A 56079-nucleotide genomic window follows, 5' to 3' on the forward strand; every position below is an offset into this window, starting at 1 on the left:
GGCGGGTGGGGGGGGGGTAGATTTGCAGACTATATTTAACCTATTCTTACTAATTATTATATATTTTAATAATTTAGAGGAGTTCAGATAAAAAAATGCCGTCTGAAACCCGGAAATCAGGTTTCAGACGGCATTTTGTCCTGAAAGGCTGTTCAAATCAGCGGTGGTAATTCGGTGCTTCTTTGGTAATTTGAACGTCGTGAACGTGCGATTCGCTCATACCTGCGGAAGTGATTTCCACAAATTCTGCTTTCTCGTGCATTTCGGCAATATTGGCGCAACCCAAATAACCCATACTGGAACGCAAACCGCCGGTCAGTTGGTGGATGATGTTCACAATCGGACCTTTGTAGGGAACGCGGCCTTCGATGCCTTCGGGGACGTATTTGTCGGTGCTGTCGGTTTTGTCTTGGAAGTAGCGGTCGGCAGAACCTTGGCTCATCGCGCCCAATGAACCCATACCGCGATAGGATTTGTACGAGCGGCCTTGATAGAGTTCAATTTCGCCCGGTGCTTCTTCCGTACCGGCAAACATACCGCCGAGCATGACGCTGTACGCGCCTGCGGCGAGGGCTTTGGCGATGTCGCCGGAGAAGCGGATGCCGCCGTCGGCAATCAGGGGAACGCCCGTGCCTTTCAGGGCTTCGGCAACGTTGTGGATGGCGGTCAGTTGCGGCACGCCCACGCCTGCCACGATACGGGTGGTGCAAATCGAACCCGGGCCGATACCGACTTTAACGGCATCCGCGCCGGCGGCGACCAAATCCAAAGCGGCTTGGGCTGTAGCAATATTGCCGCCGATGACTTGGATGTGCGGATAGGTTTCTTTGACCCAGCGTACGCGGTCGATCACGCCTTGGCTGTGTCCGTGTGCGGTATCGACGACAATCACGTCAACGCCGGCTTCCACCAAGGCTTTGACGCGTTCTTCGGTATCGCCGCCGGTACCGACTGCCGCACCGACGCGCAGACGGCCTTCGGAGTCTTTGTTGGCGTTGGGAAACTCGGTGGTTTTTAAAATATCTTTGACGGTAATCAAGCCTTTAAGCTCGTCTTTTTCGTTCAGAACCAAAACGCGCTCGACTTTATGCGTGTGCATCAGTTCACGCGCTTCGTCTATGCTTGTGCCTTCGGGGACGGTAACCAGACGTTCGCGCGGGGTCATAATGGCAGATACGGGCAAATCGACGCGGTTTTCAAAACGCAGGTCGCGGTTGGTTACGATGCCGACGACTTTGCCGTTTTCAACGACGGGCAGGCCGGACATTTTGCGTTTGCGCTGCGCGCGCATTTCCAATACTTCGCGGATGAGCGTCGTCGGTGCAACGGTTACAGGGTCTTTGACCACGCCGCTTTCGTGGCGTTTTACTTTGGAAACGGCGCGCGCCTGCATTTCGGGCGTCATGTTTTTATGGATGATGCCGATGCCGCCTTCCTGTGCCATCGAAATGGCGAGGCGCACCTCGGTAACGGTATCCATCGCGGCGGAAAGCAGGGGGAGATTGAGTGTGATTTCGCGGGTGAGCTTGGTTTGAAGTTTAACGTCTCGCGGCAGCACGGTCGAATGTGCGGGAACCAACAAAACATCGTCGAAAGTATAGGCTTTTTCTACGATACGCATAATGCTCGGTCTTTCAGTTTGTGCAAGATGCACGGCATTATAGCACGTTGCCGGCAGCTTGGCAGCCTATATTGTTTACAATATTCCCTTCCCGGTTTTCAGACGGCATACGGCGCGGCGGCGGGATGCCGTCTGAAAACCGGCAGGGTGCTTATGCCAACTGTTCCAGCAATGCCTGTTTCAGGGTAGATTGGATTTTCGGATTTTTCAAATCGGGGCTGAAAACGGTAAAACTGTCTTCGACACGTTCGTCCAACGTGGAGATTTTGGCGTAGCGCAGGCTGACGTTGTGGGCGAAAAAGACTTCCGCCATATCGGCGAGTAGGAAGGGGCGGTTGACGGCGGTGATTTCGACGGAGTACCAGTCTGGATAGTCTTCTTCGGGGGTGATGGTGATGCTTGGCGCAATCGGCATGTAGCGGCTGCGGCGGCTGATACGGCGGCTGTGGTTTGAGGTTTCGGCAACGGTGTGTCCGTGGATAAAGCTGTTGAGTTCGGCTTCGAGCGCGCTTTGGATGTCGGGGTAGTCTTCGGGGGCGTGCTGCGAGGGAATTTGCACGATGAAGGTGTCGAGAATGTAGTCGTGTTCGGTGATGAAGGCACGGGCGGCGAGGATGTCGAACCCGTGGCGGCTGAAGATGCGGCAGAGGCGGGCGAACAGGCGCGGGCCGTTGGGCATGAAGACCATGACTTGAAAGCTGTCGCTTTTGGGCAGGATGCGGCTGCGGACGATGGGGGTTTCAAAGTCGTGTACGAGGTTGGCAGCGTGCCACAGGATTTCGCGGGACTGATGGCGGGCAAAGTAGGCAGAACCGAGCGCGTTCCATAGTTTTTTCTGCTGTTTTTCGGGGACGGCGGTGCGGGTGAGCAAGTCGGCGGCTTCTTGTTGGCGGCGGCCGAAGAGGGCGTGCGGATTGCCGCCGTTGCCTGTGAGGTAGCGTCCGGCGGCATGGAAGAGGCTTTCCAGCAGGCTGGCGCGCCATGCGTTCCACAATTTGGGATTGGTGCCGCGTATGTCGGAAATGGTCAGAAGGTAGAGCGCGCTGAGGCGTTCGTGGGTTTGCACGCGTTTGCAGAAGGCATCGAGTACGTCGGGGTCTTGGATGTCTTCTTTTTGGGCGACGGTGGACATAAGAAGATGGTTTTCGACCAGCCAGGCAAGCAGGTCGCTTTCTTCTTCGGTCAGGAAGTGGTCGGCAGCAAATTGGCGAGCGTCTGCGATGCCTTGTATGGCATGGTCACCGCCACGTCCTTTGGCGATGTCGTGGAAGAAGGCTGCAAGATAGAGGATGTCTTGTTTTTCAAAGGACTGCATCAGTGCGGAGGCGTAGGGCAACTCGTGGCTGTGCATATCTAGGGCAAGGCGGCGGACGTTGCGGACGACGGCGAGGATGTGGTCGTCCACGGGATAGATGTGGAACAGGTCATGCTGGAGCAGGCCGACGATTTTTTCCCACGCGGGCAGGTAGCGGCCCAATACACCGTAGAGGTTGAGAAAGCGCAGGGTTTGGGTCAGCCCGTTGCCGCGACGGAAAAAGCCGGCGAAGCGGCGGCGGTTTTCGGGATTTTGGTAGAAGCTGCGGTTGATTTTGCGCGTCGCGCCCCACCAGGAGCGCAGGGTTTGTGGTTCGAGCGCGGTAATGTCGTTGCGCTGCTGCATGATTTCGACGATTTTGAAAATGTGTTCGGGCCGTCTGAAAAAAATATCGGTGTGCCGCGCAGCGATTTGGTTGTTGACTTGGATATAGTCGTCGTCAATCCGCAGGGTAACGCGCATCGGCGCGGAGGAAACGCGGCTTTGCAGCATAGGCGTGAGGATGCCGCTCAGTTGTTTGACGGTTTTAATCGCGCGGTAAAACACGCGCATCAGTTCTTCGCTTTGACGGCGGAGGTTCAAGCCTTCATAACCCATGCTTTCGGCAACTTGCGGCTGCAAATCGAACAGCAGGCGGTCTTCGGCGCGTTTTGCGTTTAAATGCAGATGGATGCGGATGTGGGCGAGGCGGCGGTAGCCGTGCGAAAACATACCGGCTTCAGTGCGCGTCAGAATGCCTTGTTTGACCAGCGCAGGCAGGTTGGCCGCCAAGCTTTGCGCCTTCGCTATCCAAAGCAGGGTATGGATATCGCGCAGGCCGCCCGGGCAGCTTTTGATGTTTGGTTCCAATACCGCCCCTGAGCCTTGCGATTTGGCATGGCGGTGTTCCATCTCCACCAGTTTTGCTTCGATAAACGCCGCCACATTGCGCTGCGCGTTCATTTTTTCCGCCAACTCGTCTGCTGTCTGGCGGTTGCCGAACAAAAAACGAGCCTCTAAAAACGCTGTGTCGCCCGTAATATCGTCGCGCACGCTTTCGCACAGTTCGTCAATGCCGCCGCTTTTTACAGACGGCATCAGTTTGCAGTCCCACAGGGTTTGGACAAACCGGGCAATCTGTTCCTGAATGCCGTCTGAAAGCGGGACAGGGGAGACAACCGCCAAATCCACGTCCGAACAGGGATACAGTTCGCCACGCCCGAAGCCGCCCACCGCCATCAGACATAACGCACTGTTTTGAAAATGTTCTACCCACAATGCTGCCAGTAAGGTTTCGACTGCCGCCGTATATTCCCTGAAAAATACCGACACGCGGTTGGCTTTCAAATAATGCGCTTCGGCGGCATCGCGTTGCTGTTTGAAGGTTTCCAGTGCTGAAGACAGGTTTGCAGGCATTTTTATTCTTTCGATTGGCGGGAAAAAGGGAGGCGGATGGTTCGGCGGTCAAATACCGCTTTCAGACGGCATTTGTCGGGTATCGGCGGAATTGGTCATCAGGTTCAACCGTTCCTGCGGCGGCAGCAGCAACTGATACGCCGCCACGCCCAAAGCCGCCGCCATTTTTTCGATATTCGACAGGGCGATGTTCCAACGTTTGCGCTCGACTGCCGACACATAAGTCCTGTCCAAACCGCATTGCCGCGCCAATTCTTCTTGCGACCAACCCTTGTTCACGCGGAAAAGCCGCATATTGTATGCCAATACCGCCCGCAAATCCTGTTCGTCAGGCAGTTCGGCAGGCAGAGTCAATTTGTTGCCCATCATTTGTTTCCGAATAAATGGTTAAAAGTTAAGCATTTGCTGTTACGGATTTTACTTCACATACAAGCCAAAAAAAAGGGGTGGCGGCAGCCACACCCAAACACACACACATCAAGAGGAAAGAGGTAAAATCAAGACAGATTGGGAAACAGCAAACAAGCAATCTAGATTTCATATCAGTATTATCAAACAAAAACCGTTATCGAGTATTGATTCAAATCAATTTAGATTTGATTCGCAAACCGGCAAAGAAAAACGGCATACCCGTTTATACGGATATGCCGTCTGATGGTGCAGGGGACTGCTGTATTTGGCAGTGGTTTGTGTTTTAGTCCTCTTGCGCCGCTGTTTGCAGGTAGTTGGGCAAACCAATTTTGCCGATCAGTTCCTGCTGGGTTTCGAGCCAGTCGATGTGTTCTTCGTTGGTGTCTTTTTGTTTTTCCAACAAATCACGGCTGACGTAATCCTGTTGCGCTTCTGCTGTAGCGATGGCGGCAAGCAGGGCTTCGTGTTTTTCCTGTTCTTTGGTCAAATCGCAGGCAATGATTTCTTCGGTAGATTCACCAATCAACAGTTTGCCCAGTTCTTGCAGGTTCGGCAGGCCTTCGAGGAACAGAATGCGCTCGATCAAATCGTCGGCAGCTTTCATTTCAACGATGGACTGTTTGAAGAAATGTTCGCCCAGTTCTTCAAAGCCCCAGTTTTTCAAAATACGGGCGTGAAGGAAATATTGGTTGATGGTTACCAGTAGCAGGCCGAGATTTTTATTCAGCTCGCGGATAACCAAACGGTCGCCTTTCATACGGACTCCTTTTATTCCGAATACGGATTACAGTTGGCTTTGGTAGTAGTTGCCTTCGCCAATCAGCTCGATCAGGCGCAGCTGCTGTTCCAGCCAGTGTGCGTGGTCTTCTTCGGTGTCTTTCAGTTGGGCAACCATCAGGTCGCGCGTAACATAGTCTTGAGCCTCTTCGCACAGTTTGATGCCTTTTTTCAACGCATCACGTACTTCATATTCGGTTTGCAGGTCGGCTTTGAGGCAGGAAACTACGTCCGTGCCGATATTCAGTTCGGCGCGTGCCATTTTCGGCGTACCGCCCAGCATCAGGATGCGGCGGATAAAGTCTTCGGCGTGTGTGGTTTCTTCTTCCATCTCGTGATTGAGACGTTCAAAAAGTTTGGTGTAGCCCCATTCGGAGTAGAGGCGGGAGTGGATGAAGTATTGGTCGCGTGCTGCCAGCTCACCGGACAGCAATTCGTTCATGTAATCTAAAACTGCTTGATTGCCTTGCATAATATTTCTCTTTTCTTAATTTGGGTTTCGTGTGGTTAAACAGTGGATGTAGCACTGTTCGGGATGCGTGCATTGTATGCAAAAGTTTTTGATATGACAAATTTTCTATTTAAAATACAAACAATTATCAAAAGAGATAGGGTGAGTTTGCTGATGCTTTCCAAATCAATGCCCTGTTTCTTATCGGTTTTTTTTGCTTCTAAAACTAAGAATCCATCTCATCAATAAAGAACATTTACACTTGTTAACCATAGCGAAAAGCAAATACGGTACGGTTTTTTATCAAAATTTATAATGAATCGTTCTCATTAACTGACAGATTCTTTTGAGATTATCGGATTCGGAGAATAAATTATGCCGTCTGAAGGGATTTCAGACGGCATGGACAATTAAAGTTGATGTTGTTTACATCAAACAACGCGGCAGACAGAAGCGTAGGAGATTGTTTTTACTTCGGAACGGTGTTAGGGGTTTAATGATGCCCGCAACCGCCGTGGCTTTCGCGCAAGGCTTCAGCAGCCTGTTCGTCAGCATGGTAACTTGAACGTACCATCGCGCCGATGGCGGCATTGGTAAAGCCCAGTTCGTATGCTTCTTTTTCAAAGATTTTGAACTGCTCGGGCGTAACGTAGCGCAAGACAGGCAGGTGGCCGTCTGAAGGCTGGAGGTATTGCCCGATGGTAATCATTTCGATATTGTGCGCCCGCATATCGCGCATAATTTCGCGCACGTCTTCGTCTGTTTCGCCCAAGCCGACCATAATGCCGGATTTTGTGGGAATATGCGGCATCATTTCTTTATAACGTTTTAATAAGTCTAAAGAATGTTGATAATTAGCGCCGGGACGGGCTTTTTTATACAGGCTCGGATGGGTTTCCAAGTTGTGGTTCATCACGTCGGGCGGGGTTTCGGCAAGGATTTTGAGTGCGATGTCCAAGCGGCCGCGGAAATCGGGAACGAGGATTTCGATTTTGGTGTTCGGGCTGGTCTCGCGGATGGCTTTGATGCAGTCGGCGAAATGCTGTGCGCCGCCGTCGCGCAGGTCGTCGCGGTCGACGGAGGTAATGACGACGTAACGCAGGTTCATGGCTTTGACGGATTCGGCGAGGTTTTTCGGTTCGTCGGGGTCGAGCATACTGGGCCGGCCGTGTCCCACGTCGCAGAACGGGCAGCGGCGCGTGCAGATGTCGCCCATAATCATGAAGGTCGCCGTGCCTTTGCTGAAGCATTCGCCGATGTTGGGACAGGAGGCTTCCTCGCAAACGGTGTGCATTTTTTGTTCGCGCAAAATGTCTTTGATTTCAAAGAATTTGCGCGATGGGAGTTTGGCGCGTATCCATTCGGGCTTTTTCAGTTTTTCCTGAAGGGGGACGACTTTGATGGGGATGCGGGCGGTTTTGTCCGCGCCTTTGAGTTTGATGCCGCGTTTGGGGTCGTCGGTTTTGATTTCACTCATTGTTATCTGCTTTCGGTGTGAGTTGTGTTTTAAGATGTGTGGTCAGCTTGGCGGCGACTTCGTCCAGCGTGGGGCAGGGGTGGACGAGGTCGGCAATTTGCGTCATTTCCATACCGGCATAGCCGCAGGGGTTGATATGGGTAAACGGCGAGAGGTCCATATTGACGTTGAGCGCAAGGCCGTGATAGACGGAGCCGTTTTTGATACGCAGCCCCAGTGAGGCGATTTTGCGTTCTCCGACATAAACGCCGGGGCGTTTCGGATCTGCCGCCGCTTCAATGCTGTATTCCGCCAATGTGGTGATAATGCTGTTTTCAAGCGCGGAAACGATGTTTCTAACACTGGTTTTACGCCGTTTGAAATCAATCATCGTATAAACGACCAATTGCCCGGGTCCGTGATAGGTAATCTGTCCGCCCCGGTCGATTTGGACGACGGGGATGTCGTCCCTAATCAGCAGGTGCTCGGGTTTTCCCGCCAGCCCTTGTGTGAACACGGGGGGATGCTCGACAACCCAGAGTTCGTCTTCGGTGTCGGCATTCCGTCCGGCATTAAAGGTTTTCATTGCCTCAAAAGTCGGCAGATATTCAACCAAACCTTTATGTATGATTTTCATCTCAAAGTACCACTTTGACCAGTTCGTGCGAAGTCAGCGCGCGGTAGATATTGTCAAGTTGTTCTTGGTTTTCAACCTTTACTTGTACGGTGGCACCGGTATAGTTACCTTTGCTGCTCGGCCGCGTGGTGATGTGGTGAGCCTGCGTGTCAGGGGCGTGAAGGCGGACGGTTTCTAAAACCGCTTGCTCGAACTCGGGATGAACCGCCCCCATTACTTTTAATGGGAAGGTGCAGGGAAATTCGATGAGGGATGTTTTGTTTTCTTGTTCGGTCATGATGTGCTGCCTTATCGTGTACGGTATGCCGTCTGAAAGCGGGTTTGCCTTTCAGACGGCATCAGATATGCGGTATTTTAGCCCAAACCGCGATAACAGGCTATCGGAACGGCACGGGCTTTATCTGCGATATAACCCATTCTGCTATAATAATGATGAAAATGGTTTCCGGACGGGTCGTTATGTATCAGAAAAAAAAGCAGAGTATCAAACCCTGGGTTGGTGCGGGGGTGTTCCTTACGGTCTTGATATGGCTGGCTTTCGCACTTGGCGACACACTGGCTCCCTTTGCGGTTGCGGCAGTGTTGGCGTATGTGTTGGATCCTTTGGTTGAATGGTTGCAGAAAAAAGGTTTCAACCGTGCCGTTGCTTCAATGACTGTAATGATTTTTGCCTTGCTGCTGCTTGCCGCGCTGCTTTTGATTATTGTCCCTATGCTGGTCGGACAGTTCAACAGCATGGTATCCCGTTTGCCCCAACTTGCAGGTTTTATGCAAAATACGCTGTTGCCGCTGTTGAAAGAGACTGTGGGCAATTATGTGGAAATCGATCAGGCATCCGTTATCGCATGGCTTCAGGCGCATACGGGTGAGCTGAGCAACACGCTTAAGGCGTGGTTTCCCGTTTTGATGAGGCAGAGCAGCAATATCGTCAGCAGTATCGGCAATCTGATGCTGCTGCCGTTGCTGCTTTACTATTTTCTGCTGGATTGGCAGCGGTGGTCGTGCGGTATAGGCAAACTGGTTCCGAGGCGTTTTGCCGATACTTATACCCGTATTACAGGCAATTTGAACGAGGTATTGGGCGAATTCTTACGCGGTCAGCTTCTGGTGATGCTGATTATGGGCTTGGTTTACGGTTTGGGATTGATGCTGGTCGGGCTAGATTCGGGATTTGCCATCGGTATGGTTGCCGGTATTTTGGTATTTGTCCCTTATCTCGGTGCGTTTACGGGATTACTGCTTGCCACTGTTGCCGCCTTGCTCCAATTTGCTTCGTGGAACGGCATCTTGGCTGTCTGGGCGGTTTTTGCCGTCGGCCAGTTTCTCGAAAGTTTTTTCATTACGCCGAAAATCGTGGGAGACCGTATCGGCCTGTCGCCGTTTTGGGTTATTTTCTCCCTGATGGCATTCGGACAGCTGATGGGCTTTGTCGGAATGTTGGCCGGATTACCTTTGGCTGCCGTAACATTGGTATTGCTGCGTGAGGGTGTGCAGAAATATTTTGCCAGCAATTTTTATCTGAACAGGTAAGGCATTGACGAAGTATAAAGTTTCCGAAGGGGATATTTTGTTTTATCCGAAAATGCAGTATGGATACCTGCAGTCCGCGTCCGTTATCAAATAAGAGTATGTGGATAAACATATTTTTGAGATTTTGGATTTAGATAAAAATGCCGTCTGAACCTTACGGGAAAGGTTCAGACGGCATTTTTCATATCTACTGATTGGGGTATTTATTGGGAAGTTTTACCCTTATCGAGGATTTTCATCCCAGCCGAAATCAGACTACCAATGTCGGCAACATTGGCGGGCATAATCAGCGTATTGCTTTCTTTGGCAAGATTGTTGAACGCGGCGACGTATTGTTCCGCAATCTTCAGGTTGACCGCATCCGCGCCGCCTTGGGTTTGAAGGGCGGCGGCAATTTGACGGATGGCTTCGGCATTGGCTTCGGCAACAAGGCGCAAGGATTCCGCTTCGCCTTTGGCGCGGTTGATGCGGGCGATTTTCTCGGCATTTGACGCATTGACCGCAGCCTGAGCCTCGCCTTCGGATTGTTGGATTTCGGCTTCGCGCTGACCGCTGGCAAGGTTGATTTGTTCGATTTTACGGCCTTCGGATTCGGCGATACGGGCGCGTTTTTCACGTTCGGCGGTAATTTGCGCCTGCATTGAGCGAAGGATTTCTTGCGGCGGAACCAAATCCTTGATTTCGTAACGGAGAACTTTCACACCCCAAGCTCCGGCTGCCTCATCGAGGGCGGAGACGACGGTACTGTTGATTTCGTCGCGTTCTTCAAACGTTTTGTCCAACTCCATACGTCCGATAACGGAACGCAGCGTCGTTTGGGCAAGCTGGGTAATTGCCATGATGTAGTTGCTCGAACCGTATGAGGCGAGTTTGGGATCGGTTACTTGAAAATAGATGATACCGTCAACAGTCAGCTGCGTATTGTCGCGCGTGATGCAGACCTGGCTGGGTACATCCAAGGGGATTTCTTTCAGCGAATGACGGTAGGCGACGCGGTCGATAAAGGGAATGAGGATGTTGAGGCCGGCAGTCAAGGCGCGATGGAAACGTCCGAGCCTTTCGACAACGTGGACTTCCTGTTGGGGAATAACGACAAAGGATTTAAATCCGAAAACAACGACGGCTACCAGTAATATAATGAAAAATTCCATGATTTCTCCTGATGTTAAGGATGTGTGATAATAAGAAGGTTACCTTCCTTGCGAACGATTAGGGTGCGAGTTCCCGGTTCAAGCTCTTCTTGCCCCGTATTTTGAGCCTGCCAGTGCGTACCGCGATAAAAAACTTCGTAACGGTTGCCACCTGTGTGTCGGAGGATTTCGACATATTGTCCGGCATCCAAATCCTGATATGAATCCGTTTCAACTTTTCTAACGGCGGTTTTGGCGTGTACGAACCAAATACCCAGCGCGGAAAGCAAGGCGGCGGTCAAGACGGCGGCAGGCGTGCTGCCGGTCAGTCCGTAGATAATGCCCGAACCCGCCAAAGCTGCGCTGACAACCAGAAGATAAACCGTTCCCGTCAATAATTCGATGATTAAGACGGCAACAGCAGCAACAAACCATACAGTCATACATTTCCCCACAAAGCGCGTCGTTTGACAAAATCACGCGATATTAGCAGTATAGCCGAATTTGAAAGGATAGGGCAGATATGGACACTTGGCACGATGCACTGGGCAACGAAAAACGGCAACCGTATTTTCAGGAAATTTTAAATGCAGTCAGACAGGAACGTTTGTCGGGACAAATCATCTATCCGCCAGCGGCGGATGTGTTCAACGCATTCCGACTGACAGCGTTTGACCGGGTCAAAGTTGTTATTCTCGGACAAGACCCGTATCACGGGGCAGGGCAGGCGCACGGTTTGGCATTTTCCGTCCGGCAGGGTGTCCGCATACCACCGTCTTTGTTGAATATCTACAAAGAGTTGGAAACCGACATCGAAGGCTTTTCCATTCCCGCGCACGGCTGCCTGGCAGCGTGGGCGGAGCAGGGCGTATTGCTTCTGAACACGGTTTTGACGGTGCGTGCAGGACAGGCGCATTCGCACGCCCTTTTAGGCTGGGAACGCTTTACCGATACCGTCATCAAGCAGCTTGCGACACACCGCAAGCACCTTGTCTTTATGCTGTGGGGCGAGTATGCACAACAAAAAAGGAAACTGATAGACAGTCAAAATCATTTGATATTGACCGCACCGCATCCGTCTCCTCTGTCGGCATATCGCGGTTTTTTCGGCTGCCGACATTTTTCACAGGCAAACAGCTATTTGAGTCAACACGGTATCGAACCGATAGACTGGAAGCTGTGAATGCCGTCTGAATGCCAAGTTGCTTAAACCCCGCTTAAGGCTGCTTTTGAAACCGGAAACAAAGTAATTAAGGAAAACCGGCTCATAATGCAAAACCGTCTGAATCCCGGGGTTCAGACGGCATTCGAGCGTCAAAGTTTGCGTGTCGGGTTCATTTAGCGGAATTCAAACAGCTCTTGATGCAATGAGCGTGTCTTAAGGTTTCCTGCAATACCGCTTGTAAAGCTGCGACTGCCGCAAAGCCATAGGCTGCGGGCTTCACTATTCCGAACGCTTTGTGCAATATGATTGGCGGACAATCTTTGGGTTTCGGAAGGAATATAGTGGAACGCAACATTCGCTTGTTCAGCCAACGCTTTCCATTGACCGATTAGTTCCGCAGATAAATTTCTATCGGCATGAAACCAGTCAATCGGTTGATTGGAAGGTTGTTTGGCTAATTCTTTGAGTCTTGCAAGGAAAGGCGTAAAACCAATATCGTTGCTCACCCAAATCTGTGCATTTTTATCTGAAAAATTGAAGCGGCCGTATGCACCGTCAATTTGAACGGTATCACCGATGTTCAAGCGTTGGGGCAGGCGATGGGTGTAGTCTCCCAAGTCTTTGATGATAAGATTGATTTGTTGGTTTTCAGGATTCCAGTCAGAGGCGATGGTAAACGGATGGCTTTCTCCGTGTGCGCGCAAAAAGAGGAATTGGCCGGCTTGGTGTCCCTGCCATTTTGGCGCATTCAGGGTAAGCGAGAGCAGGGAAGCGTTTTGGTTTATGGCGGCTACTGTCGCGGTTTGCGGTTTACCAATGCGTTTAAAGAGGGCGAGGAGCAAACAAATACTGCCGAAGAATAGGGCGGCAGCCAGCAACCAGCCAAGTGGCTGAGCCAGTAGGCAAAGTTTGCCAATACGATGGTGTGCCATACGAGTGCAAGATAGACAGGGACAATTAAGATGTGAAGTTTGGCAAACCAACGGTAGGGAATAAGTTTGATCAGTGCGATAACCAATAAGACGACTGTAACGTAAAAAGCAATCTCACCCACTTCTTCAGCAAAATGGCGCTGGGTAACCAACCAATCTTTTAAAGTCAAGACTTCCTGCATCGGTGGACGCGGCGGGCGTTTTCCGTCAATCAGTCCAAGTTCGATGAGCCATTTGGGGAGTTGCTTGCTAGTCCAATGCAGGATACTGCCTGAAAGGGCAACGATGCTCAACCATTTATGCAGGCGGTACATTTTATCCAATCCGCCAAATAGTCCTTCCAACATTTTGGGACGTACTGCAAGAATCATACAAGCACTCATGGCCAGTATGCTGATGCTGCCGGTGAACTGTAATAATAGGTTGCGTATGGGAAATACGCCCCACTTGTCTGGAAACGGTGTGGCAAACAGCCATAGAGCGGATATGCCGGCGAAAAAGGCAAATAAGGTAAATTTAATGTTTTTCATGGTTGTGTTCTTTGTGCAATGAAAATATAAAACAGCCGTGGCTTGTTTTAACAGGATTGAGTATATCTTGGAAAAATTAGGCGAAAATTATCGATAAGGTGCTTCCCGTATTTGCCTGCCTATTCCATATATTTTCCGACGCGAGATAACCGTGTGGAGGTTATTGAAGAAACTGCATTCCGCCCTTATTCATCAAAAATTTCCCATCTAATACGCTGTTGATGTCTTGGCTAACCAACAACGGTTTTAATTCATTGCGATAGTTTTTATAGGCTTCGCTTTGATGATGTTGTTCATAGCTCTCAGGGTCGGCATAGATTTCTACAATACGCCATTGGTCATCTTGGTTTTCTACCGTACCGGCATAGACGGCTAAAAGTGATTCGTTGGCGGTGCGATATTTTGCCAACGCATAGTGAATCGCTTCTGTGTGGTTCGGTTTGGCGGTCAGGGCTTGAAAACGGACTAGATAGTTACCGCCCAGCTGTAAGGCGGTTTTATTTTCGCTGATAAATTGTGCTTTCAAGGGCGTAAGGCTTTTACTCGCAAAAGCCTGTTCGGTAGCTTGGGCAAAGCGTTTGAAATGCTCGCTTTGGTTGTGCGCCTGCTTGGCCTCCGCGTTTTGACACACCTCTAACACGTAAATCTTATGGGTATCGTCAGTCTGCGGCATGGCATACATGGCCGAAAGTTCGGGCTCGGTTTGGACTGATGTACGGATATTTTCTTTAATTGCCTGTTGAGTTGTGGCAAGCTGTTCGGGCTTCACATTCAGTTCGCCTAAGCGGATAAACGGAGCAGCCTGCACCTGTAAAGTCAGTCCAAGACAAGCCATTGCGAAAAGTTGTTTCAGTTTCATTCTAGTCTCCTTAGAAAAGCGGGATTTTACTTTTGACGTAAAATCCCACCGCACTTTTAATAAGCCGCTTTATTTTTTGCCGCTTTTGTTAAACCGTCCAACCATGCTTGATGGCCGTTGACCATTGGATTTGGCACAGTTTCTGCCAAGCCTTTGGCAAGTTTGCCGATTTGACTTTCTTCGGTTAATACACGCACGCGGTTGTTCGGCAGGTTTTCTAAAATCCAAGCGTGATACACATCGCTGAAATCTTCGCCTTCACCAAAGGTACCAGACCATGCAAGGCGAACGAGATTGCCATCTTCGCTAATATCAAATTCTTCTACTTTACAAGTCACGTGGAAGCCGAAAGTATCAAAAACAAAGTTAGCATCTGCTGAAAGTTGAGTGGTTGAACCATCACCCACCACGATATTTTCCGCATTGTGATAATAAGTGCCCCATGCTTTGGTATCTGCTAAATAAGGCAGCACATCCGCAACGCTTAAGCCTTTTACAATGACCTCATTAGAAACGTAGTTGTCGGTTTCGCCCGGCGTATATTTTTCAGGCCAAATGATTGCTGGTTGTGAATAAGTTTTCATAATAAAGTCCTCTTAGTTAATGGTTAGTAGCGTTTTGCTATGGAAGGCATTATAGGGAGGAATGAGATATAAGTTAAATCACTATTATAAATAGTTAATATCATATAAAATGATATTAGAGAAATAAAGCGAGCCTAAAATGAAATCCTTACAAACTCTTGATTTGAACTTATTGAAAGCCTTTTCGGTGCTGATGGACGAGCGTAACGTAAGCAAAGCCGCCGAGCGTTTGGCGATTACGCAGCCGGCAATGAGCGGCGTGTTGGCAAGATTGCGTGACAGTTTTGATGATCCGCTGTTTGTGCGGGTGCAGCGGGGCGTTGTGCCGACCAATCGGGCTTTAGAGCTTGCCCCGCAAGTTAAAAAGGTGCTGAATGAAGTAGAGCAGTTATTACAGCTGCCACAGTTTGATCCGACCACAGCAGAATTGACCGTACGCATCGCTTGCACGGATTATGCAATGCGTGCCGTAATTGTGCCGTTTCTGCATTTGCTAAAAATCCAAGCCCCAAAAATTAAAGTGGCGGTACTGGCGATTAACGAAAGCATCGTACAAAATCAGCTGGAACAGCGACAAATTGACTTTGCGTTAGTCACGCCAGACTTCCAAGCACCGGATATTCACGCAAAAAATTTGTATGACGAACGCTATATTTGTGCCGTTCGCCACGATCACCCAATAGCCCAACAATCCCAACTGACCCTTGAGCAATTTTGCCAGTTAGAGCAAGCCTTGATTTCCTATCATGGCGGCAGTTTCAGCGGTGTTACCGACAAAGCCCTGCAAGCGATGGGGCTACAAAGAAATGTCAGCTTGTCGGTACAAAACTTTATTGTCTTACCTGAATTGTTGGAACAAAGCGATTTACTGGCAGTTGTGCCTGAGCGCTTGATTATTCATTTAAATAATCTTAAACGCTTTGAGCCCCCCCTTGAAATTCAAGGCTTCACCAAAACATTGATTTGGCACGAACGGACACATAAAGATCCTGCCTATCGCTGGGTCAGAGAGCTGATTGAAAAGGCTTGTTTGATTGAAGAGAGATAATGAATGCTAATGATAGGTAGACGTTTTCTTCATGATTCATCTCGTAGTTTCTTACAGCCGCTTCGACAAACGGATACCATTCCGCCACTTTCTTGTAATCGGCGGGATAGTGCTTTTTCAGCAACGCCATTTCGGACGGTTCAAGCAAACGGAAAGAATGCCCCAATACGGCACTTTCAGGCGAAAGTTTTAATCTGTGATGCCGGATGTAGCGCATCACTTCGGCTTTATTCCAATGCGCCACTGGGTATATCCGCCCGCGCTTGTCATCAATACTGCCGCTGTTTTTAATCATAGCCCGACGGACAATGCTGTCGGCGATGCGCTCACCTGCCGCAATCCACCACATATCGGACGACAGCCTCAAATACTGATAGACATCAAGCGGCTTGACGACAGGGACGGTGTAGTCTCCTTTCCGGAAAATACCGTACCGCATCCACTCCGAAATCATAAAATGCGGTATGCGTTCAATTTCAATACCGTATCTCGCTTCGTACCAGCGCAAATTTGCCTCTTGAAAACTCAAGCCCGGCACAGAGTACATAAACACAACATGAATGCGCTTAAAGTAACGGGCGCACAAATCCAGCGTTACTATGCTGTCTTTGCCGCCCGAAAAACACACAATACATTTGTCCGAAATCCTGCTTGCCGTCTTAACTGTTTCAAACAGGAGATTAGACATGGTTAACCGCCCTTACCACCACCGCCCAAAGCCTTGCGGTTTTGGGTTTGTGCAAATTGACGCTTACGCGCATTACCAGCCGCACCACCAGTGGTGCCGCGAAAACTTGTGCCACTGCCTTTTACTTTTCTAGCCATAATCAAACCTCATAAAAAAACCGCCTTTCGGCGGTCGTTAATCGTAATTTAAAATCAGGCTCGCACTACCGATGCCCTTAGACTGATCGGCCAGCTTATCTGCATGAACAAACCAATCATCATCATCTGACATAAACTCAATTGAATTATCATCTACATCAAACAATCTCAATCGCCCATTTACAGGCTTAAGCATCACATCACGCGGGTTTTCTAAAACCCAGCCCCAAATGCCATGCTCTACATAATCACAACAAGATGCCTTTTGATAATATGGCGTGTTAAAGCATTTTTTTATATCAACCAAAGCAAGAATCAGATTCTTCATTTTTCATCCTTTTGTGTAGTAATGGGGGGGGTGAAATTATGCCACAGCGTTTAAACTTGTCATAGAGTTTTATTTGTGCGGTCTCTTCTAGTCGGGCGATGACTTGACTGACTTTTTTTGTTGCCGCCATTGAGAAATTTTCCTAATATAAGTGGCTGAATTCTGAATGGGTTTGAATAGATTTGCAAAAATATCTATTCAGTCTATTATAAATTTAACATAATATACATTATGCGAACTATAGGAAACAGCTGTATGTGTTTTGAAAATTGACCTTCAATACGATATACAGGCAGCAGACACACAGATATGCCGCCCATACTTTTTTAATCTAAAACATCATATTAACGGGTGCAAACAGTAAATCGCCTGACTTATCCCAAAAATTCTCCTGCTTTTTCATCATTTCTTCTGTCAAAGCCTTGGAACGGTCGATTTGAAAACACGGCCTTACATACGTCCCAATTCCCTTTGCAGGGCTTGGATGTTTTGCTGTCTGTCCAAAACATTGCTTTGCAATGCGTTGATTTCTTGATGATTGATGTTACCGCCTTTTGCCAGACGTGCTTGTGATAACATTTTTTGGGCTTCAGCCAATGCTTTGCGTTCGTTGCTCAATTCTGTTTCTAGAATGGAACGTCTGCTGTTGTTTGCGGGCGCCTGTTGCGGCGGGGGCGTATTGGATTTTGCCGGTTTGGATACTGTTTTGACCGGGGTTTTATATTTGACGGCCGATCCGTTGTTTGACGGTGATGGTGCCGGTTCGGACGTTTGGGGCGGGATATAACGTTCGCTGCTGTAGTTGCCGATCGGGGGCAAATCGGTTGAGTGGCAGCTTTTAGACGGCTTGGTGGTGTAAACGGTTTCTCCGTTGATTGTGCAGGTATAGATTTTGGCCGCATTTGCGCCCAATGGGGTTGAAATTAGGGAAAGGTTGATTAGGATGAAGGGCAGTTTTGATTTCATAATGTGTTTGATACTCGGGTGATGATTTGATTTTTAAGGGTTTTTTGGCATTTTACGGGCTTTTCTTTCCGCTTGTTTCCTTTTGATTTTCTTTCGGGGCTTTGGCAGCCTGCCTGTTCTTTTTCCCGGCAGGTTTTTTGCTTTTCTTTTTGTTTTCCGTGTGTATTTGGGTTTCTTGACTGAGTTTTTTTATTTTCAGGCGGTATTCGCCTCCCTGATGGCTGCTGATTTTAGGTAAGTCCGCGCCGGTACACGATCCTGACGGGTCTGATGTATATACGCTTTTGCCATTTGAGCTGCAATTATATACGGAGGCTTGCGCCGCCGTACCGGCAAAGGACAGGAAGATGAAGGCGGCAAAAAGTCTGGTTTTCATACCGGTAAAGTAAAAAGGCGATGGTAAGGTGCAGATTATACCGTTCTTGGCAGACAAAGATAAGCACCCTGCCCGCGCTTCTTTATTGCCCGGCAAACTGTTTCTCGATTTCAGTTTCAATCCGCTCCAATTCTTCTTGGCAAGCCAGCCAAACCTCTTCGATTTGGGCAAGTTGTGTTTTGACTTTTGCCAGATCGGATAAAGTGTTCTGTAATTTTTCTTTGTTTGCTTCAAGGTAAGCGTCGTCTTGTGCCAAAAATGTTTCACAGGCCGTCTGAACGTCGGAAAGCTGCGCCATTTCTTTTTCGGCACGGTCGATTTTCTGCTGTATCGGCTTGCCGCGTCGGGCTTTTTCTTGGCGGATTTGTGCTTCGATGCGCTTGGTGTCTTTGCGGCTTTGGCTTTGTGCGGAAGCGGCTGGTGCGGCTGCGGCGTTTTCCTGTGCCAAACGCCATTGGCGGTAGTCGTTCAAATCGCCGTCAAAGTTTTTCAGACGGCCTTTGTCGATCAGGAGGAAGCTGTCGGTAGTCGCTTCAAGCAGGCTGCGGTCGTGCGAAACGACGATTAATGCGCCTTGGAAACTTTGCAGTGCGAGCGTCAGGGCGTGGCGCATATCCAAATCCAAATGGTTGGTCGGCTCGTCAAGGAGCAGCAGGTTCGGCTTTTGCCAGATAATCATGGCAAGGGCGAGGCGGGCTTTTTCACCGCCGGAAAAAGGTTCGGTTTTCTGCAACGCCATATCGCCGACAAAATTGAAGCCGCCTAAAAAGTTGCGGATTTCTTGTTCGCGCACTTCGGGCGAAAGCTGCTGAATGTGCCAAACAGGGCTTTGGTCGGCGCGGATGGTGTCGAGCTGGTGTTGGGCAAAATAGCCGATATTGAGTTTTTCGGAACGGACGATGCTGCCGGAGAGCAAATCGATTTTGCCCGCCAAGGCTTTGATAAACGTAGATTTACCGCTGCCGTTGACACCCAATAAACCATAGCGCGCGCCGCTTTCCAGCGACAGGGTAATGTCGTGCAAAACAGTTTTGCCTTCGTAACCCAAATCTGCGTGTTCCAGCTTCAGCAAAGGATTGGGCAGATGCTCGGGATTGTAAAACTCAAAGGAAAACCCGCTGTCCAGATGCGCGGGGGCGATGCGTTCGAGCTTCGCCAACGCCTTCATGCGGCTTTGCGCTTGAACGGCTTTGGTGGCTTTGGCTTTGAAGCGGTCGATAAAGGATTGCAGATGTTTGATTTGCGCCTGCTGTTTGACATAGGCGGCTTGTTGTTGCGCCAGACGTTGCGCGCGTTCGTTTTGGTAAAAATCGTAATTGCCGCCGTATTGCGTGAGCTTTTGCTGGGACAATTCGATGGTTTGGGTAGTTGCCGCGTTGAGAAAATCGCGGTCGTGGGAAATGATGATTTGCGTGCAGGGTAAAGAAGCAAGATGGTTTTCCAGCCACAAGACGGTTTCCAAATCCAAGTGGTTGGTCGGTTCGTCCAAAAGCAGCAAATCGGCACGGCAAATCAGCGCTTGCGCAAGATTCAGGCGCATCCGCCAGCCGCCGGAAAAGGATTTGACGGGGCGGCTGTGTTCTTCTTGCGAAAAACCCAGCCCGTCCAACAATTTTGCCGCACGCGCCGGAGCGGTATAAGCGTCGATTTCTTCCAATTTGGCGTGATATTCCGCCTGTTTCATGCCGTCATTTTGCGCTTCTGCCTGCGCCAAGGTTGTCTGAAAAGCCTGCAACTCGGCATCACCCTGCAAAACGTAGTCCAATGAAGAGATGTCCAAGTCGGGCGTTTCTTGGGAAACGGAAGCAATCCGCCAATTTTTCGGAATCGAGACATCGCCGCCGTCTTGGGTGATTTCGCCCTTGATTAAGGCAAACAGGCTGGATTTGCCCGTCCCGTTTTTACCGATCAAACCGACGCGCTGGCCGGGATTGACGGTGGCGTTGGCTTTGTCGAGCAGGACTTTCAAACCGCGTTGCAGGGTGAGGTTTTTAATTTCAATCATAACGGAAACATCATCGGGCGGAAAAAGCTCGTATTTTACCTGAAAGAAAGTGCTGATGCCGTCTGAAACGGGAAATTTACGGCTGAAGCCAAGCCCAGGCCCTGCGCCCTTCCGAGTGCAGGAAAACCAATGTCCTGAATGCCGAATCGGTATTCATGCATTCCACGCCGATTCCGACTCGGGAAAAATCCGCGATGATTTTGGGATGGATAAACTCCTGCGCCGCGCCCGTCCCGATAATCAATATTTCCGGATAGTCAACAGGTTTGATGTCGGACAACAGGTTTTCCGGAGTCAGGTCGGACAAGGTTCGGCATTGCGACAGGCAGACCGAATCCTTATGTACAAGCACGGGTTTATGGAAACTTTGCCCTGCCAATCGGATTTCGCCCGACCGGTGTGTATACTCTGCAAATTGTCCGTCTATCGGATTTTCTTCAAACAACATTTTTTTACCCCGTTTCCGCATCATCCGCACCGAAAGGGGTGCAAAATTAGGCGAATTAATGTAGGATTGACAGATTTCATCTGACCCGCCTGCCGGTTTCAGACGGCATTTGATTCAAAGTGCGGCACAATTATATCGGCAACGGATACTTTCGTCTTTCTATGTTCATATTCAATCGGCTTGCAAGGAGGCACAATGAAGCCAGTAAACATCGGTCTTTTAGGTTTGGGTACGGTCGGCGGCGGTACGGCTGCCGTGTTGCGGGACAACGCGGAGGAAATCTCCCGCCGTTTGGAACGAGAAGTGCGCATCAGTGCCGTATGCGACTTAAGCGAAGAAAAAGCCCACCAAATCTGCCCGTCCGCAGCCTTTGTCAAAGACCCGTTCGAACTGGTCGCGCGTGAAGACGTCGATGTCGTCGTCGAATTGTTCGGCGGTACCGGCATTGCCAAAGATGCGGTGTTGAAAGCCATTGAAAACGGTAAACACATCGTTACCGCCAACAAAAAACTGCTCGCCGAATACGGCAACGAAATCTTCCCGCTGGCGGAAGAAAAAAATGTCATGGTGCAATTTGAAGCGGCAGTCGCCGGCGGCATCCCGATTATCAAAGCCCTGCGCGAAGGTTTGGCGGCAAACCGAATCAAATCCATCGCTGGCATTATTAACGGCACCAGCAACTTCATCCTCTCCGAAATGCGCGAAAAAGGCAGCGCGTTTGCCGACGTATTGAAAGAAGCACAGGCGTTGGGCTACGCCGAAGCCGATCCGACCTTCGACATCGAAGGCAACGACGCAGGCCATAAAATCACCATCATGAGCGCGCTGGCATTCGGTACGCCGATGAACTTTTCCGCCTGCTACCTCGAAGGCATCAGCAAACTCGACAGCCGCGACATCAAATACGCCGAAGAACTTGGCTACCGCATCAAACTGTTGGGCATCACCCGCAAAACCGGCAAAGGCATCGAATTACGCGTCCACCCTACCCTAATTCCCGAAAGCCGCCTCTTGGCAAACGTCAACGGCGTGATGAACGCCGTGCGCGTCAATGCCGATATGGTTGGCGAAACCTTATATTACGGTGCGGGAGCGGGTGCATTGCCGACTGCTTCCGCCGTGGTTGCCGATATCATCGACATCGCCCGCCTGATCGAAGCTGATACAGGCCACCGCGTACCGCATCTGGCGTTCCAACCCGCCCAAGTCCAAGCGCAAACCATCCTGCCTATGGACGAAATCACCAGCAGCTACTACCTGCGCGTCCAAGCCAAAGACGAACCGGGCACGCTGGGGCAAATCGCCGCGCTGTTGGCACAAGAAAACGTGTCCATCGAAGCACTGATTCAAAAAGGCGTGATTGATCAGAGCACTGCCGAAATCGTGATTCTGACCCACAGCACGGTCGAAAAATACATCAAGTCGGCAATCGCAGCCATCGAAGCACTGGATTGCGTGGAAAAACCGATTACCATGATCCGTATGGAAAGCCTGCATGACTGAGCCGAAACACGAAATGTCCGCCGAAGAGCAGGCTGCGGCGCGTAAAAAAGCAAAAGCCAAAATCCGCACCATCCGCATTTGGGCGTGGGTCATTTTGGCGTTGCTCGCTTCAACCGCCCTGCTCTCCCAATGCGCGATGTCCAAACCGCAGGCGAAGCAGAGAATTGTCGAGTCTTGCGTGAAAAACATACCGTTTGCCGAAAAATGGCAGAACGATTTGAAAGCGCGCGGCTTGGATGCGGACAATACCCGCCTCGCCACCGATTACTGCAAATGTATGTGGGAACAGCCTTTGGACAGGTTGAGCGAGAAACAGATTAGTTCCTTCGGCAAACTCGGCGCACAAGAACAGCTTGACCTGCTCGGCGGTGCAAACGCGTTTGAAGCGCGCGACAGACAGTGCGTTGCTGATTTGAAAGCTGATTGAACCGCCGAACCGGAATGCCGTCTGAACACGGGAAAAGCGTTTCAGACGGCATTTTTTCAAGCTGACCAGCAGGACAAATAAAAAGCCGATTCTTCAAGGAATCGGCTTTTTACTGAAAAACAGTTTACAGTGCGTCTTTCAAAGCTTTGCCGGCGCGGAATTTAGGCGTTTTGGCAGCAGCAATGGTCAAAGGTTCGCCGGTTTTGGGATTGCGGCCTTGGCGTTCTGCACGTTCGCCGACGTAGAAAGTACCGAAACCGACCAAAGTAACGGTGTCGCCTTGTTTCAGGGCGTTGGTTACTGCATTGGTAGTGGCATCCAAAGCTTTTTGTGCAGCGGCTTTGGAAATGCCGGCTTCTTGAGCAATCGCTTCGATCAATTCAGACTTGTTCACAATCAGTCCCTTCCTGTCTTAAAAAATGATGAAATGCCCGAATACTCGGGGTTTGTACTGCTTGAGTAACTTTCGCTTTATAGCAATTCTGAAATTGCCGTGTCAAGAAAAAAATACGGAATCGCCCTATTTTACGGGCTTTCAGGGCAAACCCGCATCTTTTGCAACACATTTTTTACAAAATCAGTGTTTGGCCGCTTTCGCCCTTGACTTAGGCTTGGCGGCTTCAAGCGGCACTCCTTCGGCACTGAAAGGCGCAACCCGGGGTGTCGGCGGGCTTTCCAAGCCTAAAGCGAGGACTTCGTCTATCCATTTGACCGGATGGATAGACAGGCCGGTTTTCACGTTTTCAGGGATTTCTTCCAAGTCTTTGACGTTGTCTTTCGGAATCAGGACGTGTTTGATGCCGCCGCGCAAGGCTGCCAACAGTTTTTCCTTCAAACCGCCGATGGGCAAAACTTCGCCGCGCAGGGTAATTTCGCCCGTCATCGCCACATCGGCGCGTACCGGGATTTTGGTAAAGGCAGATACCGCCGCCAAGGTCATCGCAATACCCGCACTCGGGCCGTCTTTCGGCGTCGCGCCTTCGGGAACGTGGATGTGGATGTCTTTTTTCTCGTAAAAATCAGGAGCCAAACCCACTGATTCCGCGCGGGAGCGGACAACCGACCACGCTGCGGACACGGATTCTTTCATCACATCGCCCAACTGGCCGGTACACTGAATCACGCCTTTGCCCGGCAAGGCCGCAGCCTCGACGGTCAGCAATTCGCCGCCGACTTCCGTCCACGCCAAACCGGTAACCTGCCCGATGCGGTTTTCGCTTTCGGCAACGCCGTAATCGAAGCGGCGCACGCCCAAATAGTCGTGCAGGTTTTTCTCATTGACTTTAACCGCCTTAGGCTTGGCTTTTCCGGTTTTTTTGGTTTTTGCGTCTTCGTCCAAGGTAATCCGCATCACCACTTTGCGGCAGATTTTGGCAATCTCGCGGTCGAGCGAACGCACGCCCGCCTCACGGGTGTAGTAACGGATAATATCGCGCACCGCGCTTTCTTCGACGATTAATTCGCCTTCTTTCACGCCGTTGCGTTTCATTTGCTTCGGCACGAGATACTGCATCGCAATATTGATTTTCTCGTCTTCGGTATAGCCGGACAGACGGATGATTTCCATACGGTCGAGCAACGGAGTCGGGATATTCAGGCTGTTTGAAGTCGCAATAAACATCACATCGCTCAAATCGTAATCCACTTCCGCATAATGATCGGCAAACTTGTTGTTTTGTTCGGGATCAAGCACCTCGAGCAACGCGCTGGCGGGATCGCCTCGGAAGTCGTTGCCCAATTTGTCGATTTCGTCGAGCAGGAACAAGGGGTTTTTTACGCCGGCTTTTGCCATATTCTGCAGAATCTTACCGGGCATAGAGCCGATATAGGTGCGGCGGTGTCCCCGGATTTCGCTTTCGTCGCGCACGCCGCCCAAAGCCATGCGGACATATTTCCGCCCCGTTGCTTTGGCGATGGATTCGCCCAAAGAGGTTTTGCCCACGCCCGGAGGACCGACCAGGCACAGAATCGGGCCTTTGAGTTTGTCCATACGTTTTTGGACGGCGAGGTATTCCAAAATCCGTTCTTTGACTTTTTCCAAGCCGTAGTGATCTGTATCCAGCACCAGTCCGGCTTTGGCGATGTCTTTGCTGACGCGGGATTTTTTCTTCCACGGCAGCTCGAGCAAAGTGTCGATGTAGTTGCGTACGACGGTGGATTCCGCAGACATCGGCGGCATCATTTTGAGCTTTTTCAGTTCGGACAGGCATTTTTCTTCCGCTTCTTTGGTCATACCCGCCTTTTTGATATCTGCTTCCAAGGCATCCAGTTCGCCGTTTTCGTCTTCTTCGCCCAGTTCTTTGTGTATCGCTTTAATCTGTTCGTTCAGATAATATTCGCGTTGGGATTTTTCCATTTGGCGTTTGACGCGTCCGCGTATGCGTTTTTCGGCCTGCATAATGTCAAGTTCGGATTCCAGCTGTGCCAGCAGGAATTCCATCCGTTTGCCGATTTCGGGAATCTCCAAAATCTGTTGGCGTTGTGCCAGTTTCAACTGCAAATGCGCTGCGACCGTATCGGTTAGCCGGCTGTTTTCGGCAATGCCGTTGATGCTGCCGATGATTTCGGCAGGGATTTTTTTATTGAGTTTGGCGTATTGTTCAAACTGCGCCAACAGGGTGCGGCGCACGGCTTCGAGGTCGGGATTGCCGCCCGTGTCTTCTTCCGCGACCGCCTCTATATGGGAAACGAACAGCCCGCCCGTGTCTTCAATGGTCAGGACGCGTCCGCGATACAGCCCTTCAACCAGCACTTTTACCGTGCCGTCCGGCAGTTTCAATACCTGTAAGACTTGTGCGACGGTACCGGTCTGATACAGGTCTGCGGCTGCGGGGTTTTCCACTGCGGCATCGGTTTGCGCCAACAGGAAAACCGGTTCCTCGCGGGTAATGGCGTTTTCCAGCGCGGCGATGGATTTCTCCCTGCCGACAAACAGCGGCAGAACCATATGCGGGTAAACGACGACATCCCGCAAAGGAAGGGTTGCCAAGGCGGCATATTCCTCAAAATGCTTTTCTTTTTGTGTCATAGGTACTCTCTTGTGTCTGACAGAATACGGATTGCCGCGTAAATTGGGGTTGAAAGCATTATTTCAAGCATACGCGGTTTATTTATGGAGTTTGATGCGATGCCGTCTGAAACATTCCGGCTTCAGACGGCATGGGCTTGGAAAGACAAGGCAGGAACAAAAAACAGTTCTGTGTTGCCGCTCCTTGCTGTACCATCCGTATGGTTTGCGGTTCTGCCGCCCTATTTTCAAAACATGACGCAGGTATCCCATGTCTTCTTTTATTTTTCCCGATAACGGGTTCAAATGGCGCAACGAAAGTCTGCAAAAACCGCCCAAAGGTTGGCATTATGTCCGCGAAAGCGGCGCAGACGGCATTTTGAAGGCTGCCTATCAAAATATTGCAACTGTCTGGCAGGGCGATTTCCACAATGCGAAACAGGTGCTTTCGGCAATGAAGAAGAAGGTCCGCAAACCTGCCGCCGTCCGTTCTGATGCGGATATCGCCGCCCTTTTCCACGCCCACCGTATGAAGCAGGCGCAACAGAGCCGTATTCTGAATATGCTTGCCGTTGAAATCTGCCCCGGTTTTGTGTTGGACAACAAACGCGCGCCCGATATACGCGCCGCCTTGCTCGACGTGTACGGCAAGCCTAACGTCAAGCCTTTTTTTCTCCCGCTCAACCTGCTGCTTGGATTTATAGGTGCGCACGAGTGGCATAAAAAGGGCGTTGCCGTTTCCCAAGCCGGCGGGCGGATATATGTCCCTTTCGGCGTATTTTCGCCCTTGCGCGGCGAATATCTCGATTTGCTCGCCCAAGCGCCGGCAGAGGGGTTTCAGACGGCATTGGACATCGGGACGGGTTCGGGCGTGCTTGCCGCGATATTGGCAAAACAGGGGATTCCTTCCGTGATAGGGACGGACACCAATCCGAGGGCGGTTGCCTGCGCCCGGGCCAATATCGCCCGGCTGGGTTTGGAAAAACAGGTTGAAATACGGGAAACCGATATGTTCCCCGATATGCGTGCCGATTTGATTGTCTGCAACCCGCCGTGGCTGCCCGCCAAGCCGACTTCCGCCGTCGAATCCGCATTATATGACCCCGATTCTGCGATGTTGGCCGCGTTTTTAAGGGATGCGCCGAAACATCTGAATCCCGACGGCGAAATCCGCCTGATTATTTCCGACCTTGCAGAGCATTTGGGGCTGCGTCCTGCCGATTTTTTGGAAAAGGCATTTATCCGGGCGGGTTTGCGTGTTGCCGATATGATGAAAACCAAGCCGAAGCACAAAAAAGCCGCGAATCCGAGCGATCCGCTTGCTTTTGCGCGAACCCGGGAAACCACTTTCCTATACCGTTTGAAAAAGGCATAAGGGGCGGCGGCGCGGCATTCGTGCGGATTATCCTTGTGAAAATACCCGCCCAAGCATACTGCCCAATGCCGTCTGACGGGTTTTGACGGTGGCGGCGGCTTGCCGGAAGGCTTCTTCCCCGCCGAAAAATACGAACTTTTCCCTCGCGCGGGTAATGGCTGTGTAAAGCAGCTCCCTGCTCAAGCCGGAAAGCGCATCGTCCTCTTCGTTCGAAGGTGCTGCAGAGGGCGGCAGCAGCCAGACTTCCCGATATTCCGAACCTTGGCTTTTATGGACGGTCAGCGCGAAAGCGGGTTCGAAATCGGGCAGGCAGCTGACTGCAACCTTTTTAAACCCGTCCGCATCGGCAAAATAGGCGGCAAGGCTGCCCTGCCGTCCGACATCTTCCATAATCAGTCCGATGTCGCCGTTGAACAGTTCGAGCGCGTAGTCGTTCTGCCTGATCATAATCGGCTCTCCGGCAAAATATGCCGGATGTTCCGGTATGTTCATTTTGCGGCGTACATGGCTGCAATAGGCTTCGTTGAAGTCTTCCGCATCCTGCCGCCAAGCTGCAAGGACGACGATATCCGAGATGCCCGCATAGGCGGATTCGATGTTGCCTTCGTCTACCGCCTGCCAATAGGCTTTGTGAGTCCGGTACAACCTTTCGACCTGAGCGTTCAGACGGCATTCCGAATGTTCCAGTTCGTCCGGAAACCGGTCAAACAATGCCCACGCCCCCTCATCACCCGATACGGCGGCACGGGCAAGGCAGCCGATGCCGCTGTTGTCGCCGAAGCGGTGGCTGAACGACAGATGGGCGGTGTTTTGCGCCAACACGGGCGGATTTGCGCTGACGCTGAAACCGTGTTCCGGAAGGAAGCCGGCCAGCCTTTGGTGCGTTTCTCCGTCCAAAACGGTTTTTTGCGACAAAACGGACAGCACCGCCCCGATTCCGACAGACGGGAGCTGGTTTTCATCCCCCAGCAGAATCACTCGCGCCCCTGTTTTAACGGCCTTTAAAAGCTGAAGCATCAATACCGTATCCAGCATCGAAGCTTCATCGATAATCAATACGTCAAACAGCAGCGGGTAAACAGGGTTGAACGCCGCCTGCATTTTGGGCGGGCGCAGTTTCAGCAGGCGGTGGACGGTTTGCCCTTCCAATTTAAGCAGATGGCGGCGGACGTTGTCCGGAGCGTCAAAACTGTTGATTGCACGGTGCAGCGCGCGCGCCATATGTGCCGCCGCTTTGCCCGTCGGTGCGGCAAGCGCGATGTTGGGAAGATTTTCGTCTTCACCGCAAATCAGCGCCAGCAGTTTGGCAACCGTTGTCGTTTTACCCGTCCCGGGTCCGCCGGTAATCACCATAAAAGACTGCAACAGTGCCAAGGCGGCGGCATCGCGCTGCCCTTCGCTGCCCGTGCCTTGAAACCATTTTGCGAGGTTTTGCCTCGCGCCTGCCGCGTCGGGGGCGGACGTGTCGGCTGCCGCCAAGCGTTTTATCTCGGCAGCCAAATCGTATTCCAACTGCCACATCCTGCCCAAAAACAGCCTTCTGCCTTCCAAAATCAAAGGCGCGGCGGATGTTCCGACCACGGGTGCGAGTGCCGGCAGCGCGCCAGCCTCGCCACTGCTCAAACGGATAAACGAATGACCGTTCTGCAATGCCTGAAACAGGCGTTCGGTACAGTTTGCAAGCACTTCGCTGCCTGAACCCGCATAGCGTTCCAAAAAACGGATTGCCGCCCTTGCCGCTGCTTGGGCAAATTCATCTGTCTGCCGTTCCATCGTATTCCTTGTCGAAATGCCGTCTGAAGGCGCGGGGCTTCAGACGGCGCGGTGTTGTTTCGGATGTTTAGGCGTTTGCGCCCTGCTTGGTGTGCAGGCTGCCGTCCTTCATAACCATCACGCGCTCGAAGCGGCCGGCGAGTTCGTCGTCGTGCGTTACGACCACCAGCCCCGTTCCCAATTCTGTTTTCAGTTCCAGCATCATATCCAAAACATTCCTGGCGTTCGCACGGTCGAGATTGCCGGTCGGTTCGTCGGCAAGCAGGCATTTGGGTTGGGTGACCAGGGCGCGTGCAATGGCGGCACGCTGCCGCTCACCGCCTGAAAGTTCGCCCGCGCGGTGCGTCGAACGCTGTTTCAGTCCGACCTTGTCGAGCATCGACATTGCCGTTTCTGCCGCCTCTTCACGGCTTTTTTTGCCGATCAGAAGCGGCATCATCACGTTTTCCAGTGCCGAAAATTCAGGCAGAAGATGGTGGAACTGGTACACGAAACCGAGATGGCGGTTGCGCAGGATGCCCAGTTGTCGCTGGCTTAATGTACGCAAATCCTCGCCCATCAGCAGCACCCTGCCTTCAGACGGCATATCCAGCCCGCCCAAAATATGCAGCAGCGTCGATTTGCCGCTGCCCGAAGAACCGATGATGCCGGTGCTTTCCCCCGCGCGGATTTCCAAATCCAAGCCGTGCAGCACCGGAACGTCCAAACCGCCGTCCCGATAGCGTTTGCCCACGCCTTCGCATTTCAAAATCAACTCACTCATAACGCAAAGCCTCCGCCGGTTGGGTTTTTGACGCGCGCCAGCTCGGGTAGAGCGTGGCAACGAAAGACAGTCCCAAAGAAATGCAGGCAATCAGGGCAACGTCGCCCATATCGACATCACTGGGCAGGTAGTCGATAAAATAAACCTGAGAATTGATGAGGTGGACACCGAGCAGGTTTTCAAAAAACGCCACGACCCTGCCGACATTCCAACCCAAAAGCACGCCGCAGACCACCCCCGCCAGCGTGCCGAAAAAGCCTGAAAACGCGCCCTGCACCATAAAAATCTTCATCACGCCAGCAGGGGAAAGACCCAAAGTCCGCAAAATCGCAATGTCCGCCTGCTTTTCCGTAACCGCCATTACCAAGGAAGAGACAAGGTTGAACGCCGCCACGGCGATAATCAGCGTCAGGATGATGAACATCATCCGTTTTTCCAGTTCGACCGCCTCAAAATAGCTGCGGTTGCTGTACGTCCAATCGCGCACCCAAACCGCGTCCCTTTGCGCCTCCGGAATCAGTGTTGCCGTCAATGCGGGGGCGTTTTGCGGGTCGGAGAGTTTCAGCCGCAGCCCCGCAACTTCCTTATCCAAGCGGTACAGTACGCGCGCGTCTTGGATATGCGTCATCGCCAATGAGTTGTCCACTTCGTAAACGCCCGTCTTGACCAGGCCGACCACGGTAAACTGCTTCAGGCGCGGTACGACTCCGGCGGGGGTAACGTTACCCTCCGGCGTGATGACGGTAACTTTATTGCCGACTTCCGCACCCAAAGCCTCCGCCAAACCGACACCGAGGATAATGTCAAACTCGCCCGGAATCAGGTCTTCAAACTTGCCTGCCGGCATTTTGTCGCCGTATTCCACCACTTTGCGCTCTTCAGACGGCAAAATGCCGCGCATCTGCACGCCCCTGATTTCGCCCGCGTTTGCCAGCAATGCCTGATTGGAAACATAGGGCGCGGCAGCCAAAATACCTTTGCGGTTTTCGGTAAACCGAAGCAGGTTGCGCCAATCCGTATCCGTATTGTCGATATAGCCGATTTCGGCGTGCGGCGCGACATTCAGGAGCTGCCCGCGTATTTCTTTCTGAAAGCCGTTCATAACCGATAAGACGACAATCAGCGCGGTTACGCCCAAGGCGATTCCGGCAATCGAAACCATCGTGATAAACGACATAAAGCCGTTGCGCTTTTTCGCCCTGAGATACCTCAAGCCTATCCAAGCCTCTAGAGAAAACATAACGCTACCTTAAAAATGTCTGCAAATGTACCGCCCCCGGACGGTGGTTTGGGGGCGGCGGCAAAAGTTTATTGTACCGTAAAACCCCGGCAGCGTCCGAACGGCAGGCTGTGTAAATAAAGACGCGGTATGTGGCAAATTCGGAAAAACAGGGCGGAAAACTTGCACAACGTGCCGAACTGCCCTATCCTTCTCTTGAAACAAAACCTTTTCTTTAAGGAAAACAATGAATATCAGGAAAATCTCTGCTTTGTGTGCTGTTGCCGTTTTTACTGTTTCGACAGCCTATGCCAAAGAAATCAAAATCGATGCCAACAACACGCCTTATTCCGAAGCCGACGCGCAAAAGCTGGCGGCAACGGCAGTCGGTATGGGCGTTAAAGAACCTGTCAGCCTGAACGGCGGCAGCGGCAGCATTACCGTGTCCGGCAGCAGCGCGACACAGTGCGTGTTCAAAGTCGGCAACGGAGGCGCATTGCAGATTCAAGGGCTAAACTGCAAGTAAACCGCCCGGAAAAATGCCGTCTGAAGGCTTCAGACGGCATTTTGCATTGGCGGCGTTACGCCCCGCCTTCTTTAATCAGGCGGCGTTCGTACACCGCCTGCGCCAGCGTTCCCGCATCGACATATTCCAATTCGCCGCCTAAGGGGATGCCCTGCGACAGCCTGCTGACTTTGTAAGGCAGGTTTTTGAAAAACTCGGACAGGACATATGCCGTCGCATTGCCTTCTGCGGTAAAGGCGGTTGCAATAATGATTTCTTCGACTTCCCCGCCGCCCAGCCGTTGCGCCAGCCTATCCAATGCGATGGCGGATACGTCCATTCCCAATGCCGTATTGATTTGCCCCATCAGGACGAAATACATCCCGTCGTGGCAGTTTGCCGCTTCCATATTCGACACGTCGGCAGGCATATGCACCACCATCAGCCGCCGACCGTCGCGTGTTTCATCGGCACAAATATCGCACAATCCGCCTTCGCAAAACGTGTTGCACCTCGCGCAATGGTGAACCTGCTTCAATGCTGTCTGCAAGGCATCCGCCAGCTCTTCAGCCTCTTTGCGCTTGTGCTGCAACAGATGGTACGCCATCCGCTGTGCCGATTTCGGCCCGACGTTGGGCAATACTTTCAGCGCACCGATCAGCCTTTGGAAGGCATCCTGTTTTTTGGAATTCATCATACTCCGCCATATGGGAAAACGGTCGGAATATTCCGACCGTTATGTCGTCAACAAAAGTGTCAATTACTGACCGTCGCCGTTGTCGACCGATTGCGCTCCTTTGGTCTGTTTGATTTTGCCGTTGAAATAGCGGATCAGCAGGTCGAAGGTATTGGCAGACTGCTGTTGCGCCAAAGCCTGTTTCGCAGGAGGGATGCGCGCGGCGGTATCATCGGGCGGAGTAACCGCCTGTACTTCGACAATCACGGGTGCCGGCAGGCCGGTCAGTCTGACATAGGCGGGTTTGCCGTTTGCAGGTTTTGCTTTCAGCAGTTCCGCATAAGCCTCGGGCGGCATGGACTGCCTTGCCTGCTGCGCGCCCAAAATAGACACTTCCGACCATTTCACGTCAACTGCCTTGCCTCCGCTCAACTGCGCCAGCGTTTCTTTTGCCTTGTTTTCGGCAAGTTTGGCGGCTTCAGCGCGGATATAAGCCTGACGCACCGCATCTTTGGCTTCTTCAAACGGTAAGGTTTTTTCTTCGCGGACTTCTTTGGCACGGACGACCCATGCGGTTTCATTATTGATAGACAATACTTCGGAATTGTGTTTTTTCTTCAATACGTCGTCGCTGAATACGGCATTGATCAGGTTTTCGGGCATACCGGACATTTGCGCGTCCTGCCTGCTCAACCACGTATCTTGAGTTTCCACTTTCAAACCGCTGTTTTTGGCGGCTTCGGCAAGCGAGGAAGGATGGTTGAACGCGTCATCGCCCAGCTTTTCTTTTGCCTTATTGAAGTCGGCAACCGCCTTTTTCATTTTCAATTCGTTCTCAACGGCGGCTTTTTCCTGCTCGAAAGAAGGTTTGGCTTCATTTGCCGGCAAACGCGCCACGCGCTCTTCAAACGCATTTTTCACTTCCGTTTCACTGACGTTCTGCTTGTCTGCAAAATCCTTCAGATTCAGGGCGACATATTCCAATTTGACCGCCTGCGGCAGCAGGTAGTCTTTTTTGTTCGCATTATAAAATTTCTGCAAATCGGCTTCAGACGCTTTGACTTGGGCGATGAATTCGTCGGGGTTGAAAGTGTGCGAACGGATGGTGCGGTTGACCTGGGTCAGCCTGATCAGCTGTTCCGCCTGCGCGTCGCCGACCAATACGCCGTTTTGGACAAGGTTTACCAAATTCTGTAAGGCAAACTGATCGCGGATTTCTTCGACAAACTGGTCTTCAGACATATGGCGTTGCGACAGGTAGCGGTTTAAAAGCGCGTGGTCGAATTTGCCGCCTGCATCGTGAAAATTAGGATCGTCTACAATAATCTGTTTGATTTGTTCGGAAGAAACCGAAATACCCATCAGTTTTGCACCTTGTTTCAGATAGGCGCGTTGCAGCAGGGATTGGAATACGGCATCGCGTGACGGGCTGCCGCCGTCCGCCTGTTCGTTTTGGACGGCGGCATTAAGCGACTGCTCACTGATTTTCTCGTCTCCGACTCGGACGATGTAGTCGGCGCCCGGATGGGATACCGTGCTGACCCCGAAGCCGACGAAGGTTAATGCGATCAGCCCCAAAAGGACTTGGGCGGGAGTTTTGTATTTTTCGATGGAATGGAACATATTTTAAATCGGGATATGGAATGGAATCGGGAAATTCAAGCGGCGTATTGTAACGGTTTTTATACGCGTCTGCACGAAGGTTAAGGTTTGAACATCTCCCGATAAGATTCTTCGCTGAAGCCGGCGTAAACCCTGCCGCCGCACTCCAATACGGGACGCTTGATCAGGCTCGGCATTTCGGACATCAGTTTGACGGCCTCCGCCGTCGAGGACAGGGCTTTTTGCTGCGTTTCGGCATTGAGTTTGCGCCAGCTTGTCCCGCGTTTGTTGAGCAGGGTTTCCAAAGGCACTTGTTCCAGCCACGAGCAGATTTCCGCTTCAGACGGCCTCTGTTTCTTAAAATCCCGAAATTCAAACTCCAAGCCGTATCCGGCAAGCCTGTTTTTGGCTTTTTTGACCGTGTCGCAGTTGGGAATGCCGTGAAGGATTATCATTTGGAAACCTTTTGCCTGAAATAATAAAGCCGATATTTTACTATAAGTGTCTGAAAATTTGCCCGTCTGTTTCAGACGGTAAGGGGGTTATGTTATAATCCGAAAATTCAACAAATTTAATCTATTGTTCAATATAAGGTTTTACCCATAATGATTTCTACCAACGGCATTACCATGCAGTTCGGCGCGAAGCCGCTGTTTGAAAACGTATCCGTCAAATTCGGCGAAGGCAACCGCTACGGCTTGATCGGCGCGAACGGCTCGGGCAAATCCACCTTCATGAAAATCCTCGGCGGCGATTTGGAACAGACGGCCGGCGAAGTAGCGATTGAAAACGGCGTGCGTTTGGGTAAATTGCGCCAAGACCAGTTTGCCTACGAAGAGATGCGCGTGCTGGACGTGGTAATGATGGGGCATACCGAAATGTGGGCGGCGATGACCGAACGCGACGCGATTTACGCCAACCTCGAAGCCACCGAAGACGACTACATGAAAGCCGCCGAACTGGAAGCCAAGTTCGCCGAATACGACGGCTACACCGCCGAAGCGCGCGCCGCCGAATTATTGAGCGGCGTGGGCATTTCCGAAGATTTGCACAATGCGAAAATGGCGGAAGTCGCCCCAGGCTTCAAACTGCGCGTATTGCTGGCGCAAGCCCTGTTCTCCAAGCCGGATGTGCTGTTGCTTGACGAACCGACCAATAACTTGGACATCAACACCATCCGCTGGTTGGAAGGCGTGTTGAACCAATATGATTCCACGATGATCATCATCTCGCACGACCGTCACTTTTTGAACGAAGTCTGCACCCACATGGCGGATTTGGACTACAACACCATCACCATCTATCCGGGCAACTACGACGACTATATGCTCGCTTCCGCCCAATCGCGTGAGCGCGCCCTGAAAGACAATGCCAAGGCGAAGGAAAAATTGCAGGAATTGCAAGAATTTGTGGCGCGGTTCAGTGCCAACAAATCCAAAGCCCGTCAGGCAACCAGCCGTCTGAAACAGGCAGACAAAATCAAATCGGAGATGGTCGAAGTCAAACCGTCTACCCGTCAAAACCCGTATATCCGTTTTGAAGCCGACGAAAAAGCCAAGCTGCACCGTCAGGCTGTAGAAGTGGAAAAACTGGCGAAACGCTTTGAAACCCAGTTGTTTAAAAACCTGAACTTCATCCTCGAAGCGGGACAACGCCTCGCCATCATCGGCCCGAACGGCGCAGGTAAATCTACCTTGCTGAAACTCTTGGCGGGCGCGTACAACCCCGAATATTCAGACGGCCTGCTGCCGGACGAAGGCAGCATCAAATGGGCGGAAAAAGCCAGCGTCGGCTACTATCCGCAAGATCACGAAAACGACTTCGATGTCGATATGGATTTGAGCGAATGGATGCGCCAATGGGGTCAGGAAGGCGACGACGAACAAGTCATCCGGGGCACTTTGGGGCGTTTGCTCTTCGGCAGCAACGATGTCGTGAAAAAAGTAAAGGTTCTCTCCGGTGGCGAAAAAGGCCGTATGCTGTACGGCAAACTGCTGCTGTTGAAACCCAATGTCTTGGTCATGGACGAACCGACCAACCATATGGACATGGAAAGCATCGAATCCTTGAACATGGCGCTGGAAAAATATAAGGGCACGCTGATTTTCGTGTCGCACGACCGCCAATTTGTCTCCTCGCTCGCCACGCAGATTATCGAACTGGACGGCAAGGGCGGTTACGAACATTACCTGGGCGATTACGAAAGCTATTTGGAGAAAAAAGGCGTAGCATAAGCGCAACCCCTCCGGTTGGAACAATGCCGTCTGAAGCCGCTTCAGACGGCATTCTTGATAACTTTAATAACTTTAAAACACAAAGCATATGCAGACTTACCTCGTCGGCGGCGCCGTCCGCGATTATCTTTTGGGCTTGCCCGTCAAAGACCGCGATTGGGTGGTCGTCGGTGCAGACGCGCAAACGATGCAGGCGCAAGGTTTCCAGCCAGTCGGCAAAGACTTTCCCGTGTTTCTCCATCCCGAAACACACGAAGAATACGCCCTCGCCCGCACCGAACGCAAAACCGCCAAAGGCTATGCCGGTTTCAGTTTCCACGCCGACAAAGACGTTACGCTGGAGCAGGATTTGATGCGCCGCGACCTGACCATCAACGCGATGGCGCAAGATGCGGACGGCAAGATTATCGACCCTTTCGGCGGACAACGGGATTTGGCGGCAGGCATTTTGCGCCACGTTTCCCCGGCCTTTGCCGAAGACCCCGTCCGCATCCTGCGTACTGCCCGCTTTGCCGCGCGCTACGGATTTGAAATCGCCGAAGAAACCATGAAGCTGATGCGGCAGATGGTGGAAAACGGCGAAGCGGACGCATTGGTTGCCGAACGCGTCTGGCAGGAATTGGCGAAAGGTTTGATGGAAAAAAATCCCCGAAAGATGATTGAAGTGTTGCGCGAATGCGGCGCGCTCAAAGTCTTGCTGCCCGAAGTCGATGCCCTCTTCGGCGTGCCGCAACGCGCCGACTACCATCCCGAAATCGACAGCGGCATCCATACCCTGATGACGCTGCAACGCGCCGCCAATATGGGTTTGAGCCTGCCCGAACGCTATGCCGCCCTGCTGCACGATTTGGGCAAAGCCAAAACGCCGTCCGACATCCTGCCGCGCCACCACGGACACGACCTCGCCGGTGTCGAACCCGTGCGCGAAGTCAATCAGCGGCTGCGCGCGCCGAAATATTGCGCCGAGCTTGCCGAATTGGTTTGCCGTTGGCACATTATTTTCCACCAAGTCGGACAGCTTAAAAGCCAAACCATTCTGAACGTTTTGAAAAAAACCGACGCTTTCAGACGACCCGAACGCTTCTCCGCTGCCTTAAACGTCTGCATTGCCGACACGCAAGGCCGTCTGAACCGCGAACACACGCCCTACCCCCAGCGCGCGCACTGGCTTGCTCTGCTCGAAGCCGCCAATCAGGCGGATTCGGGCAAAATCGCCGCCGAATGCCGCGCACAAGGAAAAGCGCACCTTATCGCCGAACAAATCGACCGGGCGCGGCTGGCACAAATCGCCCCGTTGCAAAAAGCGTTCCGGGCGGCGCAAGACAAAACAGAAAAACATTAAAACGCCCAATGCAGCCACTTTTAAAGTTTTGAGGACGATACCCGATCCAAGCTTTAAAACAGCCGCCGCCATATCCGCTATAATTCACGCTTCAGCCATCCCGCCCCCAACATAAAATCATGACCCTGAAAACCGATTTATTGCCTAAAATCAACAACGAAGATTACCAACGCCTCATCCTCAAACACAGTGCGGAATTTAGCGGTGGCGAAATCCGCCTGTTGAACGAAATCCTCGAAAAATTCAATTTCGACGTTGTTCAGGCGCAGGCGTTGGCGCAGGCGGTGATGCAGCAAGTCCGCTTCGACCCCAACGCTTATCACATCGACAGCGACGATGAAGACACCACAGGCATCTGCCCCCACTGCATCAACCCGCCTATGCCGCCCCTGCGCGACTATCTCGTTTGGCGCGAAACGCGCGGATAAAACGCTTTTGACCGTTATCTTTCCAATGCCGTCTGAAACGCCGCCGACCGTTCGGACGGCATACCCGACAAAGGGAACACTATGCTGCAAACCGACAACCTGACCGCCGCGCAACCGCAACGCATCGTTGCTGCCCAAACCGCCTCCGAACAGGAAGAACTGCTCGAACGCGCCCTCCGCCCCAAAACGCTGGACGACTACATCGGGCAGCATAAAGCCAAAGAGCAGCTCGCCATTTTCATCCAGGCCGCCAAAAAACGCGGCGAAGCACTCGACCATGTTTTGCTTTTCGGCCCGCCCGGACTGGGCAAAACCACCCTTGCCCACATCATCGCCAAAGAGTTGGGCGTGAATTTGCGCCAAACCAGCGGCCCCGTCCTCGAACGCGCCGGCGACCTCGCCGCCCTTTTGACCAACCTTGATCCGCACGACGTATTGTTTATCGACGAAATCCACCGGCTAAGCCCTGTTGTGGAAGAAATCCTCTACCCCGCGCTCGAAGACTACCGGCTCGACATTATGATAGGCGAAGGGCCCGCCGCCCGTTCCGTCAAAATCGACCTGCCGCCCTTCACGCTTGTCGGCGCGACCACCCGCGCCGGTATGCTGACCAATCCGTTGCGCGACCGCTTCGGCATCGTCTCCCGCCTCGAGTTTTACGAAAACCGCGACCTTACCACCATCGTCAGCCGTTCGGCACAACTGTTGCAGCTCGATATGTCCGAAGAAGGCGCGGAAGAAATCGCCAAACGCAGCCGGGGCACGCCGCGCATCGCCAACCGCCTGTTGCGCCGCGTGCGCGATTTCGCCGACGTGAAAAACAACGGCGTAATCGATGCCGCCGTCGCCGATGCCGCTTTAAGTATGCTGGACGTGGATGCGCAGGGGCTGGACGTGATGGACAGGAAATTTCTCGAAGCCGTTTTGCACAAATTCGGCGGCGGCCCCGTCGGTTTGGATAATGTTGCCGCCGCCATCGGCGAATCTACGGACACCATCGAAGACGTTATCGAACCCTACCTCATCCAACAAGGCTTTTTGCAACGCACCCCGCGCGGCAGGATGGCGACCGAACGCACCTACCTGCATTTCGGGCTGCCCGTCGAAAAATAAACCATGCCGTCTGAAACAGAACTGCCGACCAAAGTCGGACATTATCCCCTTTGTCTGCAACAGCTTCAGACGGCATGTATAGTGGATTAACAAAAACCAGTACGGCGTTGCCTCGCCTTGCCGTACTATTTGTACTGTCTACGGCTTCGTCGCCTTGTCCTGATTTTTGTTAATCCACTATATTTTTTATCAGGTTTTGTACCTGATCCGTTACATAATGTAGGATTCGCAAAATTCCGTACTGCTCGGAAATTAAGGTTGATAAATAAAAAAAGTCAAATGAAATAATAAGATGAAGAAGACTTGACCGACTTGATACTGACAACTGCAGTACCGACTGATGCGCCGATGGTAACGCCTGAAGAAAAACCGTTTGCCATATACTGATATACATCCATTGAAATAAGGTTGTTTGCATGTTTATCGTCGGTATGCTCATGGGAGCCACATTCGGCGTATAAGCATTGGTATCCACCAAAGCGACCTTGACCGTATCATCCGCCCAGTTCAACTGCCCCTCCAAGAACATCTGGCGGGAAGTATCGTAAAGTGTATTAGCCATACCGTACCTTTCCGTTAAAAAACCCATTAAACCAACCGTATCGGCGGCATTCAACCGCCTAAAAAAAGCCCGAACCATTTTCAGGTTCAGGACTTCCTCAATGCCCGAAGGCAAAACCGCCGTCGGTACGCGCATCCGAGTGCTTGTCCGGCAGATAAATGCCGTCTTTCGCCCCCGCAACGCGCCGTTGCCGGTTCCTCACGCCCGCCATAATGTTTTCCGACTTAATGGCACGCTTCGAATGCTTCCTGTTCCACTGCGCCACCACGCCGCGCAACTCGTGCAAAGCCGCCGCGTGCCGTGCCGCACCGCCCAATCCGCCCTTGACGGACTCCTTGGCTGCCAAAGCCGCAAATTCAGGCATTCCCTTAGCCGCCGCAACGCCCATTTTCTTCAATACAGCTTTCTCGGCGGCTTTCCTGCCCATATTCAAAATACCGCCGCCAAGCCTCATCGTCGCCTTGTCCACCGCGCCGACACCTTCGCCCTTATGCCAAGCCACGCCAAGCTCCCTGCGAGTCTGAGACTTATGCCCCTCATGAATCTTCCGATAATCCATATCCTCAGCCTTCAGTTGGCTGAGTTCCTCTGTATCACGCGTAAAAGCATTCCACGCCATACGCACCGAACATGCAGAATTTTTAAACCCGCGCGTCAACGCCGTATCGTCGGCAGCCGCCCGCGCATCCTTTTGCGTAAAGCCGCGATACTTCTTCAACCCTCCAGCAAGCTGCCCGTGTTCCAACGGATCGTATCTAACCAAATCATTCATTGCCCAACCCTCTTCTCACCTTTTCCATTCACATATAAGTTACACAAAAAACACACCGACAAACCATTTCCAAAAGCAAATAAAAAGCCACCTGAAGCAAATTTGCTTACAGACGGCATCATTCCGATATTATTCAAACAAAACCGATTTAAAGATTCCCCAAATACTCCAACAAAACCAACCAACGTGTGTGCGGCATATCGCAATGCGCTTTTAAACCCATTGCCGCCTCCTATTTTTGTTCCGTAGCCAAAGTTACACCCGTAATCTCGGCAACCCGCTCTTGCATCAAGCCGTACTTGTGGCGCAATTCCTTCAGGTTGTTTGGCGTGTAACCGATGTTTTAACAGTAATGCAAGAGATTTTTGAATATATTGCAAGACTCTGATTTATATGGTTTTAAATTTATCTAAGCCCGATAAAAAAGCCACCTGGTTAAATCAGGTGGCCTGTATTTTGCGTCCCTAAATTGTACCAATGTGTATTAATTGCTTGATTTATTTATTGTTAATGGTGCGACGGAGAGACTAAAATTGAATGATTAAGATTCTGATATTTATATATATTATTTTCAGCAATCATCAAAATACCCCCAAATATACCCCCTATTTGTCAAAGCCAAAATTTTTCGGCGGTGTTTTGTAGCTCTCATGATACACATTTCCCCGCGCTCGGTCGTCTGAAAATTTGGCGGCAATCGGCGGGCGGTCATCTCAAATTATCCCACTTCTTCCAACATTATCCCGATTCAGAAAAAAACGCTATATATACACACAAAGGTGTCGTTACCGTCGTTACCGCGCCCGCAAACCCTTACGGGGCAAGGCTTTCACGGTAACGACATAAAAAAATCTGTGTCGTTACCTGTCGATACTTACAAATTTTTACACGATAAGTCTATGAAAAGAAAAGGGTAACGACGGTAACGACGGTAACGACACGGTAACGACATAAAAAAGGGGGTGTCGTTACCGCTTTTTCTTCCTATTTTATATTTATATTCATGTACTTATATATTGTAAAGTTTTGTGGTAACGACGGTAACGACACTTTTTTGTGTTCCTATATAGGTTTTTTCGGTGAGTACGGCGGGCTGTTTCAGGTGCTGGCACGGCTTGGCGGCAAAATTTGAACGCTAACGGGGTAAATTTGCGGAATTTGGCGGGTTTCATTGTTTTAGTATAGGTAGATATAGGCAGACAGGAAAATGCCCGCATTTCGCAAATTTGGCGGTTTTATGTTTTAAGGTCGTCTGAAATTGACGGGTAAAAACCGCAAACGCAAAAAAGCCCGCCTGAATGTTCGGGCGGGCTTGGTTTATTCGTCGGTATCGGGCGGGGCTTCGCCTATGAGGACATAGAAACGGCTGATTGCGCCTTTCCGTTTCCGTTGGTGCGTCCAGCCCCTTTGATTTTCGGGCTTTTTCAGCCATTGGGCGGCATGTAGGACTTCGCATACTTTCTGTTTGTCGAAGTCTTGGCAGATTTCGGATTCAAAAGTAACGGGAATTATCCAATATTCATCGTCTTCGCCTTCCTGCCGTCTGTATCCTGCATGGTCGCGGTTTACGGTTTGGCTGTTCCAATCGGAAAAGCGCATAGACAGGGCGTTTATATCCATGAATGCCGCTGCCTGTCCAATAATGGCGCGGTCTTCGTATTTGCCGCCGCCCGTCCGTTCTCGCCAGTCTTCAAAGCATTGTTTGATGGCGGCAATTCCGCCGCCTATGGGTAACGGTATCAGGCGGGCGCGGGCGGCAAGTTCCAGCGCGGCGGCGGTGGCGGCTAGGCGTAATGCTGCGGTTCGCGCCTGTCCGTTCAATGCGGGCAGGGTCTGCATGAAGTCGTCTTGCAAGGCGCGGGCGGTAGCTACGGATTCAGGGGTATTTTGTATCAGAGCAATCAGGGCGCGCCCCAATGTGCCATAGTTTGCTGCTGCTGATTGGTTGATGTGTTCGCTCAATAATGCCCACTCTCGAAGTCATGCAAAGTGTCGTAAATGCCTAATCCTTTCCCTGCATTGCTGGGGATAGACGGCAAGCGGGCTGCCTGCCCTGCCTGCCATTTTTCGCCGCCGCGCTCTACGAAGTTTTCAAGCGGCTTTTCCCCTGTGGAAAACAATAAGACTTTCCAGCGGGTCGATTCTCGGTTGCCGCCGTCTTTCGCGCCCTGCACTTTGGATATACCGTTGATAACTGAATAGGCTGTGTGGGCTACTTGGCGGGGGTTTGCCTGCCCGATTTCGTCCAATACAAGCAAGCCGTCATTACGGGCGTTGGCTAAGTTGCTGAATCCGTGTGCCGTGCCTGTCCAAGTTTGCATAAGAGCGACGGGGTTTCCCCATACGCTCAATGCGGCGCGGGCGGCGGTAGATTTGCCGTCGCGTGAATCGCCGAAAAGATGGAATCCGCCCGCTTCCAATCCTAAAAGCTCAATCAGGGGCGCGGCTAGGGCTGTTCCAACTGCAAGGCAAAGACGGCTGTTTCCTGTCAGGTGTTTGCCGATGGCTGCGTTCCAGTCGTCCAGCGTTCCCGCTGGGGCGTATGCGGCGGCTTGGCTTTTATCGCCGTTGTAAATGGTTTTTGCCTGTCCTTTTGGGGCGTGTTCGGGCTGTATGGTTTCGCCGCTGGGTAAGATGTAGGCGTTGCCATGCCAGCCTGCTTGTGCGGTTACGGTGTATGGGGTGTCCTGCCCGTCAGTTTGTAGGTAGTCTGCCAGTCTTTCGCGCTTGGCTCTGCCCGATAAGACAGTCAAACCGTATGACTGCAAACACTGCCAGCCTTGATTTGTGCCTATATCGGCGGCAGACAGGGCGGCTTGTTTGGTTTGACGGGTCAGGCGGTCTCTGTATTCGATAATGCGGTAATGATTGCCGCCGCCGTCTATGCCGCGCCCAATAAGCCGTATCGGGTCGGAAAGCCAAAGCGGGGCGGCTTCGCTCGTGTTGCCGTCTTTATCGGTCTTTATGCCGATAAAGTAAACGCCGTTTTTCGTGCATTCGTAACGGGGTTTAATGGTAAAGGTTTCAAATTCCGACAGCGTATCATTTGCGGGGGCGGCGGTTTGGCTGTCGTTTTTGCTTTGGTGTAGCATGGCAGTATCCTTGAATGGAAAATGTAGCTTTCGGTCGTCTGAATCAGGTTTCAGACGGCTTTTTTGTCTGCTTGGCGGGTGTTGTATTCGTCCAATGCGTCCAATGCGTCAAATCCCGCCGTATCGCTCTGCCATATGGCGGCGGTCAATCCGTCAGAAATGGCGCGGCGGGCTAGGCTTTCGGCGGCTTTGATTCCCGTCTTGCTGTTGTCGTTGTCAGCGGCGATAAACAGGGCGCGGGCATTTGGCGGATATTGCCAGCGGGTCATCCCGATGGCGGAAAGGGTGGCAACGGCGGGAATACCGAACAAGGCGCGCGCGGCTAGGGCGGTTTCTATGCCCTCCGATACCAAAATCCGCCCGTCCTTATCGGGGGCTGCTAGGGCTACGGCTGCCCCGCGCAATGCTTCGGGGTATCGCGCCCGCATTTTTTTGGCGGGCAAGGCTTCGCCCGTTTCGGGGTGGGTTGCGTTCAGTTTGTGCCAGCGGCGCGGGTCGTCTGAATCGGGGGCTAGATAAGTCAGGTGTAAACCCTGAAGATTGCCGCCCGTGTCGGTAACGGCGGCTATCATGGCGGGGTAGTAACCAATCAGCAAAGGGGCGGCGGTGTGTCCGTCAAGGGCGCGTAAGGCGTAAAGGGAAAGGGCGGAATGAAAACGGATTGCGCCGCCTGTCCACTGCCAAGAATCGGGCGGCAAGCCCCGCGTTTGCAGATACAGGCTTGCGGGGTCGTTGCCGTCCAGCGGGCGGGCTTCGTGCCATGCTTTTAGCAAGGCGGGCTGTTTATCCTGTATCGGCGCGGCGGGTTCTGATGGCAAGGGGCAGCGGGCTTGATATTGCCCCGTCATGCCGTCTGAAAACCCCAAAACGGCGGCTACTTGGCGGGTTGCTTCCTTGAAGTCATATCCAAAAACCAACATCAACAAATCAAAGCCGCTGCCGCCCTGCGGGGTGCATTGATTACAGATAAATCCGCCCGTTCCCCGATGGTCAGTGTAGCGGTAACGGTCTTTGCCGCCGCAATACGGGCAGGGGCAATGGCGGCGCGTATTCAAATAGCGGAGGTCTATGCCTAATGCGGCGTGGATTTCCTGCCAGCGTCCAAATGCGGCGGCTTTGAGGTCGGAAAGGTCGTATTTCATGGCGTTTTGCCTTTCGGGTATATCTACCCCTTGCCAAGCGTAAAAAAGGCGTATTAGGTCGGTCAGAATGCGGTCAGAAATGCTTTTTTGTTTCTTCGGGCTGCAAAAATCCCGCCGTTGCCGTTTCAGGCATGGCAAAAGGTCGATTCAAAGGATTAAATACAGTTCCAAGAAATGGATTTTTCGAGAAGCTCGGAAGTAAAAGACAAGGTATTGAATAGCTGCTCTTCGCGCTTATCGCTACCGCGTGAGTAGGTCGCCATTGCTGCCAGCATATCGGCTACGCGCTCGATTTGACGGTAGGCGGCTTCGTTCAGGATATAAATATCCTGTTCGCCGTGAAAGAATGATTGCGGGATTTCTGAATTAGTGAATTCGGGTGTGATGGCTTTTGTGATGACTTTAGTCATGATGTTGTTACCTTTCTAGTTGGCTGATATGCCGCCTTTCCGTTCTCACGCGGTGGGGCGGCGGGCAAAGGGCAAAGGGTGAGAAACTGGCAACTAGAACCAGCGGGCATAAAGCCCTCTTTGCCCCTGCCTGCCATTGAAAAAGGTAAAACAGGGGGAATGCAAGATAAGAAAATGCCGCTTGGGGTATTCGGGCTATCGGGTAACTCTGATACGCTTTGGGCGGCTTACTTGCCTAGTTGATTTCAGCTTCTCACGGCTGTTCGTCCTATTGAAGACGACAGACGCATTATTGCCCCGCCTTTTGCCGCTGTCAAGCGGTTTGCGCCCCAAATTCTTTGATTGCCGCGTCCAATTCGGCTAATTTCCCCTCTAAATCTTTGATTTCGTTTTGCATATCAATGATTTTTTCTCGGCGTTCGGATACGCTCGGCAAGTCGTCATTGCCCCATTTGTCGCCGATTTTTTCGTTTACCGTCTGCATGATTCGGTCGTGGATGATGTCGGGAAACAAGAAGCAAAGCAGGCTGCGGATGCCGCCCGCCCCGTTTTCCAGTTGGCTGTAAGACAGAAAGTCATAATCGGTTTTCATGCCTGAAAAAAAGCCAGCCTGAATAAATATTGGATTCAAGCGATTCCAGCGGGCGGCGGTTGTAACGGTCAAATTCCAAGCCGTTGCCGTCTGAATTGAGTTTTGTCTGCTCAAGGGCGGAAACAAGGCGGTTTGCGCTCTGATCCGATTGCGCCTTGATGTGCTCTTTTAAAATCAGACTAAAATCAGCACGGGAAACGGGCATATCGCGCAAACGCTTGATTTCTGCTTTCAGTTTGCCGATTGAAGAGGCGGTATTTTCGCGCTCTGTTTGAATTTTGGCGGCTTGTGCTTTAAAAGCATTTACGGCAGATTTTGCGGTATCAATTACAGTCATTTCATTGTCCTTTATCGGTAGTTCGTCAGATGTAAACAGGCTCTTACGGCGGCGGCATAGTCGGCTTGCGGGTGTTCCTGCATATAGGCGCGGGCGTATGCGTCCAGTCGGTGCGCTTCGCTCGGATATTCAGGCTCGGAAAACTGGCATATTTCGGTTTCAAATGTGATGTATCCCGCCTGCCCTGCACCAAAATCCAGCGCGTCCATGCCTTTAACGGCGGGATGGTTCAAAAAGGCAACGTGATTCAGTTTCAAGCCGCCGCCCTTCAATAAGTCGAAACCTGCCGAACAGTGCTTATAAACGCCGCGTCGTATTAGGTCGGTCAGTTCGTCGGTTGAATACGCTTCTGCGTATAGTTTGCCGTCTGAAAAGGTCAATTCAGTAACCAAGCCCAAAGGCTTTGGCGGGGTTTTCAACATGGACGGATGCCCGATGAACAGGGGAGCGCTTTTGCCCTTTGCCGCTTTTCGGCGGTTGTACTCGTCAGCTACGGCTTGCAGCTTTTCGCTACTGAAAAAGTGTTTTGCGCCGCGTGAATCGGTATGCGTTCCGACTTTTGAAATTTGAAAACGCTTGATTTCAAGATTCATTTTTTGCCTTTCTTAAAATCACATAAACCGACTGCATGGAAATTCCGTATTTGCGGGCGATTTCCCCTACGGTCATCAAGCCGCTTTTGTATTCTTCGATAATGGTTAGGTTTCTCTCTTCAATATCTTCTTTTTTGCACTGCTTGAAATAGACAAGCTGCCCACCGAACTCAAAAGAAATATTGTCTGCAACGGCAATAGCGGCGCGGTGTGCATGGGCTGAATTTATGCCCAAATTCTTCAATACTTCGGCGCACTTGTCGGAAATTGCGCTTAAAATTTCATCACTGCTGATTGTTGTTCTTTTGTCCATGTCATGCCCCTGTTTCAATACTCAATACTTCGCCGCCTGATACAGTTTTGATACCGTCTATCGGTGTTTTCAGTTTGCCGATTTCGGCAATGATGGCGGATTTGTTCAATTCTTCTTTTACGCGGATAAAGCGGCTTAAGCGGCGGCGTTTCAGGGCGGCAATGATGGTTTCCGTATCGCCCGTGATTTCCAGCTTGTCAGGCTGTTTGCGCCATTTCAGACGACCTTTGCCGATAGAGGCGGTCTTGGTTTTGCCGTTGGCGGTCAGTTCGTCGCGGTGGGCGGCGGCATAGTCGGCAAGCGCGGCGCGGATAGCGGTTTGTTCGCTTGCCAGCGGCTCAATATCAGCGGCGTATTTGTCGGTCAATGCCTGAATCTTGGCTTTGTGCTTGGCTTCTTTAGCGGCTTGTTGCTGTTCCAGCTTTGCCAAGCGGCTGAATGCGGCTTCTGCTTCTTTCATGGTCTGATAAGCGGTCTTCATGCTGCTGCTCCTGTATCTTTGCGCTGGGCGGCGCATTTTTCGATGTATGCCGTGATTTCGCTCTCAATCCAGCCCGTAACGTTATCTGATATTTTGACGGGCTGAGGAAAATCGGGGCGGTAATGGCGGCTTTTGGGGTTTGCCTTATTCCAAAGTGTCGCGGTAGATATACCCAATTTTTCCGCCGCTGCTTTGGCTCTCAAAATCCTGCTTGTATCGTTCATATTTAAACTTCCTTGCTTTCAGATAGATTGAATTAGACGACAAGCGAATAAGATAACAACATTAAGCCGTGTTAAAAAGTCGATAACTTATTGAAAAAGTGCAACAACGTTTCACTTTTAGCAAAATATTTCAAAATATTTCAATAAAAAAAAGTGCAACAATGTTGCACTTTTTTTCAGAAAACACGAAAGAATAACGGACAGGCTGTTATTTTTTTATATGCCAATTTTTACAAGCATTAAAAACATTCTTCTAAAACTGTTGTTATGTAAATTATGTAAATGTTAGTTAACTTGTATTTTGAACGATTCTATGTGAATTTATTTCATCTTATGAATTTTTATCGTTATTTGGGAGATTTTCTATGAAAATTTCCGCCGCCATCTGTCGTGAAGATTTTCGGCAACGGCGGCGAAAAAATACGTTAATTCCGCGTACCGTCCTCAATCAATCTTAATGCTTGGCGGTATCGTTCTCGCAAAAAATCACTATACCACTGCATAAACTCTTTGCGCTCGTTCAGATAATCGGCGCGGTTGTAGGCGGCGCGGATTTTGTTGTTTTCAATATGGGCAAGCTGTCGCTCTATCGCGTCAGGGTTGAAGCCTTGCTCATTCAAAACGCTGCTTGCAAGGGAACGGAAACCATGCGGGGTTACTCTACCTTTGTAGCCCATGCGCTCAATGATACGACCTATTGTTGCGTCGCTGATAAAACCGTCCGTCTTGGTTCTACTGGGAAACAGAAACGGCGTATTACCAGTAAGCTCTTTCAGTTCTGCCAAAAGTTCAAGCGTCCAATCAGCCATCGGCACGGCATGGGGCGGTTTCGGCGCGGTCTTTTCGTGCTTCATACGCTGGGCGGGAACTGTCCACATTGCCGCGTCAAAGTCTATTTCATTCCATTGCCCGCCCCTTAGTTCCGTGCTTCGTAAAAAGGTCAGCATATTCAAAATCCGGGCTATTCTGTTTTGCGGCTCAATCTCTGCCAGTATCAGGCGGCGGAAAAACTCGGTCAGTTCTTCACGGGGCAAAGCTGGGCGATGGTCGGTCTGCTTAGCGGGGATGTATTTCCGCAATGAATAGGCGGGGTTGGTTTCCACAATCTCAAGCATGACAGCATAATCAAATATTGCGCCCGTCCATTCCCTGATTTTTTCGGCGGTATTGTTCATGCCCCGCACCATTACGCCGTCAAGAACCGCTTTAATATCGCTTACCCTGATTTCCTGAATCGGCATTGCGCCGATAACGGGGAAAACGTCCGTTTCAAAATATCTCAACACGCGGGCGGCGTGGTTTTCTTTCCAGCGGGTCAGGTTGTCGGTATGCCATCGGCGGGCGATTGATTCAAAAGTATTTAGGGCGGCGGCTTGCCGTTCGCGCTTTTCCTGTTGCTTGGCTTTGCTGGGGTCTTGCCCTTGTACAATCATGCGGCGGGCGTTTTCGGTGGCTTGGCGGGCTTCTACCAATGAGAAAGCAGGATATTTCCCGATAGTGAGTGTTTTCTCTTTACTGGCAAAACGGTATTTCAGACGGAATATTTTTCCGCCCGCTGGTGTAACTTCAAGATACAGGCCGCCCCCGTCAAATAACTTGATTTTCTTTCCAGTATCAGACGGCTTGGCAGCTTTGATTTGGCGGTCGTTCAGGGGCATTGGGGGTATGTTTTTTGGGGGGTGTTGTCAGATTCCCCGAATCATATCCCCATATTTTGCTTTATTCAATTATATGGCATTGGGGGTATTTAGACATTTGGCAAGGAGGTTATTAGCCTGAAATCCTTGCCAGTATTGAATCTTGATTACTGTGTTAGATTTGATTAGACGAAAAAAAGCCCCTAAAAGGGGTTGGGTGGTGCGGACGGAGAGACTCGAACTCTCACACCTCTCGGCGCCAGAACCTAAATCTGGTGCGTCTACCAATTTCGCCACGTCCGCATAAGGGTGGAGATTATACAGATTTTGTCCGATTGCGCAAGGCTTTGGGCATAATAGTTGAGGCTTATGCTTTGCAGCGGTAAAATCCGCTATTCGTCCGCCTGGCATCGGAATCCGGCGGTTTTATTTTATTGACGGAATTTGAGTATGCCTGCTGCTTTGATTAAAGATTTCCTGCTGACCCAAGGTTTAAAGCTGCCGCCAGACGAGGTACGGACGGCGTATCTGACCGTAAAGACGGTGATGGATATGGGGATGGCTTCGATAGACCGTTCGGTTTTGTGGCGCAATCATGAAGGTTGGAAACTTGCCGATTATCTGCCGTGCGATGATGGTCGCGAAGACAGCCTGAAACGGCTTTTTATGGCTCTGGATTCGGTATTTTCGCGCTGTGAAGGCGTGCGCGCCGCAGCCGTTTATGCCCTGATGCCGTCTGAAAACGCCGCCTTTCAGCTGGTTTGCCTGTCCCAACAGGGAGAAGGTTTGGAAAACATATGGAATCTAGATGAAAATGTTGCCGATGTTTCACTTGCCTGCCGTTGCGCGCAAAGCGGCTGGATGAATATTGCTTCGGATGTGGGCCGTTGGCTGGCATTGGGCGAGCTGTCCGGCGAACGCAACCGGCATTCGGCGGCGCAGCTTTCCATTCCAGTTTGTACGGAGAGCGGCGGCGTGCTGGGCGTGGTTCACGTCGAATTTGAAAAAGCCGGTTGTGCGGATGAGGCGGCGCAGGCGGAATGGGTCGCTTTGGCTTTGGCTCTGTCCGAACCTTTGAAGCAGCTTTTGGGCATCACTGCCGCAGAGGGAGCTGAAAATGTCTGAATTATTGAGCTATGTCGCTTCCTGCCGCCTGCCGACCGAATGGGGCGTATTTACGATGCACGGTTTTGAAGAAGTAAGCGGTCAGGAACACGTCGCGCTGACCGTCGGTGATTTTTCAGACGGCAATCCGGTTCTGACGCGCATCCACTCCGAATGCCTGACGGGCGACGCGCTGTTTTCCAGAAAGTGCGACTGCGGGCCGCAACTTGAAGCGGCCATGAGAGCGGTACAGGCAGAGGGGCGCGGCATCATCGTCTATCTGCGTCAGGAAGGACGCGGCATCGGGCTGATTAACAAAATCCGCGCCTATCATCTGCAAGACCAAGGCATGGATACCGTTGAAGCCAATTTGGCACTCGGGCTGCCCGTCGATGCCCGCGATTTCCGTTTGGCGCAATCTATCTACGGATATCTGGGCATCCGCTCGGTCAAACTGCTGACCAACAACCCCGAAAAAATCCAAACCCTGAAAGATGCGGGGATTAACGTGGTCGAACGCATCCCCCTGCACGTTGGGGAAAACCTTGAAAACAAACGCTACCTCCAAACCAAAGCAGACAAGCTGGGACATCTGATGCCGGAATAAGGCAAAGATGCAGGGAACGGGCATCCTGCGCCGCCTTTCGGGAAACAGGTTTCCCATACCTTGATAAAGCAATAAGTTTTATAGTGGATTAACAAAAACCAGTACAGCGTTGCCTCGCCTTAGCTCAAAGAGAACGATTCTCTAAGATGCTGAAGCACCAAGTGAATCGGTTCCGTACTATTTGTACTGTCTGCGGCTTCGTCGCCTTGTCCTGATTTTTGTTAATCCACTATATAAAGTTACAGGGTGCGGATGCAAACGCATTGCGGGTGCGGGTTTGAGGCATACGCGCAAACATCTTAATATAATAGATTGATATTTATGATTTTCTCCATCATCGTCCCTATTTACAATGTGGAAAAATACCTCCGCTGCTGCGTGGATTCCGTGCTTGCCGAAAATTTTGCCGATTATGAAATGATTTTGGTCGATGACGGTTCGCCGGACGGCTGCGGGAAGATTTGCGACGAATATGCAGGCAAATATCCGCATATAAAAGTTATTCATAAAGAAAACGGCGGGCTGTCGGATGCCCGCAACGCCGGTATCCGGGCGGCAAAAGGCGATTACCTGATCTTTTTGGACAGCGACGACTATTGGGCCGATACCAACCGTTCAAAAAACGCGGGGGGGGGATTCTCTTTGATTTACAACAACTTGCAGATAAAAAGATTGATTTGATCCTGCACCCTTCGTCCTTCAATTACCGCGACATCTCCAAAGGGGAGGACTTTTCGGATAATGATTTTGTCCGCCATTTTGAAATGCTGGTGGAAGGGCGGTACTATATCTCCAACGCGTGGACAAAGATTGTCAGGCGGGAAATAATCATCAAAAACAATCTGTTTTTCCCAAAAGGATACATTCACGAGGATTTCCCGTACAGTTTGCAATTGGCGCGTTTTATCAAGACTTTTGCCTTTTACGATAACCCATTTTACCAGTACCGCGTTCTCGGCGGCTCTATCAGCCACAACATCAAATACAAAAATTTCAGCGATATGCTGACGCATCTCAACCGGGGTGTGGATTTTTTAGTCGAAAACAAAAATTCCCCCATCTACGGCGGTTTGCAAAAATTTGTCTTCGACAATATCGGCTATCTGAGGTCTATATTGGTAGGGCTTTATTTTTCCAAAAACATTATCGTCATCTACCGAGAATATTTTTCATTTAAAGAAAAATGCAGAAAGATATTCGGCGCGAAGGCAATCCGTCCGGTTTTTATCGGGAAGACGGCATTCATCAAAAGCTTTTTATCAGAAATTTTTTCGGAATAACCCTCCGGAAACCCCATAATCAGAAGCGTGCGGGAAGAAACAGCCGCCCCGCCGGCGGGGTTGCGGCAATGCCGTCTGAAGCCACGAATCCGGCTTCAGACGGTATCTGTTTACCAAAAAGCAAATAATTCGGTTTAGCGAAAAAACAGATTTGCTTTTTGGTAAATACGCGATTACAATCCGCTACATCCGGTTTCCGCAAAGGGAAAAACAATGACCGACACAGCCGACCTGCGCCGCCGCAACCTGCGGCAGTGGATAGAAAAATACTACGGCGGTTTGCAAACCCGTTTTGCCGAAGCCGTTGCACTCAACACAGGCGAACTCTCCGCCCTCTTAAAAAACAAATCCTTCGGCGAGAAAAAAGCCAGAAAAATCGAACAGGCGGCGAACATGCCTGCCATGTGGCTGGATCAGGCAAACCCCGCCGCCCAAACCGACCATCAAGAAAGACGCACCATGTCCCACATCTCCACCATCCCCGAAATCCTGGCCGACATCAAAGCCGGCAAAATGGTCATCATTACCGATGCCGAAGACCGCGAAAACGAAGGCGACCTGCTGATGGCCGCCCAATTCGTTACCCCCGAGGCCATCAACTTTATGATTAAAAACGCGCGCGGCCTGGTCTGCCTGCCGATGGCTGGCGAAATGGTCGAAAAACTCGGCCTGCCCATGATGACCCAGAAAAACGGCGCGCAATACGGCACCAACTTTACCGTCTCCATCGAAGCCGCCCACGGCATTACCACCGGCATTTCCGCCGCTGACCGCGCACTGACTATTCAAACCGCCGTTTCCCTGACCGCCAAACCTGAAGACATCGTCCAACCCGGTCATATCTTCCCGCTTCGCGCCCAAAAAGGCGGCGTACTCGTCCGCGCCGGACACACCGAAGCCGGCGTCGATCTGGCGCAAATGAACGGGCTTATCCCCGCCGCCGTCATCTGTGAAATCATCAACGACGACGGCACCATGGCGCGTATGCCCGAGCTGATGAAGTTTGCCGAAGAACACAAGCTCAAAATCGGCACGATTGCCGACCTCATCGAATACCGCAGCCGTACCGAAAGCCTGCTCGAAGACATGGGCAACGCACCCGTACAAACCCCGTGGGGCGAGTTCCAACAACACGTTTACGTCGACAAGCTCTCCGGCGAAACCCACCTCGCCCTCGTCAAAGGCACACCTTCCACCGACGAAGAAACCCTCGTCCGCGTACACGAACCCTTCAGCGTCATGGACTTCATCCAAGCCAACCCGCGCCATTCCTGGTCGCTGCCCAAAGCCCTTGAGCGCATCCAACAAGCCGAAAGCGGCGTAGTCATCCTCCTGCACCGCACCGAAGACGGCGCATCCCTGCTCGACCGCACCCTGCCCAAAGGCGCAAACCAAGCCTACAAATGGGACAGCAAAAGCTACGGCATCGGCGCGCAAATCCTCGCCGGCCTCAACGTCAAAAAACTGCGCGTCCTCGGGCAACCCTCATCTTTCACCGGTCTGACCGGTTTCGGTTTGGAAGTCGTCGGTTTTGAAGAAGCGGAAAACAAATAAACCGCCCGTCCTATCAAAAGGTCGTCTGAAACCCAAATTCCGGTTTTCAGACGACCTTTTGCTATAAATTACCTGATTCAGCCAGAACCTCCCATAAAAGTCATTATTATAGTTTATTCTAAATAAAAATAAAAATAATAATATAATAAAATAAGAATAATCTAAGAGCAATTTTTATTGCATAAAAAATAGAAATGTAACATAATACTCACCATTAAGAATGAATCCTCTCCTCCTGATATTTTATTTAACCCTAAAACAAAAGGATATAATTATGCCTAATAGCTTTATCGACCGCCGCACAGAAATATACAACCAACGAAATCAAAATAAGATTACGTTGAGTTTACGTTTATCCATTAAAGATGATTTGATTTTGCAAGAGCTTGCCGATGCTTGGGAAACAACCCGCCAAGATATCATCAATGATTTAATTCAAGAATTCATTATTCAAGACTGGGAGAACAAACGAATGATTGACAAACAAAAAGAAGAAGAATTTGATAATTCAACTACAACACGATATTTCTTATTAAATACTAATAGTGCCAACGACCTGGAAGACCATAATTTTATGATGACAAACCAAGTAGCTGCTGCATTTGAAGATGGCTACAAAGAAAAAATCTGTCGGATTAAAAAAGGAGACTATGTATTCCTATACGCCTCTGGACAAGGAATTGTTGCATATGGTCAAGCAACAGGAATCATAGAGAAAACTCATCATTACGGTGTTGATAATAAAACATTTTTTCAGAAACTAGAACATTTTATCGATTTAAGTCAAAATCCAATCAAAGCAAAACAGGTTAAATCCATTTTGGGACGTTCTTTTCCTTTTGCCCAAACATTATCTCAGATTACTGATGGGGGAAAACTATTGGAGAATCTCAAATAAGACAAAGTAAGGCTACAAGTATCCTGTAAAATGGCAGTTAAATTTTAAAAGGCCGTCTGAAAATTTTCAGACGGCCTTTTAAGTTTGTTATCCAATTAAAAAACAGCAAATATAAAAAAGCCGATACACCTTTCCGATGTATCGGCTTTTGCCATCTGTTCAACGCTTAATTTTTGCCGGGCAATTCTTTTTCGCTCAATGGCTCGATGTGCCAAATATCGCGGCAGTAGTCGGCAATGGCGCGGTCGGATGAGAAAAAGCCCATATTGGCAATGTTGATCAAGGCTGATTTGCGCCATGCGGAGGTGTTGCGGTAGTGTCCGTCCGCTTTGTATTGCGTGTCGATGTAGCTGCGGAAATCCGCCATCAGTTGATAGAAATCGCCGTACGGCTGCAACACGTCTTTGTAGCGGTCCGGCTCTTCCGGCGAGAACGCGCCTTGGCTGATTTGGTTGACGACGCGGCGCAGGTCGCTGTCGCGCTCGATATAGCCCAAGGGGTCGTAACCGTTGCGGCGGATTTCTTCGACTTGTTCGACGGTATTTCCGAAGATATAGCAGTTGTCCGCGCCGACTTTTTCCAAAATTTCAACGTTCGCGCCGTCCAGCGTACCCATACAGATTGCGCCGTTGAGGGCAAATTTCATATTGCCGGTGCCGGATGCTTCCGTACCCGCCAGTGAGATTTGTTCGTGCAAATCGGCGGCGGGGATGATGATTTGTGCGAGGCTGACGCTGTAATTCGGGATGAACACGACTTTAATCAGGTCGCGGATGCGTTCGTCGTTGTTGATGACGCGTGCCACATCGTTAATCAGGCGGATGATTTTTTTCGCCATATAGTAGGCGGATGCGGCTTTGCCGGCAAAGATAAACACGCGCGGCTGCCAATCGTAATCGGGGTTTTCCAAGATTTTATTGTAGCGGTCCACGATGTGCATCACGTTCAAAGCTTGGCGTTTGTACTCGTGGATGCGTTTGATTTGGATGTCGAAAAGCGCGTCGGTGCCGACTTTGATACCCAGCTCGGTTTCGATGTATTTGGCGAGGCGTTCTTTGGCGGCTTTTTTCACTGCGCCAAATTCCGCCTGCACGGCGGCATCGTCCGCCGTGCCGTTGAGCTTGGTCAGCTTGTCCAAATGCAAACGCCAGTCGTCTCCGCCCAAATGTTTGTCGAGGAACTTGGTCAACTCGGGGTTGGCGATGTTGATCCAGCGGCGCGGGGTTACGCCGTTGGTAACATTGGTAAAGCGTTCGGGGAACACTTTGGCGAAGTCCGCAAAAATGGTGTTGACCATCAGGTCGGAGTGGATTTTCGCCACGCCGTTGACCTTGTGCGAACCGATGACGGCAAGCCAGCCCATACGCACGCGGCGGCCGTGGGTTTCGTCGATGATGGAGACGCGGCGGACAAAGTCTTCATCAAAACCCTGTTCCTGTACGCTGTTGAGGAAGTGGGCGTTGATTTCAAAGATAATGTCCAGATGTCGGGGCAGCAGGCGCGCCATCAGCTCGACCGGCCAGGTTTCCAAGGCTTCGCTCATCAATGTGTGGTTGGTGTAGGAGAAGATTTTGCAGCACATTTCCCATGCTTTTGTCCATTCGAAGCCTTCTTCGTCAATCAGGATACGCATCAACTCCGGAATGGCGAGTACGGGATGGGTGTCGTTCAGGTGGATGGCGGCTTTGTCGGCAAGATTTTCAACGCTCGGGAAACGGCATTTGT

General features: G+C 51.1%; 60 protein-coding genes, 1 tRNA gene and 1 pseudogene (1 of these 62 only partly in view). 17 read left to right on the forward strand and 45 right to left on the reverse strand.

Features of this window, described 5'->3' with window-relative positions; all coding sequences use genetic code 11:
• Nucleotides 1-157 precede the first annotated feature (157 nt).
• The 8 genes from guaB to Q3O12_RS07825 form a co-directional block, all read right to left on the reverse strand.
• Nucleotides 158-1621, reverse strand: a complete 1464-nt coding sequence (gene guaB / locus Q3O12_RS07790; protein ID WP_301669964.1) for an IMP dehydrogenase — start codon at nt 1619-1621, stop codon at nt 158-160.
• Between the two features lie 151 nt (nt 1622-1772).
• The gene (glnD, locus tag Q3O12_RS07795; RefSeq protein ID WP_301669965.1) at nt 1773-4331 is read right to left on the reverse strand and encodes a [protein-PII] uridylyltransferase; all 2559 of its coding nucleotides are present in this window, start codon (nt 4329-4331) and stop codon (nt 1773-1775) included.
• Between the two features lie 48 nt (nt 4332-4379).
• Nucleotides 4380-4700: a helix-turn-helix domain-containing protein gene (locus Q3O12_RS07800; RefSeq protein WP_003710267.1), complete on the reverse strand. Its 321-nt coding sequence runs from the start codon at nt 4698-4700 to the stop codon at nt 4380-4382.
• 325 nt (nt 4701-5025) lie between these two features.
• Nucleotides 5026-5499 (reverse strand): bacterioferritin, encoded by a 474-nt coding sequence (bfr, locus tag Q3O12_RS07805; protein ID WP_002213535.1) that lies wholly within the window; start codon nt 5497-5499, stop codon nt 5026-5028.
• 27 nt (nt 5500-5526) lie between these two features.
• Entirely contained in the window at nt 5527-5991 is a 465-nt protein-coding gene (gene bfr, locus Q3O12_RS07810; RefSeq protein WP_002219259.1) for a bacterioferritin, read from the reverse strand.
• 472 nt (nt 5992-6463) lie between these two features.
• Nucleotides 6464-7447: a lipoyl synthase gene (gene lipA, locus Q3O12_RS07815; RefSeq protein WP_301669968.1), complete on the reverse strand. Its 984-nt coding sequence runs from the start codon at nt 7445-7447 to the stop codon at nt 6464-6466.
• Nucleotides 7440-8063 carry a lipoyl(octanoyl) transferase LipB gene (lipB, locus tag Q3O12_RS07820; protein ID WP_301669969.1) on the reverse strand — a complete coding sequence of 208 codons (624 nt, stop codon included), beginning with the start codon at nt 8061-8063 and terminating at the stop codon, nt 7440-7442. Before lipB ends, lipA begins: the two co-directional genes overlap by 8 nt.
• Nucleotide 8064: 1 nt before the next feature.
• Nucleotides 8065-8340 (reverse strand): HP0495 family protein, encoded by a 276-nt coding sequence (locus Q3O12_RS07825; protein ID WP_002237935.1) that lies wholly within the window; start codon nt 8338-8340, stop codon nt 8065-8067.
• A 182-nt stretch (nt 8341-8522) separates the two neighbouring features.
• Between Q3O12_RS07825 and Q3O12_RS07830 the strand changes: the two genes are divergently transcribed.
• On the forward strand, nt 8523-9593 hold the full coding sequence (locus Q3O12_RS07830; protein WP_301669970.1) for an AI-2E family transporter: 1071 nt from the start codon (nt 8523-8525) through the stop codon (nt 9591-9593).
• A 203-nt stretch (nt 9594-9796) separates the two neighbouring features.
• Here the strand turns inward: Q3O12_RS07830 and Q3O12_RS07835 are convergent, their stop codons facing one another.
• Together Q3O12_RS07835 and Q3O12_RS07840 are read right to left on the reverse strand one after the other, a co-directional pair.
• On the reverse strand, nt 9797-10744 hold the full coding sequence (locus Q3O12_RS07835) for an SPFH domain-containing protein (protein WP_003678488.1): 948 nt from the start codon (nt 10742-10744) through the stop codon (nt 9797-9799).
• 14 nt (nt 10745-10758) lie between these two features.
• Entirely contained in the window at nt 10759-11166 is a 408-nt protein-coding gene (locus Q3O12_RS07840) for an NfeD family protein (RefSeq protein ID WP_301669971.1), read from the reverse strand.
• 80 nt (nt 11167-11246) lie between these two features.
• On the opposite strand from Q3O12_RS07840, the gene ung reads away from it, so the two are divergent.
• On the forward strand, nt 11247-11906 hold the full coding sequence (ung, locus tag Q3O12_RS07845) for a uracil-DNA glycosylase (RefSeq protein ID WP_301669972.1): 660 nt from the start codon (nt 11247-11249) through the stop codon (nt 11904-11906).
• A 155-nt stretch (nt 11907-12061) separates the two neighbouring features.
• Here the strand turns inward: ung and Q3O12_RS07850 are convergent, their stop codons facing one another.
• From Q3O12_RS07850 to Q3O12_RS07865, 4 genes are all read right to left on the reverse strand, one after another.
• Nucleotides 12062-12730 carry an FAD-binding oxidoreductase gene (locus Q3O12_RS07850; RefSeq protein WP_301669973.1) on the reverse strand — a complete coding sequence of 223 codons (669 nt, stop codon included), beginning with the start codon at nt 12728-12730 and terminating at the stop codon, nt 12062-12064.
• The gene (locus Q3O12_RS07855; RefSeq protein WP_301669974.1) at nt 12679-13350 is read right to left on the reverse strand and encodes a ferric reductase-like transmembrane domain-containing protein; all 672 of its coding nucleotides are present in this window, start codon (nt 13348-13350) and stop codon (nt 12679-12681) included. Before Q3O12_RS07855 ends, Q3O12_RS07850 begins: the two co-directional genes overlap by 52 nt.
• Nucleotides 13351-13510: 160 nt before the next feature.
• Nucleotides 13511-14209 carry a putative quinol monooxygenase gene (locus Q3O12_RS07860; RefSeq protein WP_301669975.1) on the reverse strand — a complete coding sequence of 233 codons (699 nt, stop codon included), beginning with the start codon at nt 14207-14209 and terminating at the stop codon, nt 13511-13513.
• A gap of 56 nt (nt 14210-14265) precedes the next feature.
• Nucleotides 14266-14793, reverse strand: coding sequence for an SRPBCC family protein (locus Q3O12_RS07865; protein WP_301669976.1), 528 nt, complete (start codon nt 14791-14793; stop codon nt 14266-14268).
• Nucleotides 14794-14932: 139 nt separating this feature from the next.
• Between Q3O12_RS07865 and Q3O12_RS07870 the strand changes: the two genes are divergently transcribed.
• Complete coding sequence (locus tag Q3O12_RS07870; protein ID WP_301669977.1) at nt 14933-15841, forward strand: LysR family transcriptional regulator; 909 nt, start codon at nt 14933-14935, stop codon at nt 15839-15841.
• On the opposite strand, the gene Q3O12_RS07875 is transcribed toward Q3O12_RS07870, so the two are convergent.
• The 7 genes from Q3O12_RS07875 to Q3O12_RS07905 all read right to left on the reverse strand — a co-directional run bounded on the left by Q3O12_RS07875 (nt 15798) and on the right by Q3O12_RS07905 (nt 20789).
• On the reverse strand, nt 15798-16529 hold the full coding sequence (locus Q3O12_RS07875) for a phosphoadenosine phosphosulfate reductase domain-containing protein (RefSeq protein ID WP_301669978.1): 732 nt from the start codon (nt 16527-16529) through the stop codon (nt 15798-15800). The two genes, Q3O12_RS07870 and Q3O12_RS07875, sit on opposite strands and share 44 nt — an antisense overlap.
• Before the next feature lie 2 nt (nt 16530-16531).
• Entirely contained in the window at nt 16532-16666 is a 135-nt protein-coding gene (locus Q3O12_RS07880; RefSeq protein WP_255489361.1) for a hypothetical protein, read from the reverse strand.
• A 37-nt stretch (nt 16667-16703) separates the two neighbouring features.
• Nucleotides 16704-16994, reverse strand: a complete 291-nt coding sequence (locus tag Q3O12_RS07885) for a hypothetical protein (RefSeq protein ID WP_301669979.1) — start codon at nt 16992-16994, stop codon at nt 16704-16706.
• A 450-nt stretch (nt 16995-17444) separates the two neighbouring features.
• Nucleotides 17445-17960: a hypothetical protein gene (locus Q3O12_RS07890; protein ID WP_301669980.1), complete on the reverse strand. Its 516-nt coding sequence runs from the start codon at nt 17958-17960 to the stop codon at nt 17445-17447.
• A gap of 52 nt (nt 17961-18012) precedes the next feature.
• On the reverse strand, nt 18013-18432 hold the full coding sequence (locus tag Q3O12_RS07895) for a DUF4124 domain-containing protein (protein ID WP_301669981.1): 420 nt from the start codon (nt 18430-18432) through the stop codon (nt 18013-18015).
• Nucleotides 18419-20341 carry an ATP-binding cassette domain-containing protein gene (locus Q3O12_RS07900; RefSeq protein ID WP_301669982.1) on the reverse strand — a complete coding sequence of 641 codons (1923 nt, stop codon included), beginning with the start codon at nt 20339-20341 and terminating at the stop codon, nt 18419-18421. Before Q3O12_RS07900 ends, Q3O12_RS07895 begins: the two co-directional genes overlap by 14 nt.
• 76 nt (nt 20342-20417) lie before the next feature.
• Nucleotides 20418-20789: an Mth938-like domain-containing protein gene (locus Q3O12_RS07905; RefSeq protein ID WP_301669983.1), complete on the reverse strand. Its 372-nt coding sequence runs from the start codon at nt 20787-20789 to the stop codon at nt 20418-20420.
• Nucleotides 20790-20984: 195 nt separating this feature from the next.
• On the opposite strand from Q3O12_RS07905, the gene Q3O12_RS07910 reads away from it, so the two are divergent.
• Complete coding sequence (locus Q3O12_RS07910; RefSeq protein WP_301669984.1) at nt 20985-22292, forward strand: homoserine dehydrogenase; 1308 nt, start codon at nt 20985-20987, stop codon at nt 22290-22292.
• The gene (locus tag Q3O12_RS07915; RefSeq protein ID WP_301669985.1) at nt 22285-22719 is read left to right on the forward strand and encodes a hypothetical protein; all 435 of its coding nucleotides are present in this window, start codon (nt 22285-22287) and stop codon (nt 22717-22719) included. Before Q3O12_RS07910 ends, Q3O12_RS07915 begins: the two co-directional genes overlap by 8 nt.
• A gap of 124 nt (nt 22720-22843) precedes the next feature.
• Here the strand turns inward: Q3O12_RS07915 and Q3O12_RS07920 are convergent, their stop codons facing one another.
• Nucleotides 22844-23113, reverse strand: coding sequence for an HU family DNA-binding protein (locus Q3O12_RS07920; protein ID WP_025458445.1), 270 nt, complete (start codon nt 23111-23113; stop codon nt 22844-22846).
• A 183-nt stretch (nt 23114-23296) separates the two neighbouring features.
• Nucleotides 23297-25747, reverse strand: a complete 2451-nt coding sequence (gene lon / locus Q3O12_RS07925) for an endopeptidase La (RefSeq protein WP_301669986.1) — start codon at nt 25745-25747, stop codon at nt 23297-23299.
• A gap of 250 nt (nt 25748-25997) precedes the next feature.
• On the opposite strand from lon, the gene Q3O12_RS07930 reads away from it, so the two are divergent.
• On the forward strand, nt 25998-27101 hold the full coding sequence (locus Q3O12_RS07930) for a methyltransferase (RefSeq protein ID WP_301669987.1): 1104 nt from the start codon (nt 25998-26000) through the stop codon (nt 27099-27101).
• A gap of 27 nt (nt 27102-27128) precedes the next feature.
• Here the strand turns inward: Q3O12_RS07930 and recD are convergent, their stop codons facing one another.
• The 3 genes from recD to Q3O12_RS07945 all read right to left on the reverse strand — a co-directional run bounded on the left by recD (nt 27129) and on the right by Q3O12_RS07945 (nt 30877).
• Nucleotides 27129-28874 carry an exodeoxyribonuclease V subunit alpha gene (gene recD / locus Q3O12_RS07935; RefSeq protein ID WP_301669988.1) on the reverse strand — a complete coding sequence of 582 codons (1746 nt, stop codon included), beginning with the start codon at nt 28872-28874 and terminating at the stop codon, nt 27129-27131.
• 67 nt (nt 28875-28941) lie between these two features.
• Nucleotides 28942-29637, reverse strand: a complete 696-nt coding sequence (gene lolD, locus Q3O12_RS07940) for a lipoprotein-releasing ABC transporter ATP-binding protein LolD (RefSeq protein WP_118803969.1) — start codon at nt 29635-29637, stop codon at nt 28942-28944.
• A complete protein-coding gene (locus Q3O12_RS07945; protein ID WP_118811651.1) occupies nt 29630-30877 on the reverse strand; it encodes a lipoprotein-releasing ABC transporter permease subunit in 1248 nt (415 codons plus the stop codon). The genes lolD and Q3O12_RS07945 overlap by 8 nt, the downstream gene beginning before the upstream one ends.
• Before the next feature lie 226 nt (nt 30878-31103).
• On the opposite strand from Q3O12_RS07945, the gene Q3O12_RS07950 reads away from it, so the two are divergent.
• Nucleotides 31104-31382 carry a hypothetical protein gene (locus Q3O12_RS07950; protein ID WP_003714116.1) on the forward strand — a complete coding sequence of 93 codons (279 nt, stop codon included), beginning with the start codon at nt 31104-31106 and terminating at the stop codon, nt 31380-31382.
• Between the two features lie 55 nt (nt 31383-31437).
• On the opposite strand, the gene recR is transcribed toward Q3O12_RS07950, so the two are convergent.
• The 3 genes from recR to Q3O12_RS07965 form a co-directional block, all read right to left on the reverse strand.
• Nucleotides 31438-32055 (reverse strand): recombination mediator RecR, encoded by a 618-nt coding sequence (recR, locus tag Q3O12_RS07955; protein ID WP_167435434.1) that lies wholly within the window; start codon nt 32053-32055, stop codon nt 31438-31440.
• Between the two features lie 66 nt (nt 32056-32121).
• Entirely contained in the window at nt 32122-33660 is a 1539-nt protein-coding gene (locus Q3O12_RS07960; protein WP_301669989.1) for a SurA N-terminal domain-containing protein, read from the reverse strand.
• An 80-nt stretch (nt 33661-33740) separates the two neighbouring features.
• Complete coding sequence (locus Q3O12_RS07965) at nt 33741-34094, reverse strand: arsenate reductase (protein WP_301669990.1); 354 nt, start codon at nt 34092-34094, stop codon at nt 33741-33743.
• 150 nt (nt 34095-34244) lie between these two features.
• On the opposite strand from Q3O12_RS07965, the gene Q3O12_RS07970 reads away from it, so the two are divergent.
• The 4 genes from Q3O12_RS07970 to ruvB all read left to right on the forward strand — a co-directional run bounded on the left by Q3O12_RS07970 (nt 34245) and on the right by ruvB (nt 38756).
• Nucleotides 34245-35873 (forward strand): ABC-F family ATPase, encoded by a 1629-nt coding sequence (locus tag Q3O12_RS07970; RefSeq protein ID WP_118818924.1) that lies wholly within the window; start codon nt 34245-34247, stop codon nt 35871-35873.
• An 88-nt stretch (nt 35874-35961) separates the two neighbouring features.
• A complete protein-coding gene (locus Q3O12_RS07975; protein ID WP_118846499.1) occupies nt 35962-37215 on the forward strand; it encodes a multifunctional CCA addition/repair protein in 1254 nt (417 codons plus the stop codon).
• A gap of 119 nt (nt 37216-37334) precedes the next feature.
• A complete protein-coding gene (locus Q3O12_RS07980; RefSeq protein WP_002232489.1) occupies nt 37335-37643 on the forward strand; it encodes a hypothetical protein in 309 nt (102 codons plus the stop codon).
• Nucleotides 37644-37724: 81 nt separating this feature from the next.
• Nucleotides 37725-38756: a Holliday junction branch migration DNA helicase RuvB gene (gene ruvB, locus Q3O12_RS07985; RefSeq protein ID WP_301669991.1), complete on the forward strand. Its 1032-nt coding sequence runs from the start codon at nt 37725-37727 to the stop codon at nt 38754-38756.
• A 169-nt stretch (nt 38757-38925) separates the two neighbouring features.
• Here the strand turns inward: ruvB and Q3O12_RS07990 are convergent, their stop codons facing one another.
• From Q3O12_RS07990 to Q3O12_RS08060, 15 genes and pseudogenes are all read right to left on the reverse strand, one after another.
• Nucleotides 38926-39453 (reverse strand): hypothetical protein, encoded by a 528-nt coding sequence (locus Q3O12_RS07990; RefSeq protein ID WP_301669993.1) that lies wholly within the window; start codon nt 39451-39453, stop codon nt 38926-38928.
• 151 nt (nt 39454-39604) lie between these two features.
• Nucleotides 39605-40090 (reverse strand): annotated as a pseudogene (locus Q3O12_RS07995) (hypothetical protein); the annotation flags it as partial.
• Nucleotides 40087-40470: a hypothetical protein gene (locus Q3O12_RS08000; RefSeq protein WP_301669994.1), complete on the reverse strand. Its 384-nt coding sequence runs from the start codon at nt 40468-40470 to the stop codon at nt 40087-40089. The pseudogene Q3O12_RS07995 and the gene Q3O12_RS08000, both read right to left, overlap by 4 nt.
• Nucleotides 40471-41407: 937 nt before the next feature.
• A complete protein-coding gene (locus tag Q3O12_RS08005; protein ID WP_301669995.1) occupies nt 41408-42052 on the reverse strand; it encodes a hypothetical protein in 645 nt (214 codons plus the stop codon).
• Nucleotides 42049-43182, reverse strand: a complete 1134-nt coding sequence (locus Q3O12_RS08010) for a DUF927 domain-containing protein (RefSeq protein ID WP_301669996.1) — start codon at nt 43180-43182, stop codon at nt 42049-42051. The genes Q3O12_RS08005 and Q3O12_RS08010 overlap by 4 nt, the downstream gene beginning before the upstream one ends.
• Before the next feature lie 50 nt (nt 43183-43232).
• Nucleotides 43233-44324, reverse strand: a complete 1092-nt coding sequence (locus Q3O12_RS08015; protein ID WP_301669997.1) for a DUF7146 domain-containing protein — start codon at nt 44322-44324, stop codon at nt 43233-43235.
• Nucleotides 44325-44479: 155 nt separating this feature from the next.
• Nucleotides 44480-44734, reverse strand: coding sequence for a hypothetical protein (locus Q3O12_RS08020; protein WP_301669998.1), 255 nt, complete (start codon nt 44732-44734; stop codon nt 44480-44482).
• Between the two features lie 313 nt (nt 44735-45047).
• Nucleotides 45048-45326, reverse strand: coding sequence for a hypothetical protein (locus Q3O12_RS08025; protein ID WP_301669999.1), 279 nt, complete (start codon nt 45324-45326; stop codon nt 45048-45050).
• Nucleotides 45310-45663 carry a hypothetical protein gene (locus tag Q3O12_RS08030; protein ID WP_301670000.1) on the reverse strand — a complete coding sequence of 118 codons (354 nt, stop codon included), beginning with the start codon at nt 45661-45663 and terminating at the stop codon, nt 45310-45312. The genes Q3O12_RS08025 and Q3O12_RS08030 overlap by 17 nt, the downstream gene beginning before the upstream one ends.
• 11 nt (nt 45664-45674) lie before the next feature.
• The gene (locus Q3O12_RS08035; protein ID WP_301670002.1) at nt 45675-46256 is read right to left on the reverse strand and encodes a phage protease; all 582 of its coding nucleotides are present in this window, start codon (nt 46254-46256) and stop codon (nt 45675-45677) included.
• The gene (locus Q3O12_RS08040; RefSeq protein WP_301670003.1) at nt 46246-46587 is read right to left on the reverse strand and encodes a Mor transcription activator family protein; all 342 of its coding nucleotides are present in this window, start codon (nt 46585-46587) and stop codon (nt 46246-46248) included. The genes Q3O12_RS08035 and Q3O12_RS08040 overlap by 11 nt, the downstream gene beginning before the upstream one ends.
• Complete coding sequence (locus Q3O12_RS08045) at nt 46571-47050, reverse strand: host-nuclease inhibitor Gam family protein (RefSeq protein WP_301667667.1); 480 nt, start codon at nt 47048-47050, stop codon at nt 46571-46573. Before Q3O12_RS08045 ends, Q3O12_RS08040 begins: the two co-directional genes overlap by 17 nt.
• Complete coding sequence (locus Q3O12_RS08050) at nt 47047-47274, reverse strand: helix-turn-helix transcriptional regulator (protein ID WP_301667668.1); 228 nt, start codon at nt 47272-47274, stop codon at nt 47047-47049. Before Q3O12_RS08050 ends, Q3O12_RS08045 begins: the two co-directional genes overlap by 4 nt.
• 425 nt (nt 47275-47699) lie before the next feature.
• On the reverse strand, nt 47700-48932 hold the full coding sequence (locus Q3O12_RS08055; protein ID WP_301670004.1) for a tyrosine-type recombinase/integrase: 1233 nt from the start codon (nt 48930-48932) through the stop codon (nt 47700-47702).
• 197 nt (nt 48933-49129) lie between these two features.
• Nucleotides 49130-49214: transfer RNA gene (locus Q3O12_RS08060), tRNA-Leu, on the reverse strand.
• 147 nt (nt 49215-49361) lie between these two features.
• On the opposite strand from Q3O12_RS08060, the gene Q3O12_RS08065 reads away from it, so the two are divergent.
• The 6 genes from Q3O12_RS08065 (at nt 49362) to Q3O12_RS08090 (ending at nt 54354) form a co-directional block, all read left to right on the forward strand.
• The gene (locus tag Q3O12_RS08065) at nt 49362-50036 is read left to right on the forward strand and encodes a hypothetical protein (protein WP_301670005.1); all 675 of its coding nucleotides are present in this window, start codon (nt 49362-49364) and stop codon (nt 50034-50036) included.
• Nucleotides 50029-50622: a GTP cyclohydrolase II gene (gene ribA / locus Q3O12_RS08070; RefSeq protein ID WP_301670006.1), complete on the forward strand. Its 594-nt coding sequence runs from the start codon at nt 50029-50031 to the stop codon at nt 50620-50622. The genes Q3O12_RS08065 and ribA overlap by 8 nt, the downstream gene beginning before the upstream one ends.
• 321 nt (nt 50623-50943) lie before the next feature.
• Entirely contained in the window at nt 50944-51303 is a 360-nt protein-coding gene (locus Q3O12_RS08075) for a glycosyltransferase family 2 protein (protein WP_025458428.1), read from the forward strand.
• Nucleotides 51300-51902: a glycosyltransferase family protein gene (locus tag Q3O12_RS08080; protein WP_301670007.1), complete on the forward strand. Its 603-nt coding sequence runs from the start codon at nt 51300-51302 to the stop codon at nt 51900-51902. The genes Q3O12_RS08075 and Q3O12_RS08080 overlap by 4 nt, the downstream gene beginning before the upstream one ends.
• 213 nt (nt 51903-52115) lie before the next feature.
• Nucleotides 52116-53456, forward strand: coding sequence for a bifunctional 3,4-dihydroxy-2-butanone-4-phosphate synthase/GTP cyclohydrolase II (gene ribBA / locus Q3O12_RS08085; protein WP_301670008.1), 1341 nt, complete (start codon nt 52116-52118; stop codon nt 53454-53456).
• Nucleotides 53457-53730: 274 nt separating this feature from the next.
• A complete protein-coding gene (locus Q3O12_RS08090) occupies nt 53731-54354 on the forward strand; it encodes a hypothetical protein (protein WP_107819215.1) in 624 nt (207 codons plus the stop codon).
• A gap of 166 nt (nt 54355-54520) precedes the next feature.
• Here Q3O12_RS08090 and Q3O12_RS08095 read toward each other — a convergent pair whose 3' ends face one another.
• Nucleotides 54521-56079, reverse strand: partial view of a glycogen/starch/alpha-glucan phosphorylase gene (locus Q3O12_RS08095; protein ID WP_301670009.1) — the 3' portion only. Its footprint extends 916 nt past the window's final position; only the last 1559 of its 2475 coding nucleotides appear in the window; its start codon lies beyond the right edge, outside the window; the stop codon is at nt 54521-54523.

This window comes from Neisseria benedictiae (assembly GCF_958267435.1).
In the GTDB taxonomy this organism is placed as follows: Bacteria; Pseudomonadota; Gammaproteobacteria; order Burkholderiales; family Neisseriaceae; genus Neisseria; species Neisseria bergeri.

Coding starts and splice junctions, on each gene's coding strand:
- recD (WP_301669988.1), bottom strand. CDS start 28,874: ATGGAACGGCAGACAGATGAATTTGCCCAAGCAGCGGCAAGGGCGGCA.
- Q3O12_RS08065 (WP_301670005.1), top strand. CDS start 49,362: ATGCCTGCTGCTTTGATTAAAGATTTCCTGCTGACCCAAGGTTTAAAG.
- lolD (WP_118803969.1), bottom strand. CDS start 29,637: ATGAGTGAGTTGATTTTGAAATGCGAAGGCGTGGGCAAACGCTATCGG.
- Q3O12_RS07930 (WP_301669987.1), top strand. CDS start 25,998: ATGTCTTCTTTTATTTTTCCCGATAACGGGTTCAAATGGCGCAACGAA.
- ung (WP_301669972.1), top strand. CDS start 11,247: ATGGACACTTGGCACGATGCACTGGGCAACGAAAAACGGCAACCGTAT.
- Q3O12_RS08075 (WP_025458428.1), top strand. CDS start 50,944: ATGATTTTCTCCATCATCGTCCCTATTTACAATGTGGAAAAATACCTC.
- bfr (WP_002219259.1), bottom strand. CDS start 5,991: ATGCAAGGCAATCAAGCAGTTTTAGATTACATGAACGAATTGCTGTCC.
- ruvB (WP_301669991.1), top strand. CDS start 37,725: ATGCTGCAAACCGACAACCTGACCGCCGCGCAACCGCAACGCATCGTT.
- Q3O12_RS07905 (WP_301669983.1), bottom strand. CDS start 20,789: ATGTTGTTTGAAGAAAATCCGATAGACGGACAATTTGCAGAGTATACA.
- glnD (WP_301669965.1), bottom strand. CDS start 4,331: ATGCCTGCAAACCTGTCTTCAGCACTGGAAACCTTCAAACAGCAACGC.
- Q3O12_RS07800 (WP_003710267.1), bottom strand. CDS start 4,700: ATGATGGGCAACAAATTGACTCTGCCTGCCGAACTGCCTGACGAACAG.
- Q3O12_RS07970 (WP_118818924.1), top strand. CDS start 34,245: ATGATTTCTACCAACGGCATTACCATGCAGTTCGGCGCGAAGCCGCTG.
- Q3O12_RS07975 (WP_118846499.1), top strand. CDS start 35,962: ATGCAGACTTACCTCGTCGGCGGCGCCGTCCGCGATTATCTTTTGGGC.
- bfr (WP_002213535.1), bottom strand. CDS start 5,499: ATGAAAGGCGACCGTTTGGTTATCCGCGAGCTGAATAAAAATCTCGGC.
- Q3O12_RS08020 (WP_301669998.1), bottom strand. CDS start 44,734: ATGACTAAAGTCATCACAAAAGCCATCACACCCGAATTCACTAATTCA.
- Q3O12_RS07915 (WP_301669985.1), top strand. CDS start 22,285: ATGACTGAGCCGAAACACGAAATGTCCGCCGAAGAGCAGGCTGCGGCG.
- Q3O12_RS07835 (WP_003678488.1), bottom strand. CDS start 10,744: ATGGAATTTTTCATTATATTACTGGTAGCCGTCGTTGTTTTCGGATTT.
- Q3O12_RS07825 (WP_002237935.1), bottom strand. CDS start 8,340: ATGACCGAACAAGAAAACAAAACATCCCTCATCGAATTTCCCTGCACC.
- Q3O12_RS07960 (WP_301669989.1), bottom strand. CDS start 33,660: ATGTTCCATTCCATCGAAAAATACAAAACTCCCGCCCAAGTCCTTTTG.
- Q3O12_RS08050 (WP_301667668.1), bottom strand. CDS start 47,274: ATGAACGATACAAGCAGGATTTTGAGAGCCAAAGCAGCGGCGGAAAAA.
- Q3O12_RS07950 (WP_003714116.1), top strand. CDS start 31,104: ATGAATATCAGGAAAATCTCTGCTTTGTGTGCTGTTGCCGTTTTTACT.
- lon (WP_301669986.1), bottom strand. CDS start 25,747: ATGACACAAAAAGAAAAGCATTTTGAGGAATATGCCGCCTTGGCAACC.
- Q3O12_RS07990 (WP_301669993.1), bottom strand. CDS start 39,453: ATGCGCGTACCGACGGCGGTTTTGCCTTCGGGCATTGAGGAAGTCCTG.
- ribA (WP_301670006.1), top strand. CDS start 50,029: ATGTCTGAATTATTGAGCTATGTCGCTTCCTGCCGCCTGCCGACCGAA.
- Q3O12_RS07865 (WP_301669976.1), bottom strand. CDS start 14,793: ATGAAAACTTATTCACAACCAGCAATCATTTGGCCTGAAAAATATACG.
- Q3O12_RS08015 (WP_301669997.1), bottom strand. CDS start 44,324: ATGAAATACGACCTTTCCGACCTCAAAGCCGCCGCATTTGGACGCTGG.
- Q3O12_RS07900 (WP_301669982.1), bottom strand. CDS start 20,341: ATGATTGAAATTAAAAACCTCACCCTGCAACGCGGTTTGAAAGTCCTG.
- Q3O12_RS07860 (WP_301669975.1), bottom strand. CDS start 14,209: ATGAAACTGAAACAACTTTTCGCAATGGCTTGTCTTGGACTGACTTTA.
- Q3O12_RS08090 (WP_107819215.1), top strand. CDS start 53,731: ATGCCTAATAGCTTTATCGACCGCCGCACAGAAATATACAACCAACGA.
- Q3O12_RS07910 (WP_301669984.1), top strand. CDS start 20,985: ATGAAGCCAGTAAACATCGGTCTTTTAGGTTTGGGTACGGTCGGCGGC.
- Q3O12_RS07890 (WP_301669980.1), bottom strand. CDS start 17,960: ATGAAATCAAAACTGCCCTTCATCCTAATCAACCTTTCCCTAATTTCA.
- Q3O12_RS07880 (WP_255489361.1), bottom strand. CDS start 16,666: ATGGCTAGAAAAGTAAAAGGCAGTGGCACAAGTTTTCGCGGCACCACT.
- Q3O12_RS07965 (WP_301669990.1), bottom strand. CDS start 34,094: ATGATAATCCTTCACGGCATTCCCAACTGCGACACGGTCAAAAAAGCC.
- Q3O12_RS08045 (WP_301667667.1), bottom strand. CDS start 47,050: ATGAAGACCGCTTATCAGACCATGAAAGAAGCAGAAGCCGCATTCAGC.
- recR (WP_167435434.1), bottom strand. CDS start 32,055: ATGAATTCCAAAAAACAGGATGCCTTCCAAAGGCTGATCGGTGCGCTG.
- Q3O12_RS07945 (WP_118811651.1), bottom strand. CDS start 30,877: ATGTTTTCTCTAGAGGCTTGGATAGGCTTGAGGTATCTCAGGGCGAAA.
- guaB (WP_301669964.1), bottom strand. CDS start 1,621: ATGCGTATCGTAGAAAAAGCCTATACTTTCGACGATGTTTTGTTGGTT.
- Q3O12_RS08055 (WP_301670004.1), bottom strand. CDS start 48,932: ATGCCCCTGAACGACCGCCAAATCAAAGCTGCCAAGCCGTCTGATACT.
- lipA (WP_301669968.1), bottom strand. CDS start 7,447: ATGAGTGAAATCAAAACCGACGACCCCAAACGCGGCATCAAACTCAAA.
- Q3O12_RS08030 (WP_301670000.1), bottom strand. CDS start 45,663: ATGACTGTAATTGATACCGCAAAATCTGCCGTAAATGCTTTTAAAGCA.
- Q3O12_RS07840 (WP_301669971.1), bottom strand. CDS start 11,166: ATGACTGTATGGTTTGTTGCTGCTGTTGCCGTCTTAATCATCGAATTA.
- lipB (WP_301669969.1), bottom strand. CDS start 8,063: ATGAAAATCATACATAAAGGTTTGGTTGAATATCTGCCGACTTTTGAG.
- Q3O12_RS08035 (WP_301670002.1), bottom strand. CDS start 46,256: ATGAATCTTGAAATCAAGCGTTTTCAAATTTCAAAAGTCGGAACGCAT.
- ribBA (WP_301670008.1), top strand. CDS start 52,116: ATGACCGACACAGCCGACCTGCGCCGCCGCAACCTGCGGCAGTGGATA.
- Q3O12_RS08025 (WP_301669999.1), bottom strand. CDS start 45,326: ATGAAAACCGATTATGACTTTCTGTCTTACAGCCAACTGGAAAACGGG.
- Q3O12_RS07870 (WP_301669977.1), top strand. CDS start 14,933: ATGAAATCCTTACAAACTCTTGATTTGAACTTATTGAAAGCCTTTTCG.
- Q3O12_RS07875 (WP_301669978.1), bottom strand. CDS start 16,529: ATGTCTAATCTCCTGTTTGAAACAGTTAAGACGGCAAGCAGGATTTCG.
- Q3O12_RS07980 (WP_002232489.1), top strand. CDS start 37,335: ATGACCCTGAAAACCGATTTATTGCCTAAAATCAACAACGAAGATTAC.
- Q3O12_RS07885 (WP_301669979.1), bottom strand. CDS start 16,994: ATGAAGAATCTGATTCTTGCTTTGGTTGATATAAAAAAATGCTTTAAC.
- Q3O12_RS08010 (WP_301669996.1), bottom strand. CDS start 43,182: ATGCTACACCAAAGCAAAAACGACAGCCAAACCGCCGCCCCCGCAAAT.
- Q3O12_RS07830 (WP_301669970.1), top strand. CDS start 8,523: ATGTATCAGAAAAAAAAGCAGAGTATCAAACCCTGGGTTGGTGCGGGG.
- Q3O12_RS07855 (WP_301669974.1), bottom strand. CDS start 13,350: ATGAAAAACATTAAATTTACCTTATTTGCCTTTTTCGCCGGCATATCC.